The sequence below is a fragment of the Streptomyces sp. yr375 genome, assembly GCF_900110755.1.
Lineage (GTDB): Bacteria > Actinomycetota > Actinomycetes > Streptomycetales > Streptomycetaceae > Streptomyces.
Genome location: NZ_FOFF01000002.1, coordinates 224,053 through 280,823 on the forward strand (window position 1 = coordinate 224,053; position 56,771 = coordinate 280,823).

At 72.2% G+C, this 56,771-nt stretch carries 50 protein-coding genes (2 of these 50 only partly in view); 14 read left to right on the plus strand and 36 right to left on the minus strand.

All coding sequences use genetic code 11. The features are described 5' to 3' along the window. The 5 genes in view from BMZ82_RS03505 to BMZ82_RS03525 are tightly spaced (at most 57 nt apart) and all read left to right on the plus strand, a layout consistent with a single transcriptional unit that may run on beyond the window. Positions 1–789, plus strand: the 3' portion of a protein-coding gene (locus tag BMZ82_RS03505; protein ID WP_093771493.1) for a beta-ketoacyl-[acyl-carrier-protein] synthase family protein. The gene continues 480 nt to the left of window position 1, outside the view; only the last 789 of its 1,269 coding nucleotides appear in the window; its start codon lies beyond the left edge, outside the window; the stop codon is at positions 787–789. After that, on the plus strand, positions 786–2,024 hold the full coding sequence (locus tag BMZ82_RS03510; RefSeq protein ID WP_093771495.1) for a ketosynthase chain-length factor: 1,239 nt from the start codon (positions 786–788) through the stop codon (positions 2,022–2,024). Before BMZ82_RS03505 ends, BMZ82_RS03510 begins: the two co-directional genes overlap by 4 nt. A gap of 57 nt (positions 2,025–2,081) precedes the next feature. Beyond that, entirely contained in the window at positions 2,082–2,339 is a 258-nt protein-coding gene (locus tag BMZ82_RS03515; protein ID WP_093771497.1) for an acyl carrier protein, read from the plus strand. Position 2,340: 1 nt separating this feature from the next. Then, on the plus strand, positions 2,341–2,820 hold the full coding sequence (locus tag BMZ82_RS03520; RefSeq protein ID WP_093771499.1) for an SRPBCC family protein: 480 nt from the start codon (positions 2,341–2,343) through the stop codon (positions 2,818–2,820). 35 nt (positions 2,821–2,855) lie between these two features. Next, entirely contained in the window at positions 2,856–3,188 is a 333-nt protein-coding gene (locus tag BMZ82_RS03525; protein WP_093771501.1) for a TcmI family type II polyketide cyclase, read from the plus strand. 96 nt (positions 3,189–3,284) lie between these two features. Here the strand turns inward: BMZ82_RS03525 and BMZ82_RS03530 are convergent, their stop codons facing one another. The 6 genes from BMZ82_RS03530 to BMZ82_RS03555 all read right to left on the minus strand — a co-directional run bounded on the left by BMZ82_RS03530 (position 3,285) and on the right by BMZ82_RS03555 (position 11,112). Beyond that, positions 3,285–4,358 (minus strand): methyltransferase, encoded by a 1,074-nt coding sequence (locus BMZ82_RS03530; protein WP_371271022.1) that lies wholly within the window; start codon positions 4,356–4,358, stop codon positions 3,285–3,287. Between the two features lie 37 nt (positions 4,359–4,395). Next, complete coding sequence (locus tag BMZ82_RS03535; protein ID WP_093771503.1) at positions 4,396–5,484, minus strand: right-handed parallel beta-helix repeat-containing protein; 1,089 nt, start codon at positions 5,482–5,484, stop codon at positions 4,396–4,398. Between the two features lie 73 nt (positions 5,485–5,557). Beyond that, complete coding sequence (locus BMZ82_RS03540; protein WP_093771505.1) at positions 5,558–7,777, minus strand: sensor histidine kinase; 2,220 nt, start codon at positions 7,775–7,777, stop codon at positions 5,558–5,560. Between the two features lie 211 nt (positions 7,778–7,988). Continuing rightward, positions 7,989–9,200, minus strand: a complete 1,212-nt coding sequence (locus tag BMZ82_RS03545) for a sugar ABC transporter permease (protein ID WP_093771880.1) — start codon at positions 9,198–9,200, stop codon at positions 7,989–7,991. A 5-nt stretch (positions 9,201–9,205) separates the two neighbouring features. After that, positions 9,206–9,979, minus strand: coding sequence for an ATP-binding cassette domain-containing protein (locus BMZ82_RS03550; protein WP_093771507.1), 774 nt, complete (start codon positions 9,977–9,979; stop codon positions 9,206–9,208). A gap of 20 nt (positions 9,980–9,999) precedes the next feature. Beyond that, positions 10,000–11,112: a sugar ABC transporter substrate-binding protein gene (locus BMZ82_RS03555; RefSeq protein WP_093771508.1), complete on the minus strand. Its 1,113-nt coding sequence runs from the start codon at positions 11,110–11,112 to the stop codon at positions 10,000–10,002. Positions 11,113–11,244: 132 nt separating this feature from the next. Here BMZ82_RS03555 and BMZ82_RS03560 point away from each other — a divergent pair, with 132 nt between their 5' ends. Both BMZ82_RS03560 and BMZ82_RS03565 read left to right on the plus strand, forming a co-directional pair. Beyond that, positions 11,245–13,644, plus strand: coding sequence for a SpoIIE family protein phosphatase (locus BMZ82_RS03560; protein WP_093771510.1), 2,400 nt, complete (start codon positions 11,245–11,247; stop codon positions 13,642–13,644). Further along, the gene (locus BMZ82_RS03565; RefSeq protein ID WP_093771512.1) at positions 13,641–14,726 is read left to right on the plus strand and encodes a substrate-binding domain-containing protein; all 1,086 of its coding nucleotides are present in this window, start codon (positions 13,641–13,643) and stop codon (positions 14,724–14,726) included. The genes BMZ82_RS03560 and BMZ82_RS03565 overlap by 4 nt, the downstream gene beginning before the upstream one ends. Position 14,727: 1 nt before the next feature. Here the strand turns inward: BMZ82_RS03565 and BMZ82_RS03570 are convergent, their stop codons facing one another. Next, a complete protein-coding gene (locus BMZ82_RS03570; protein WP_093771514.1) occupies positions 14,728–15,012 on the minus strand; it encodes a zinc-ribbon domain-containing protein in 285 nt (94 codons plus the stop codon). A gap of 216 nt (positions 15,013–15,228) precedes the next feature. Between BMZ82_RS03570 and BMZ82_RS03575 the strand changes: the two genes are divergently transcribed. After that, positions 15,229–16,242: an SMP-30/gluconolactonase/LRE family protein gene (locus BMZ82_RS03575; protein WP_256251738.1), complete on the plus strand. Its 1,014-nt coding sequence runs from the start codon at positions 15,229–15,231 to the stop codon at positions 16,240–16,242. A gap of 66 nt (positions 16,243–16,308) precedes the next feature. Here the strand turns inward: BMZ82_RS03575 and BMZ82_RS03580 are convergent, their stop codons facing one another. The 11 genes from BMZ82_RS03580 to BMZ82_RS03630 form a co-directional block, all read right to left on the minus strand. Then, positions 16,309–17,307, minus strand: a complete 999-nt coding sequence (locus BMZ82_RS03580; protein ID WP_093771516.1) for a sugar phosphate isomerase/epimerase family protein — start codon at positions 17,305–17,307, stop codon at positions 16,309–16,311. A gap of 32 nt (positions 17,308–17,339) precedes the next feature. Next, on the minus strand, positions 17,340–18,536 hold the full coding sequence (locus BMZ82_RS03585) for a Gfo/Idh/MocA family protein (RefSeq protein ID WP_093771518.1): 1,197 nt from the start codon (positions 18,534–18,536) through the stop codon (positions 17,340–17,342). Positions 18,537–18,570: 34 nt separating this feature from the next. Next, complete coding sequence (locus BMZ82_RS03590; protein WP_093771520.1) at positions 18,571–20,061, minus strand: CoA-acylating methylmalonate-semialdehyde dehydrogenase; 1,491 nt, start codon at positions 20,059–20,061, stop codon at positions 18,571–18,573. 13 nt (positions 20,062–20,074) lie between these two features. Continuing rightward, positions 20,075–21,952, minus strand: a complete 1,878-nt coding sequence (gene iolD / locus BMZ82_RS03595) for a 3D-(3,5/4)-trihydroxycyclohexane-1,2-dione acylhydrolase (decyclizing) (protein WP_093771522.1) — start codon at positions 21,950–21,952, stop codon at positions 20,075–20,077. Next, complete coding sequence (gene iolB, locus BMZ82_RS03600; RefSeq protein ID WP_093771524.1) at positions 21,949–22,824, minus strand: 5-deoxy-glucuronate isomerase; 876 nt, start codon at positions 22,822–22,824, stop codon at positions 21,949–21,951. Before iolB ends, iolD begins: the two co-directional genes overlap by 4 nt. Continuing rightward, positions 22,821–23,693, minus strand: a complete 873-nt coding sequence (locus tag BMZ82_RS03605; RefSeq protein ID WP_093771526.1) for a Cgl0159 family (beta/alpha)8-fold protein — start codon at positions 23,691–23,693, stop codon at positions 22,821–22,823. The genes iolB and BMZ82_RS03605 overlap by 4 nt, the downstream gene beginning before the upstream one ends. A 4-nt stretch (positions 23,694–23,697) precedes the next feature. Beyond that, positions 23,698–24,666 (minus strand): 5-dehydro-2-deoxygluconokinase, encoded by a 969-nt coding sequence (iolC, locus tag BMZ82_RS03610; RefSeq protein WP_093771528.1) that lies wholly within the window; start codon positions 24,664–24,666, stop codon positions 23,698–23,700. Positions 24,667–24,756: 90 nt separating this feature from the next. After that, a complete protein-coding gene (locus BMZ82_RS03615) occupies positions 24,757–25,614 on the minus strand; it encodes a sugar phosphate isomerase/epimerase family protein (RefSeq protein ID WP_093771530.1) in 858 nt (285 codons plus the stop codon). Between the two features lie 42 nt (positions 25,615–25,656). After that, entirely contained in the window at positions 25,657–26,523 is an 867-nt protein-coding gene (locus BMZ82_RS03620) for an ATP-binding cassette domain-containing protein (RefSeq protein WP_093771532.1), read from the minus strand. 8 nt (positions 26,524–26,531) lie between these two features. Continuing rightward, the gene (locus BMZ82_RS03625; RefSeq protein WP_093771534.1) at positions 26,532–27,608 is read right to left on the minus strand and encodes an ABC transporter permease; all 1,077 of its coding nucleotides are present in this window, start codon (positions 27,606–27,608) and stop codon (positions 26,532–26,534) included. Then, positions 27,608–28,627 (minus strand): sugar ABC transporter substrate-binding protein, encoded by a 1,020-nt coding sequence (locus tag BMZ82_RS03630; RefSeq protein WP_093771536.1) that lies wholly within the window; start codon positions 28,625–28,627, stop codon positions 27,608–27,610. Before BMZ82_RS03630 ends, BMZ82_RS03625 begins: the two co-directional genes overlap by 1 nt. A gap of 282 nt (positions 28,628–28,909) precedes the next feature. Between BMZ82_RS03630 and BMZ82_RS03635 the strand changes: the two genes are divergently transcribed. After that, positions 28,910–29,944: a LacI family DNA-binding transcriptional regulator gene (locus BMZ82_RS03635; protein WP_093771538.1), complete on the plus strand. Its 1,035-nt coding sequence runs from the start codon at positions 28,910–28,912 to the stop codon at positions 29,942–29,944. A 70-nt stretch (positions 29,945–30,014) separates the two neighbouring features. Here the strand turns inward: BMZ82_RS03635 and dacB are convergent, their stop codons facing one another. The 3 genes from dacB to BMZ82_RS03650 form a co-directional block, all read right to left on the minus strand. Continuing rightward, positions 30,015–31,388, minus strand: coding sequence for a D-alanyl-D-alanine carboxypeptidase/D-alanyl-D-alanine endopeptidase (gene dacB / locus BMZ82_RS03640; protein ID WP_093771540.1), 1,374 nt, complete (start codon positions 31,386–31,388; stop codon positions 30,015–30,017). Between the two features lie 147 nt (positions 31,389–31,535). Beyond that, positions 31,536–33,158: a hypothetical protein gene (locus BMZ82_RS03645; RefSeq protein WP_256251739.1), complete on the minus strand. Its 1,623-nt coding sequence runs from the start codon at positions 33,156–33,158 to the stop codon at positions 31,536–31,538. A gap of 155 nt (positions 33,159–33,313) precedes the next feature. Then, positions 33,314–33,901, minus strand: coding sequence for a hypothetical protein (locus BMZ82_RS03650; protein ID WP_093771542.1), 588 nt, complete (start codon positions 33,899–33,901; stop codon positions 33,314–33,316). A gap of 300 nt (positions 33,902–34,201) precedes the next feature. Here BMZ82_RS03650 and BMZ82_RS03655 point away from each other — a divergent pair, with 300 nt between their 5' ends. Further along, positions 34,202–34,495, plus strand: coding sequence for a DUF6355 family natural product biosynthesis protein (locus BMZ82_RS03655; protein ID WP_093771544.1), 294 nt, complete (start codon positions 34,202–34,204; stop codon positions 34,493–34,495). Between the two features lie 15 nt (positions 34,496–34,510). Here BMZ82_RS03655 and BMZ82_RS03660 read toward each other — a convergent pair whose 3' ends face one another. The 3 genes from BMZ82_RS03660 to BMZ82_RS03670 all read right to left on the minus strand — a co-directional run bounded on the left by BMZ82_RS03660 (position 34,511) and on the right by BMZ82_RS03670 (position 38,594). Next, positions 34,511–35,359, minus strand: a complete 849-nt coding sequence (locus BMZ82_RS03660; protein WP_093771546.1) for an alpha/beta fold hydrolase — start codon at positions 35,357–35,359, stop codon at positions 34,511–34,513. 170 nt (positions 35,360–35,529) lie between these two features. After that, on the minus strand, positions 35,530–36,471 hold the full coding sequence (locus BMZ82_RS03665) for a DUF1731 domain-containing protein (RefSeq protein ID WP_093771548.1): 942 nt from the start codon (positions 36,469–36,471) through the stop codon (positions 35,530–35,532). Between the two features lie 119 nt (positions 36,472–36,590). Continuing rightward, positions 36,591–38,594 (minus strand): flavin monoamine oxidase family protein, encoded by a 2,004-nt coding sequence (locus BMZ82_RS03670; RefSeq protein ID WP_256251740.1) that lies wholly within the window; start codon positions 38,592–38,594, stop codon positions 36,591–36,593. A 365-nt stretch (positions 38,595–38,959) separates the two neighbouring features. Here BMZ82_RS03670 and BMZ82_RS03675 point away from each other — a divergent pair, with 365 nt between their 5' ends. Together BMZ82_RS03675 and BMZ82_RS03680 are read left to right on the plus strand one after the other, a co-directional pair. Then, positions 38,960–41,014 carry a galactose-binding domain-containing protein gene (locus tag BMZ82_RS03675; RefSeq protein ID WP_093771888.1) on the plus strand — a complete coding sequence of 685 codons (2,055 nt, stop codon included), beginning with the start codon at positions 38,960–38,962 and terminating at the stop codon, positions 41,012–41,014. Positions 41,015–41,057: 43 nt separating this feature from the next. Then, positions 41,058–41,660: a TetR/AcrR family transcriptional regulator gene (locus tag BMZ82_RS03680; protein ID WP_093771890.1), complete on the plus strand. Its 603-nt coding sequence runs from the start codon at positions 41,058–41,060 to the stop codon at positions 41,658–41,660. Positions 41,661–41,672: 12 nt separating this feature from the next. Here the strand turns inward: BMZ82_RS03680 and BMZ82_RS03685 are convergent, their stop codons facing one another. Further along, the gene (locus tag BMZ82_RS03685) at positions 41,673–42,194 is read right to left on the minus strand and encodes a peptidoglycan DD-metalloendopeptidase family protein (protein WP_093771550.1); all 522 of its coding nucleotides are present in this window, start codon (positions 42,192–42,194) and stop codon (positions 41,673–41,675) included. Between the two features lie 201 nt (positions 42,195–42,395). On the opposite strand from BMZ82_RS03685, the gene BMZ82_RS03690 reads away from it, so the two are divergent. Next, complete coding sequence (locus tag BMZ82_RS03690; protein WP_093771552.1) at positions 42,396–42,878, plus strand: hypothetical protein; 483 nt, start codon at positions 42,396–42,398, stop codon at positions 42,876–42,878. Between the two features lie 165 nt (positions 42,879–43,043). Further along, positions 43,044–43,529 (plus strand): hypothetical protein, encoded by a 486-nt coding sequence (locus BMZ82_RS03695; protein WP_093771554.1) that lies wholly within the window; start codon positions 43,044–43,046, stop codon positions 43,527–43,529. A gap of 3 nt (positions 43,530–43,532) precedes the next feature. Here BMZ82_RS03695 and BMZ82_RS03700 read toward each other — a convergent pair whose 3' ends face one another. The 11 genes from BMZ82_RS03700 to BMZ82_RS03750 form a co-directional block, all read right to left on the minus strand. Further along, the gene (locus BMZ82_RS03700) at positions 43,533–44,921 is read right to left on the minus strand and encodes a DUF6519 domain-containing protein (RefSeq protein ID WP_093771556.1); all 1,389 of its coding nucleotides are present in this window, start codon (positions 44,919–44,921) and stop codon (positions 43,533–43,535) included. Positions 44,922–44,969: 48 nt separating this feature from the next. Then, positions 44,970–47,108, minus strand: coding sequence for a hypothetical protein (locus BMZ82_RS03705; protein WP_093771558.1), 2,139 nt, complete (start codon positions 47,106–47,108; stop codon positions 44,970–44,972). Continuing rightward, positions 47,105–50,296, minus strand: coding sequence for a putative baseplate assembly protein (locus BMZ82_RS03710; protein ID WP_093771560.1), 3,192 nt, complete (start codon positions 50,294–50,296; stop codon positions 47,105–47,107). Before BMZ82_RS03710 ends, BMZ82_RS03705 begins: the two co-directional genes overlap by 4 nt. Further along, positions 50,293–53,136, minus strand: a complete 2,844-nt coding sequence (locus BMZ82_RS03715; RefSeq protein WP_093771562.1) for a putative baseplate assembly protein — start codon at positions 53,134–53,136, stop codon at positions 50,293–50,295. Before BMZ82_RS03715 ends, BMZ82_RS03710 begins: the two co-directional genes overlap by 4 nt. Then, entirely contained in the window at positions 53,133–53,498 is a 366-nt protein-coding gene (locus tag BMZ82_RS03720) for a GPW/gp25 family protein (protein WP_093771564.1), read from the minus strand. Before BMZ82_RS03720 ends, BMZ82_RS03715 begins: the two co-directional genes overlap by 4 nt. A gap of 5 nt (positions 53,499–53,503) precedes the next feature. Further along, on the minus strand, positions 53,504–53,854 hold the full coding sequence (locus BMZ82_RS03725) for a hypothetical protein (RefSeq protein ID WP_093771566.1): 351 nt from the start codon (positions 53,852–53,854) through the stop codon (positions 53,504–53,506). A gap of 7 nt (positions 53,855–53,861) precedes the next feature. Next, entirely contained in the window at positions 53,862–54,437 is a 576-nt protein-coding gene (locus tag BMZ82_RS03730; protein ID WP_143098814.1) for a phage baseplate assembly protein V, read from the minus strand. Next, positions 54,434–55,552: a hypothetical protein gene (locus tag BMZ82_RS03735; protein WP_093771570.1), complete on the minus strand. Its 1,119-nt coding sequence runs from the start codon at positions 55,550–55,552 to the stop codon at positions 54,434–54,436. Before BMZ82_RS03735 ends, BMZ82_RS03730 begins: the two co-directional genes overlap by 4 nt. A gap of 11 nt (positions 55,553–55,563) precedes the next feature. After that, positions 55,564–55,887 carry a LysM peptidoglycan-binding domain-containing protein gene (locus BMZ82_RS03740; protein WP_093771572.1) on the minus strand — a complete coding sequence of 108 codons (324 nt, stop codon included), beginning with the start codon at positions 55,885–55,887 and terminating at the stop codon, positions 55,564–55,566. 65 nt (positions 55,888–55,952) lie between these two features. Beyond that, the gene (locus BMZ82_RS03745; protein WP_093771574.1) at positions 55,953–56,594 is read right to left on the minus strand and encodes a hypothetical protein; all 642 of its coding nucleotides are present in this window, start codon (positions 56,592–56,594) and stop codon (positions 55,953–55,955) included. Continuing rightward, positions 56,591–56,771 carry the 3' portion of a hypothetical protein gene (locus BMZ82_RS03750; RefSeq protein WP_143098815.1) on the minus strand. It continues 80 nt past the right edge of the window, so 181 of the gene's 261 nt are visible here — the last part of the coding sequence; the start codon falls outside the window, past its right edge; its stop codon occupies positions 56,591–56,593. The genes BMZ82_RS03745 and BMZ82_RS03750 overlap by 4 nt, the downstream gene beginning before the upstream one ends.

Genomic DNA, 56,771 nt, shown 5'->3' on the forward strand with positions numbered 1-56,771 from the left:
CCGGTGCAGACCGTCTCCACGGGCTGCACCTCGGGACTCGACGCGGTCGGCTACGCCTTCCACACCGTCGAGGAGGGCCGCGCCGACATCTGCATCGCCGGCGCCTCGGACTCGCCGATCTCCCCGATCACCATGGCCTGCTTCGACGCGATCAAGGCCACCTCCCCGAACAACGACGACCCCGCCCACGCCTCGCGTCCCTTCGACGCCGACCGGGACGGGTTCGTGATGGGGGAGGGCGGCGCCGTCCTCGTCCTCGAGGAGCTGGAGCACGCCCGGGCCCGCGGCGCGCATGTGTACTGCGAGCTCGGCGGGTACGCCACCTTCGGCAACGCCTACCACATGACCGGCCTGACCAGCGAGGGCCTGGAGATGGCCCGGGCCATCGAGGACGCCCTCGACCACGCCCGGCTCGACGCCACGGCGATCGACTACGTCAACGCGCACGGGTCCGGCACCAAACAGAACGACCGCCACGAGACCGCGGCGGTGAAACGGGTCCTGGGCGCACACGCCTACGACACGCCCATGAGCTCCATCAAGTCCATGGTGGGGCACTCCCTCGGCGCGATCGGGGCGATCGAACTCGTCGCCTGTGTGCTGGCCCTGACCCATCAGGTGGTCCCGCCGACCGCGAACTACGAGACGCCCGACCCCGAATGCGACCTGGACTACGTCCCGCGCGTGGCCCGCGAACGCAGGCTGGCCGGGGTGCTCTCGGTGGGCAGCGGGTTCGGCGGCTTCCAGTCCGCGGTGGTCATGAACCGGCCGAGGGAGAAGACACGATGAGCGAACCCCGTCCACGGCTCGCGGCGGTCACGGGAATCGGCGTGGTCGCGCCCAACGGAGCCAGCACCGAGACCTTCTGGAAGGCCACCAGCGAGGGCATCAGCGTCCTGGACCGGGTCACCCGCGAAGGCTGCGAACACCTGCCGCTGCGGGTGGCGGGCCAGGTCCGCGACTTCGATCCGGCGGCCGCGATCGAGGAGCGCTACCTCGTCCAGACCGACCGCTTCACCCACTTCGCGATGGCCGCGGCCGACCTCGCGCTGGACGACGCCCGCCTCGGCCGGCCCGACACCGACGAGGCCCCGTTCTCCATCGGCGTGGTCACCGCGGCCGGGTCCGGCGGCGGCGAGTTCGGCCAGCGGGAACTGCAACGGCTGTGGGACAAGGGCAGCCGCTACGTCGGCCCGTACCAGTCCATCGCCTGGTTCTACGCCGCCAGCACCGGCCAGATCTCCATCCGCCGCGGTTTCAAGGGCCCCTGCTCGGTCGTCGCCGCCGACGAGGCCGGCGGCCTGGACGCCCTCGCCCACGCGGCGCGGGCCGTGCGGCGCGGCACCGACGTGATCGTCGCCGGGGCCACCGAGGCGCCCATCGCGCCGTACTCGGTGGTCTGCCAGCTCGGTTACGAGGAGCTCAGCACCGTCGACGACCCGACCCGTGCCTACCGCCCGTTCACCGCCGCCGCCTGCGGGTTCGTCCCCGCGGAGGGCGGTGCGATGGCCGTGGTGGAGGAGGCGGGCGTGGCCCGGGAGCGTGGCGCGCGGGTGCGTGCCTACCTCGCCGGACACGCGGCGACCTTCACGGGCGCGTCCCGCTGGGAGGACTCCCGGGAGGGGCTCGCCCAGGCCATCCGGGGCGCCCTGGCGGAGGCCGAGTGCGCCCCCGAGGAGATCGACGTGGTGTTCGCCGACGCCCTCGGCGTCCCGGCGGCGGACCGCGCCGAAGCGCTGGCGATCGCCGACGCCCTCGGCGCGCACGGCACCCGGGTGCCCGTCACGGCGCCGAAGACCGGGATCGGCCGGGGCTACTGCGCGGCGCCCCTGATGGACACCGCGGCGGCGGTGCTCGCGATGGAGCACGGCCTGATCCCGCCGACGCCCAACGTCTTCGACATCTGCCATGACCTCGACCTCGTGTCCGGCCGGGCGCGCAGCGCCGAGGTGCGCACGGCGCTGGTCCTGAGCCGGGGACTCATGGGGTCGAACTCGGCGCTGGTGCTGCGGCACGGCGCCTGACGCCGCCTCGCCGCGAGGCGGCGCGCAGCAGTAGGAGCAACGAAGGAGAGGAACCGCATGTCTGACCGCATCACCGTGGAAGAGCTGGCCGAACTCATGAAGAAGTCCGCCGGCGTCACCGTCGCCCCGGAGCAGCTCCGGCAGGACGACGCAGGCTTCGCCTGCCTGGGCGTCGACTCGCTCGGCCTGCTGGGCATCGTGGGCGAGCTGGAGAACCGGTACGGGACGCCGATGCCCGTCGACGCCGAACGCTCCAAGACGCCCCGGCAGTTCCTCGACCTCGTCAACAGTGCCCTCATGACGACAGGAGCGTGAGATGTCCGGACACACGCAGAACGAGATCACCATCGCGGCCCCGCTGGACCTGGTCTGGGAGATCACCAACGACCTGGAGAACTGGCCGCGGCTGTTCACCGAGTACGCGTCCGTCGAGGTCCTCTCCCGGGAGGGCCGCAAGACGACGTTCCGGCTGACCATGCACCCCGACGAGAACGGCACCGTGTGGAGCTGGGTCTCGGAGCGCGAGCCGGACCGCGAGACGCGCACCGTCAAGGCCCGCCGGGTCGAGACGGGCCCCTTCGACCACATGAACATCCACTGGCGATACGAGGAGACACCGGCCGGCACCCGGATGATCTGGACGCAGGACTTCGCGATGAAGCCCGAGGCGCCGGTCGACGACGAGTGGATGACCGACAACATCAACCGCAACTCCAAGGTCCAGATGGGCCTGATCCGGGACCGCATCGAGAAGGCCGCCGCCGAACGCGGGGCCACCGCGGGCCTCACCGACTGAACCGGACGGAGAACGGAGAACGGAGAGCAGTCCCCATGCACCAAGCCCTGATCGTCGCCCGTATGGCCCCCGGCAGCGCCCCCGACATCGCCAAGGTGTTCGAGGAGTCCGACCGGGGAGAGCTGCCGCACCTGGTCGGCGTCGTCCGGCGCAGCCTCTTCCAGTTCGGCGACGTGTACATGCACATGATCGAGTCCGACCGTGATCCCGGACCCGCCATCGCCAAGATCACCGGGCATCCCGAGTTCCGGGACGTCAGCGAGCGCCTCTCCGCGTACGTCAGCGCGTACGACCCGCAGACCTGGCGCTCCCCGAAGGACGCCATGGCGCAGCGCTTCTACCTCTGGGAGCGCGAGCCGGCCCGCTGACCCGCGCCGGCCCTCACCGGTCGCCGGACCCGCGACGCTGCGGGCCCGGCGACCGGTGGTTTCGGGGGGATGCGGTGCTGCGGGGGTGCGCTCGGGTCAGGCGGGGATGTGGCAGTCGAACGCGTGCAGATACGGGTTGACCGGGCTGATCCGGTCGATGACCAGGCCCGCTTCGGTCAGCCGGCCGATCATGCTCTCGGTGGTGTGCTTCGCCCCGCCGACGTTGAGGAGCAGCATCAGGTCCATCGCGGTGCTGAACCGCATCGACGGCGTGTCGTCGACCAGGTTCTCGATGACCACGACGCGCGTCCCGGGGCCGCCCGTCTCGCGGACGTTGCGCAGCGTGCGGGCGGTGCTCTCGTCGTCCCACTCCAGGATGTTCTTGATGACGTAGACGTCGGCCTTCACCGGGACGGCCGTGCGGACGTCGCCGGGCACCACGCGCGCCCGGTCCGCGAGGTCGCCGCCGGCGCGCAGCCTCGGCACCGCGTTCTCCACCACCCGGGGCAGGTCGACCAGGGTGCCGTGCATCGCGGGGTACTTGTCCAGCAGGCTCGCCACCACGTGCCCCTGGCCGCCGCCGAGGTCGGCGACCGACGAACTCCCCGACAGGTCGAGGAACTCGGCGACGTCCCGCGCCGACTGCACGCTGGACGTCGTCATCGCGCGGTTGAAGACGTCGGCGGACTCCGGGGCGTCCTCGTTCAGGTAGGGGAAGAACTCCTTGCCGTACAGGTCCTCCACGACGTTGCGGCCGGTGCGCACCGCTTCGTCGAGCAGCGGCCAGGCGTCCCAGGTCCACGGCTCGGTGCACCACAGGGAGATGGCGCGCAGGCTGTTCGGGTCGTCCTCGCGCAGCAGCCGGGAGACGTCGGTGTGCGCGAACGTCCCGTCCGGCCGCTCGGCGAAGACGCCGTAGCAGGACAGCGCGCGCAGCAGCCGGCGCAGCGGCCGGGGTTCTGCCTTCACCGCGGCCGCGAGGTCCTCGACGGCCATGGGGCTGTCGCCGAGGGCGTCGGCGACGCCGAGCCGGGCGGCCGCGCGCAGGGCGGCGGCGCACGCCGCCCCGAACGCGAGCTCCCGCAGCCGCATGGACGGCGGTGGGGCGGTCTGCGAGGTCTGAACGGCCGGAACGGCCTGGGCGGTCGGAACGGTCTCAACGGTCGTCATGCGCCGCCTTCCTTCCTTCTCGGGGTGAGGGGGGTGTTCAGCACAGGCCGGCGGGCTTCGACTCCCGGCAGGAGTTGCCCTCGAACGTGTTGCCCGTGCCGGTGTCCGCGTTGACCAGGTCAGCGGGGGAGTTGCCCCGCAGCGTGTTGCCGGTGATCCGGTTGCGGTCGCTGGTCGTGCCCACGAAGCTCTTGAACAGGACGATGCCGCCCGACAGCGGGGACGTACCGGCGTTGTCCTTGATGACGTTGTCGCTGATCAGGCTGTCCTCGGCGCCGGTCAGGACGATGCCGGAACCCTGGAGGGCGTCCAGCCGGGCGGTCTTCGGGCACGACTTGTTGTTGCGCTCGATGCGGTTCTCGCGCACCGTCACGAACCCGGCCTTCGGCTTGTTCTCGTCGCCGACGACGAACACGGCGGCGCAGTTGCCGGTGAGGTGGTTGCGCGCGACGGTGAGGTCGCGCAGGCGGCGGACGGTGACGCCGATCCGGTTGCCCTCCAGCCGGTTGTGCTCGACGAGCGTGCCCTCGGTGTCCGTGGCGCCCTGCTCCTGGTTGATGGAGTTGGCGAGGAACAGGCCCGCGTCGCCGTTGTCCCGGGCGGTGTTGTCCCGGAACAGGCTGTGCACGGAGCGCTCGGCGGCGATGCCCCACACCCCGTTCTTCAGCGCGGCGACGTTGCGCACGGTCAGCCCGTCGGTCGAGGTGGCCGAGACGCCGGACTTGGTGAACCCGGTCACCGTCAGGGAGGCGACGGTGACGTCCTCGACGTTCTTGTCCGTGGTGCCCTGGACGCAGATGCCGTTGCCGGCCTCGGCGCAGGCGCCGACGGCCTTGACGGCCGGGTCCGGCTGGATCACCGTGTCGCGGCCCATGCCGCGCAGGGTCAGCCCGGACGCGCTCACCGTGACGCTCTCGTGGTAGGTGCCGGCGGCCAGCAGCACGGTGTCACCCGGCAGGGCGGCGTCCACCACCTTCTGGATCGATTCCCCCGGCTGGACCCGATGGACCGTGTGACGGGCGCTGTGACCCGCGGCCGCGTGGCCGGCGACCGACGGAGCGGCCCCGAGCCCCGTCCCGAGGAGCGCCGCGGCGCACGCCAGATATGCGATATGACAGTTCTTCATATTGTGCACGTTATGGCCGGAAAGGTCTCGAACCGGCGGGATCGGCCATCCGGCGGCGCGTCGCGCCCGACGCCTACCGGGACCGGTGGCCGCCGCCTCCGGGGGCGCGCGGGGGCTGGCGCCGTGCGCGTCGCGCGCCCCGGGGGTCGGGGTCCGGGGCCGGCGGGTCCGGGGTCAGGGGCGCGGTGGGGATGGGGGTGGGGCGGGGGCCGGTCGAGTCGTCCTGCCATGCCTCGTAGTCGGTGAAGGCGTCGCCGAAGTCCGGGAAGACCGCGTGCCGGGGCTCCGGGATGCCCCTGAGGAGGTTCAGGCCCAGGGTGTCGGAGTCGGGCAGGGCGTCCGGGGAGGGCTCGGCGACCGTGTCCGGCAGCATGACCAGGGACGTGGTGCCGGTCCGCTCGCCGGACGGCCGCAACTGGACGCGGATGCCGTGCCGTTCGGCGAGTCTGCCGACCACGAACAGCCCCATGTGCTGGGAGACGCCGACGTCGACGGTCGGCGGGTTGGCCAGCTTGTGGTTGAGCGTCGCGAAGTCGCCGGCCTGGAGCCCGATGCCCTCGTCGTGGATCTCGACCATGATCCGCCCGTCGGGCAGCCGCACCGCCGTCACCCGTACCTCCGACTGCGGGGAGGAGAACGCGGTGGCGTTCTCCAGCAGTTCGGCGAGCAGCCGCACCAGGTCGGTCACGGCCGGGCCGGCGACCTGGGCCTCCGGGACGCCGGCGAGCCGGATGCGCTCGTACTGCTCCACCTCCGAGGAGGCCGCGCGGATCACGTCGACCAGCGCGAGCGGCCGGTCCCACTGCTGGGCGGGCTTCTCGCCGCCCAGCACCAGCAGGTTCTCGCCGTTGCGGCGCACCCGGGTGGCGAGGTGGTCCAGCCGGAACAGGTTCGCCAACTGGTCCGGGTCGGTCTCGTTGTCCTCCAGTCGGGTGATCAGCGCCAGTTGGCGTTCGATCAGGGACTGGTTGCGACGCGAGAGGTTGATGAAGATCGTGTTGATGTTGCCCCGCAGCCGGGCCTGTTCGGCGGCGAGCCGGACGGCCTCGCGGTGGATGTGGTCGAAGGCCCGGGCGACCTCGCCGATCTCCTCGGTGGTGGCGATCGGGATCGGGGTGACCCGGGTGTCCACCAGGCCGGGGTCGGCCCGCGACAGCCGCTCGATCATCGTCGGCAGCCGCTGCCCGGCGATCTCGATGGCGAAGCCGCTGAGCCGGCGCATGTCCGTGCTCATCGTGCGGGCCATCCAGGAGGCCAGCAGGAACGCGGCGAGCACCGCGGCGAGGACCAGCGCGCCCTGCGTGACGGCGTCGCGGCGCGCGTCGTCGGCGACGGTGTGGGCGCTCGCGAGGGCGGCGTCGGTCAGGTCCACCTGGACGCTGCGGTAGGCGTCGAAGCTCAGGGTGGACGCGGCGAAGAACGACTCGGGCGTGATGCCCCGCGCGGCGAGCGCCACGGCCGGCTTCCCGGCGGAGATCTCGGTGACCATCTCGTCGATGCCGGGCGGGGCGACGTAGGTCCGCCCCGCCGCCGCGGCCCGCGCCGCCGCCTGCACGTCGCCCTCCTTGCCGCGTGCCTCGGCAGCGGCCAGCGCCTGTCGCAGCCGCGCCATGTCCTCGGCGGTGGCGGCGCCCGCGAACTCCTGGAGCCCCACCTGTTCGAGATAGGTGTACGAGCGGAAGGCGGCCAACTGGGTCTGGAGCTCGCCCGGGGCGAGGCTGTCGCGGTCCTGCACCAGCAGGTGGGTGCCGATGGACCGGATCAGGGACTCGGTCGCCTGCGTCAGGGACATGGCGTAGAGGCTGCGGCCGAGGCTCGTGCGGTTGCTGCTGCCGAAGCCCAGTTCGTTCGAGAGCTCCATCAGGGGGTGCTGGACGGCGTGGTAGCTCTCCTCCGACCGCACGCCGGACATGCCGGACGTGAAGGCGGCGGCCCGTACGGCGGCGAGCTGCCGCTCGCCGTCGCGCACCCGTTGCACGCGCCGCAGCAGGTCGGCGGTCTGCGGCATCCGGGCGACCGCCGCGTCGAACACCTGCGCGTCCGCGTCGGTGGTCTGCCGGGCCCGGACGACCGCGTCCGACGGCTTCTTGTCCCTGAGCAGCGGGATGACCGACACATCGCGCTCGTTGATCGCGTCGCTCGCGTAGGTGTTCGCCGCCCGCACCAGTTCGGCCACCCGGACCGCCTCGTCGGCCTCCTGCCAGGTGTCCACCGAATTCTTCACCCGTACGCCGCCGAGCGCGAGGGCGACGAGCACCGGGATCAGCAGAACGGCCCGGAGTCGTCTGCCCACGGGCCGGTTGCGGGTGAGGGACTTTCTGGGTCCCGCCGTCGTCGGTGAGTTCTTCGGCAAGGTTGTCCTATCGCCACTGGAGCGCCTCGTACGTGACGCGCCGGGTATCCCTCACTACGAGGGGGCGGCGGGGCCGCGTTCAAAAGTGGTGCAACATTTAACCAAAATGATCGCACGGTGACCAGGTATGTGCAGGCTCGGGGGTACGTCGTCAGGCCCGGCCGTGCGCCTCCTGGGAGCGTCGCGACAGCGAGTCGATGACCACCGCGGCGAACAGCACCCCGCCCGTGATCACGAACTGGACGGCCGGGGGCGTGTCGGTGATCGCCATGCCGGACGCGATCGACTGGATGACCAGCATGCCCAGCACCGCCGACCAGGTCGTACCGCGTCCGCCGAACAGACTGGTGCCGCCGATGACGGCCGCCGCGATGGCGTTCACCAGCAGCACCCCGGAGCCCGAGCTCTGGCTCACCGAGGTGATGCGCGAGGCCAGGAACAGGCCGCCGATCGCGGCCATCGTGCCCGAGGCGGCGAGCACCGCGGTCTGCACCGCCGTCACATTGAGACTGGCGCGGCGGGCCGCCTCGACGCTGCCGCCGAGGGCGTAGACCTGCCGTCCGTAGTGGGTGCGGCGCAGCACGACGTCGAGGCCGGCCACCACCACGAGGAAGATCAGCAGGGCGAGCGGCAGGCCCTGGAACCGGTTGAGCAGGTAGGCGATGGTGAACGCGAGCACCGCGATCCCCCCGGCGCGGGCCACGACGGCACGCAGCGAGCGGTGCGGCATGCCGACGGCCCGGCGGCGGCGCCGGTCGCGGTCGGCAACCAGGAAGACCGCGCCCGCGGCGAGCGCCGCCAGGCCGTAGGCGACGGCGTCGTCCGTGAAGTAGTAGCTGGTCAGCTTGGCGACGAGGCCGTTCTCGTCGAGGTTGACGGTGCCGCTGTCCCCGAGGATCGCCAACATCAGGCCGTTCCAGGTGAGCAGCCCGGCGAGCGTGACGACGAACGCCGGCACCCGGGTCCGGCCGATGGAGTAGCCCTGGACGGTGCCCGCGACGGTGCCCGCGAGCACCGCGACGATCAGCGCGAGCCACTCGGGCACCCCGTTGTTCACGTTCAGCACGGCGAAGACGGCCGCCGCCAGACCGCTGATCGAGCCTACGGACAGGTCGAGTTCGCCGAGCAGCAGCACGAAGACGATGCCGACCGCGATCAGCCCGGTGCCCACGATGTCCACGCTGAGGTTGGACAGGTTGCGGGGCGAGAGGAAGTTCTCGTTGAGGGACTGGAAGGTGATCCAGACGACGGCCAGGACCAGCACGACGGGCAGCGACCCCAGTTCACCGGCGCGGAGCTTGCGCCGGACGACCGCGACCCCGTCCTGCGCGGCCCGTACGGCGGCCGGTACGGCGGCCCGCAGCCGGGTCACCACCCCGTCTCCCGGCCGGCGGGCCGGCGGGGCACGTTCTGGGTGGCGCCGGTGATGGACGAGATGATCTGCTCCTGCGAGGCGGTGTTGACGTCGAAGAAGCCGTTGTTGCGGCCCAGGCGCAGCACCGCGGCGCGGTCCGCGAGGGCCTTCACGTCGCCCATGTTGTGGCTGATGAGCAGCACGCCGAGCCCGCGGTCGCGCAACTCGTCGATCAGGTCCAGGATCTCGCCGGTCTGCTCGATGCCCAGCGCCGCCGTCGGTTCGTCCAGCAGGAGGATGCGCGGGTCGCCGAGGAGCGAGCGGGCGATGGCCACCGTCTGCCGCTGGCCGCTGGACAGGGAGACCACGGGGCCGCGCAGCTCGGGCAGCCGCCTGGTCAGGCGCTCCAGCAGCGCCCTGGTGCGGCGCTCCATCTCCACCTCGTCGAGAAAGCCCGACTTGCGGATCTCCCGGCCGAGGAACAGGTTCCCGACGACGTCGAGGTTCCCGCACAGCGCGAGATCCTGGTAGACGGTGGCGATGCCCAGGTCCCGGGCGTCGTGCGGGCGTCTGATCTGGACCGGCCGGCCCTGCCACTCGATGACGCCCTTCTCGGCGGGCGTCACCCCCGAGATCACCTTGACCAGCGTGGACTTGCCGGCCCCGTTGTCCCCGAGGAGGGCGACGACCTGCCCGGAGTGGATCTCCAGCTCGATGTCCGTGAGGACATCGACGACCCCGAAGCGCTTGCACACACCGCGCAGCGCCAGCAACGGGGGATCCGGCACACGAACCAACTCCTCGGATGTCAGGTCAGTCCGGCCCTCGCGCAGGCGGCACGGAGCTGGGGGACGCAGATCTGCGCGACCGTGTGCAGGCCGTCCTTCACGACCGTGTCGCGGATGGTGCCGGCGGTCACCGGCACGGGGGTGAGCAGCACCGAGGCGACCGGCTCGCCGCCGCGCGTCGGCACCCGGCTCGTGGCCACCTTCCCCAGGCTCTGCCCACGGGCCGCGGCCACCGCCATCGCGCCACCGGCGGCCGCCTCGGGCCCGAACGGCTTGAAGACGGTCATGTACTGCTCGCCGGCGACGATCCGCCGCAGCGCCGCGAGTTCGGCGTCCTGCCCGGTGACCGGGGGCAGCGGGGCGACCTTGTCCGCCTTCAGGGCGGCGATGCTCCCGCCGGCCAGGCCGTCGTTGGCCGCGTAGACCCCGTCGACCGCGTCGGCGCCGAGCGCCGCGAGCGCCCCGGACATGTTCATGTGGGCGGTCTCGGCCCGCCACTGCGGGGTGTCGTACGCCTTGCCGATGCGCACCTTTCCGTCGAGCACGGACAGCGCGCCCTCCTTGAACGCCTTCGCGTTCGGGTCGTTGGGGTCGCCGTTCATCATGACGATCTGCGCGCCGGGCACCTTGTCGCCCATCGCCGTCAGCAGCGCCCGGCCCTGGAGCCGGCCGACCTCGACGCCGTCGAAGGAGACATACCCCGAGATCGGGCCCTCGGCGAGCCGGTCGTAGGCGATGACGGGGATGTCCGCCGCGTGCGCCTTGGCGACCGCCGTGCCCAGCGACCGGGCGTCCACGGCCACCAGCACGATCGCGTCGACGCCCTTGGTGATCATCGAGTCCATCTGCTCCTGCTGGAGGGCCACGTCGCCCTTCGCGTTGGCGTGCTCGACCGCGCAGGTCGCGCACAGCTCCTTGATCCTCTTCTCCAGCAGGGGTCGGTCCTGGGCCTCCCAGCGGGCCGTGGTGGCGTCCGGCAGCAGCACCCCGATGCGCGGTCCGCCCGCCCCGCCGGAATCGCCGCCGGCGCCCGTCCCGCAGGCCGCCAGCGCGAGCGACAGCACGAGCGACAGTGCGACCGCCGTGCAGACGGAGGTCGGGGCGGCGGCCGTGTCCCGTACGCGGGCCTTCATGAGTGATACCTGCCGTCGATGACCATAAGGTGGACATGTGGTCGATATGTTCGGTTGATCCTTGTATGCGATTCTGGTGGGTGGGTGCCCCGATCTCAACCTGTCGGCACCTGCGACAGGACGGGAGGTACGGTGCGGACCTGCCTCGATCGGGCCCTGACCATCGCCGGAGCGACACTGGCAGCGGTCTACGCGTCCGGCCCCGGCGATCAGGAGCTCCGGTTGGTGGACACGTCCGGCGGAACCCCCGGATCGGCGCCGCCGGAGTACCTGCCGCTGTCCGGCGACTCACCCGCCGCCCGCGCCCTGCGCACCGACCGCCCCCTCTGGCTCACCGCCGGCACCCCGCTCGGCGCACTGCCGCTGGGCCCCGAGGGCGGCCGACGGGGCTGCCTGCTCGTCATGAGCGCCTCGGCGGACGGCTTCGAGACCGAGCAACGCCGCTTCCTGGAGCGCTACGCCGACGCCGTCGCCGCCCTCCTCCCGCCGGGCGCGGACCCGCCGCGCCCGGCGCCGCTGCTCGCGCCCGCCCTGCGCAGCCTGCGCATCGGCTTCTTCGTCCTCCTCCCGGACACCGGCCTGATCGAGGCCGACGACACGCTGCTCGACCTCGTCGGCATCACACCGGACGACTTCGACGGCAAGGTCGACACCCTGCTCGCCCACGCACTCCCGGAGGACATGCACGCCCTGATGTCGGTCCTGGAACCGTCCGGCCAGGCCTTTGGCCGCCGCGACCTGGAGTTCCGGGTCCGCGGCCCCACCGGCGAGATGCGCTGGCTCAGCCTGAGCTGCCGGGTCGAGGCCGCCACCGCCGACCGGCCCGAACAGGTGCTCGGCGTGGTCACGGCGACCCCGGTGCTGCGCCGCGGCGACGACGACGTCGCCCGCATCCAGTGGCTGACCGCCGCCCTCGACGACGCCGCGACCGTCCGCGACGTCGGCCGCGTCGTCGTCTCCGCCCTGCGCGAACCGCTGGCCGCCGACCGGGTGGCTCTCGCCGCGCTCCAGGACGACCGGCTCATGGTCACCGTCCTCGACCCGCCCCGGCCCACCGCCTGGCCGGAGGTCTGGCGCACCGAGTGGCGCACCGAATGGCCCGACGCGCCGCTGCGCGCCCTGCCCACCCTCCAGGCGGCCCTGCGCGACGGGCGGATGGACCTGTGGCCCGCCGGCACCGCCCTCGAACCCGGCCTGGCCGGCATCGGCGCAGGCGGCCTCGCCGTCCTGCCGCTGCCCGCCAAGGGGCAGGTCGCCGGCGTGTGCCTGGTCGGCTGGGACCGGCCGCACGAGTTCGTCCCCGAGGAACGCTCCCTGCTCACCGCCACCGCCGCCCTCGTCGGCCAGGCCCTCAAACGCGCCCACGCCCACGACACCGAGCAGGAACTCGCCACGATGCTCCAGCGCAGCCTGCTGCCCCGGCGGCTGCCCGAACTCCCCGGCGGCACCGCCGTCGCCCGCTACCTGCCCGCCCGTCGCGGCCTCCAGGTGGGCGGCGACTGGTACGACGTCATCGCCCTCTCCGAGGACCGGGTGGCGCTCGTCATCGGCGACGTCCAGGGACACAGCGCCGGAGCCGCGACGATCATGGGCCAGATGCGTACGGCGGTCCGGGCCTACGCCATGGAGGGCCACCCGCCCGACGTGGTCGTCTCGCACGCCAACCGGCTCCTCGTCGCCATGGAGACCGACCTGTTCGCCACCTGCTGCTACGCCGAACTGGACATGGAGGAGGGCAACACCCTCTTCGTCCGGGCCGGCCATCTCGCCCCCCTGCTGCGCCACCCCGACGGATCCACCGAGGAGGTCGAGGTCGCCGGCGGGCCCCCGCTCGGCATCCTCGCCGAGGCCGACTTCCCCATGACGGCCATCGCTCTGACCCCCGGCGCGGTCCTCGCCCTCGTCACCGACGGCCTCGTCGAGGCCGCCGACCTGCCCCTGGACGAGGGCATGCGCCGCACCCGTGCCGCCCTCGCCGCCGCCGACCCCGCGGACCCCGGCACGATGGCCGACGCCCTCCTCGGCGACCTCGGCCGCCGCGAGGACGACGTCGCGCTGCTGCTCCTGCGCTACGACGGCATGAAGACCCGCCCCATCCGGGCCGGCTGGATGGTGTGGCGGCTGCCCGACGCCGTCATGCACGCCCGCCGCTTCACCGCGCGCACCCTGCGCCGCTGGCAGGTCCAGGAGGCGGCCGACGCGGTGCTGCTGGTCGTCTCCGAACTCGTCACCAACGCCCTGGTGCACACCCAGGGCCCGGTCCGCCTCGACCTCGTCCTGCGCGGCGACCGGGTGCGCGTCAGCGTCAGCGACTCCTCGCCGCGCGCGCCCGCCAAACCGGTGATCGTCGACTGGGAGTCCACCGGCGGCCGGGGCCTGCTCCTGGTCGAGGCGATGTCGGAGACCTTCGGCTCGGTCCCGGTGGCCGGCGGCAAACAGGTCTGGAGCGAGATCACCGTACCGGGCGGGGTCGCCGTACCGAACGGGGTCGCCGCACCGAACGGGATCGCCCTACCTGGGGGAGCGCCATGAGAACCCGACGCCGGACCGCCGCCGCCGCGCTGTGCGCCGCGGCCCTGCTGACCCTGCCCCTGGCCGCCTGCGGAGGAGACCACGAGACGGGCGGCGAGGGCTTCACCGTCGGCCTGCTGCTGCCCAGCCGCACCGTCCCGCGCTGGGAGCACTCCGACCGGCCGCTGATCACGGCCCACGTGAAGAAGCTGTGCCCCACCTGCACAGTCGAGTACGCCAACGCCGAGAACGACGTGACCCGCCAGCGCGGGCAGTTGATCTCCATGGTCACCAAGGGCGCCAAGGTCCTGATCCTGGACGCCGCCGACACCCGGGCCCTGCGCTCCTCCATCCAGGAGGCCCGCCGGGCAGGCGTCCCGGTGATCGCCTACGACCGCCTCGCCGAAGGCCCGATCGCCGGTTACGTCGGCTTCGACGGCAATGAGGTGGGCCGGCTCCAGGGCGAGGCGCTCGTGAAGGCCACGGGGCAAAAGACCGGGCGTCCGACGGTCGTCATGGTCAACGGCGACCCGACCAGCGCCAACGCGGCCTGGTACCGCAAGGGCGCGCTGTCCGTTCTCACCGGCAAGGTGCGGATCGGCCGGTCCTACAACACCCTCGACTGGAGCACGCAGAACGCCCACCTCAACATGTCCGCCGCCATCGCCGCCCTGGGCCCGGACCGCATCGACGGCGTCCTCGCCGCCAACGACTCCATCGCCGCGGGCGTCGTCGCCGCCCTCAAGAGCGCAGGCGTCACCACGTTCCCGCCCGTCACCGGCCAGGACGCCGACCTCGACGCCGTACGGCGCATCGTCAAGGGCGAGCAGTACATGACGGTCTACAAGTCGTTCGCGAGGGAGACCGCCGCCGTCGCCGCCATGGCCGTCGCCGTCGGACGCGGCGAGGACCCCGGCGACAGCGCCATGACGACCATCGACAGCCCCACCACCAAGGACGTCCCGGCCGTCCTGCTCACCCCGAGCGCGGTCACGGCCCAGGACATCGACCGGAAGCTGATCAGGACCGGCGTGTACACCGCCGGCCAGATCTGCACCCGCGACCTCCGGGCCGCCTGCGCCCGCGCCGGGCTCACCCCGTGAGTCAGTGCTGGTACGGCTGCTGCTGAGGCTGCCCGTACTGCTGGCCCGCGCCCGCGCTCTGCGCGAGCAACTGGTCGGCCTGTTCCTTCGTCACCTTCTGCTCGGCGCCGCAGAACGTGCACTGCGTCGCGTACTTCGTCGAGAACGGGAACAGCGGCACGAAGAACAGCGTGAACTTCGTGACCCGCTTCCTGAGCGTGTGCGCGGCGGGGTTGCCGCAGCTCCCGCACAGCAGCGTCAGTATCGCCAGTTGGTAGAGGTATCCCTTGGTGCCGAAGATGATCACGCTGTGCTTCCTTACCGGGTGAGTGTCGGGTCCGCAGAGGACAGTCTGCGGCATGCCGGGTCACCCACGTGAGCGGCAGCCGGGTCCATGCCCTGGGCCACGCGGGCGAACGCCCGGCCGCGACGGCTGCGGCCACCGCCGCGACAGCGCCATGGTCGTCTGGCCGCCCCCGGCGGCGCACCCCCGCCCTCCCCTCCCGAAGAGGTCCACAGGCCCATGCCCCGACTGCCCCGACCGTCCCGACTCCCACGCCTGGCGGGCACCACCATCACCGCCGCCACCGCTCTCGCCCTCACCCTCGGCCTGCTCGCCACGGCTCCCGCCGCGGGCGACGAACCGGCCGTCTCCGCCCCGCGCGTCGTCGCCCACTTCGACTTCGCCAAGGGCCAGACACCCGAGAACATCGCGCTCGAACCCGACGGCTCCGCCGACCTGACGTTCGCGGGCGCCCGGCAGGTCGCCAACGTCACCCGGGAGGGCCGCACCCGGATCCTCGCCACCCTGCCCGCCGTCGCGAACCCGAGCACCCCCGTCGTCGGCGCGGCCGTCGTCCTCGGCATCGCCCGCGCCGAGGACGGCACCCTCTACGTCACCTACGCCACCGGCACCGCCAAGACCGGCATCTGGCGCATCGACCCCGACGGCAGCGCACCCCGCCAGATCGCGAAGCTGCCGCCCAAGGGCTTCCCCAACGGCCTCGCCCTCGACGAGCGCCGGGGCGTGCTCTACGCCGCGGACTCCGTCCTGGGCACCGTCTGGCGCGTCCCGCGCGCGGGCGGCGAGCCCACGCTCTGGGCCACCGGACCCGAACTCGAACCCGGCACCGCGCCCCCCGCCGCCGGCATCGGGGCCAACGGCCTGCGCGTCCACCACGACGCCGTGTGGGTCTCCAACACCGACGCCGCGACCCTGCTGCGCATCCCCGTCCACGAGAACGGCTCCGCCGGAGCGATCCGGATCCGGGCCGAGGGCCTCACCGGGATCGACGACTTCGGTTTCGTCCAGCGGCACCGCGACACCGTCCTCGCCGCCCTGCTGACCGGCAACCAGATCGCCCTGGTCCGCCCCGACGGCACCCACAAGACCGTCCTCACCCGGCAGGACGGCCTGTCCAACCCCACCGCCGTCGCCGTCCGCGGCCGCACCGCCTACATCACCAGCGCCGCGTACTTCACCGCCCAGGACCCCAACCTGCTCCTCGCCAAGGTCCACCAGCGCGAGCGCGGCTAGCACGCACATAGCCCCCGTACCCGGCGAGCGGGTACGGGGGCCACATGGGCGTACGGGAGGGTCAGATCACAGCGCGGAGTGGGCGCTGTGCAGGTTCTTCGCCGCCAGGGCGAGACCCTCGGTCTGCGAGTACGCGGCGTCCTCGTGCTCGATGTTCACGGCCATGTCCGGGTCGATCTCGGCCAGGGCGCGCAGGAACTCGGTCCAGAACGGGATCTCGTTGCCGTTGCCGACGGCGACGAACTTCCACGCCGGGTTCTCGGGCCAGGAGTTGCACCAGAAGCCGTAGCCGGTGGGCACCTTGCCGGGGTCGTCGGCGGGGACACGGGTGAACGAGGTGTCCAGCACGCCGCGGATGTCGGCGCCCGGGCAGAGCGTCGCGTCCTTCGCGGCGGCGTGGAACACCAGCGGGCCCAGCCACTTGATGGACGCGATGACGTCCATGCCCTGCCACATCAGGTGCGACGGGTCCATCTCCGCGCCGACGTTCGTCAGGCCGCCCGCGTCGACGAGACGCTTCAGGGTGACCGGCGAGAACACGATGTTGTGCGGGTGCATCTCGATGGCGACCCGGACGTCGTTCTCCCGGGCCAGCGCGTCGATTTCCTTCCAGAACTCGACGGCCACGCCCCACTGGTAGTCCAGGACGTCCATGTAGACGCCGTCCCACGGGTTGACGACCCAGGACGGGTACTTGGCGTCGGGGTCGGAGCCGGGGGTGCCGGACATGGTGACCACGTGCCTGACGCCCAGCAGACCGGCGAGGCGGATGGTGCGCCGCAGGTCGTCGGCGTGCTTCGGGCCGACGCCCGGCAGCGGGTTGAGCGGGTTGCCGTTGCAGTTGAGGCCGGTCAGCTCCATCCCGCGCTCGGCGAACGTCGCCAGGTACTCCTCGCGGGCCTTGGCCGACGACAGCAGCAGGTCGACCGGGCAGTGCGGGGAGGGGATGAAGCCGCCCGTGTTGACCTCCACCGAGGTCAGACCGTTCGCCTTGAGGATGTCGAGCGCCTCGGTGAGGGGACGGTCGTGCAGACAGGCGGTGTACGCGCCGAGCTTGAGGGCCATGTGGATGCTCCTAGGATGCGTGCGGGACGACGTCAGACGACGGGCGGAACGGCGACGGCGGCACCGCCGTTGCGGGAGGAGTCGACGACCGCCTGGATGATCTCCATGGTGCGCAGCGCGTCGGCGAAGGTGGCGCAGGCCGGCAGCGGCTCGGCGACGCCCGCGACCTGGTCCAGGAAGGCCCGGGTCTGGTACGTGAAGTTGTCGGCGTTGTTGGCGCCCACGCCCGCGGCCTCCATCGGGACACCGCCGGCGAAGTACGGCAGGTGCGGTCCGACGATGACCTGCCGGGCGCCGCGGGTACGAGCGTCGGGCTGGGCGTCGTCGAAGAGGTACTCGGCCGGGCGGTGCTGGTCGAACGCGGCACGCCCGCCCACGCCCAGGACGTCGAAGGCGAGCCCGTTGGGCAGACCGAAGCCGGTGCGGGTCACCGAGAAGGTGCCGACGAGGCCCGACTCGAAGCGGGCGGTGAAGGACGCGGTGTCCTCGTTCTCCACCTCGCCGAACTCGTCGGAGACGGGAGCCGCGTTGTGCCCGACGACCGCGCCCAGCGGCAGCGGCCGCTTGGGGATCTGCGTCGACAGCGAGGCACCCGAGACGGACACGATCGGACCGGCGACGTACTCGGCGGCGTCGATGATGTGCGAGCCGACGTCCCCGAGCGCGCCCGAACCCGCGCCGCCCTTGAAGCGCCAGCTCAGCGGGCCGCGCGGGTCGGTCGCGTAGTCGCACCAGTAGCGGCCGCTGAACAGGGTCAGGTCACCCAGCTCACCGCGCTGCACGTGGTCGCGGATGCCGGCGATGCCCGGGGAGCGGCGGAAGGTGTAACCCACGGCCGTCACTACGTCGGCGGAGCGCTCCAGCTCGGCCATCGCGCGGGCGTCCTCCAGTGACCCCGCGAGCGGCTTCTCGCACAGCACGTGCTTGCCCGCGGCGACCAGCGCCTCCGCGATCGGGCGGTGCAGGGCGTTGCCCACGACGATGCTGACGGCGTCGATCGTCGGGTCCTCGACGACGGCCTCCCAGCTCGGGAGCGCCTTCTCGAAGCCGTAGCGGCGGGCGGCGTCCTCGCCGAGCGCCACGTTGGCGTCGGCGATCGCGGCCAGCCGCACCGGCGGCAGACCGGCGCCGAAGACCGTGTTGACGTTGCGGTAACCGGCGGCGTGGCTGCGGCCGGCCATGCCGGCGCCGATCACCGCGACGGAAAGGGGCTTGCCCGAGGTGGTCATGGTGGTGCCTTTCGAAAAGTCCCGGTGGGGAATCTCAGTTGGAGGTGGGGAAGTTGAAACCGGCGGTGACCTGCTGGGCGGGCTGCGGCCAGCGGGTGGTGACCACCTTGGGGCGGGTGTAGAAGCGGATCCCCTCGGGACCGTGGATGGGGGAGTCGCCGATGAGCGAGTCCTTCCAGCCGCCGAACGAGTAGTACGACATCGGGACGGGCACCGGCACGTTGATGCCGATCATGCCGACCTTGATGTTGCGCTGGAAGCGCCGGGCGGCCTCACCGGAGGCGGTGAACAGGGCGGTTCCGTTGCCGTACGGGTTGGCGTTGATCAGGTCGATCGCCTCGTCGAGGGACTCGGCGCGGACGATCGCCAGCACCGGGCCGAACAGCTCCTCCTTGTAGGCGTCCATCTCGGTCGTCACGTGGTCCAGGAGCGAGGGGCCGGTGAAGAAGCCGTCCTCGTGGCCGTCGATCTTCAGGCCGCGGCCGTCGACGACGACGGTGGCGCCCTGCGTGGCGGCGACCCCGACGGCGTTCTCGACGCGCTCCTGCGCGACCTTGGTGACCAGCGGGCCCATGTCGGTGCCGGCGACGTCACCGGGGCCGACCTTGATCTCGCGGGCCTTGCGCTCCAGCACCTCGACCAGGGCGTCGGCCGCGCCGCCGACCGCGACGGCCACCGAGACGGCCATGCAGCGCTCGCCGGCCGAGCCGTAGGCGCCGGCGGTGATGTGGTTGGCGGCGAACTCCAGGTCGGCGTCGGGCAGGACGACGGCGTGGTTCTTCGCGCCGCCGAGGGCCTGCACGCGCTTGCCGTGCGCGGTGGCCTGCTCGTGCACGTACTTGGCGATCGGCGTCGACCCGACGAAGGAGACGGCCTCGATGCCCGGGTGGGTGAGGATCGCGTCCACGGCCGGCTTGCCGCCGTGCACCACGTTGAAGACGCCGTCGGGCAGACCGGCCCGCTTGTACAGCTCGGCGACGAAGTTCGCGGCGGACGGGTCGCGCTCGCTCGGCTTCAGGATGAACGTGTTGCCGGTCGCTATCGCCATCGGGTGCATCCACAGCGGCACCATGGCGGGGAAGTTGAACGGGGTGATGCCCGCGACCACGCCCAGCGGCTGACGGAAGTTGTGCACGTCGACGCCGCGCGACACCTGGTCGGAGAACGACCCCTTCAGCACGTCGCCGAGCCCGCAGACGAACTCCACGACCTCCCGGCCGCGGGTGATCTCACCACGCGCGTCGTCGACGGTCTTGCCGTGCTCGGCGGAGATGATCCGGCCCAGCTCCTCCTCGTGCTCGACGAGGAGCTGCCGGAAGGCGAACATGACCTGCGTGCGCTGGCTGAGCGAGGACTCCGACCAGGTCTCGAAGGCCTTCGCGGCGGCGCTGACAGCGGCGTCCACGTCGGCGGCCGAGCCCAGGACGACCCGGGCCTGCTCCTGACCGGTGGCCGGGTTGAACACCGGCGCGGTGTCCGCGCTCGGGACCGGTGAACCGTTGATCCAGTGGGCGATGGTAGTCACGAGAGGTTCCTTCTCAGAGGTAGTGCCGCTGGGCGCGCTTGTGGGTGGCGTAGGTGTCGTGGGCCGCCTGGGTGCTGTCCAGGGCGGAGACCTCGCTGACGGGGACGTCCCACCAGCCGTGCCCGGGCGGGTTCGGCCCGTACAGGTCGGTCTCGACGTGGACGACGGTGGTGCGGGTGGCGGCCTTGGCCTTCTCCATCGCGGCCCGGAAGCCCTCGACGGAGGTGGCGTGCAGGACGTCCGCGCCGAGCGAGGAGGCGTTGGCCGCCAGGTCGACGGGCAGCACCTCGCCGTCGAGCAGACCCGAATCGCCGTCCCGGTAGCGGTACTTGGTACCGAACCGCTGCGAGCCGAGGGACTCCGACAGCGCGCCGATGGAGGCGAAGCCGTGGTTCTGGACCAGCACGATGATGACCTTCAGGCCCTCGGAGACCATGGTCACGATCTCCTGGGCCATCATCAGATACGAGCCGTCGCCGACCAGCACGACGACCTCGCGCGACGGATCGGCCATCTTCGCCCCGACGCCGGCGGCGACCTCGTAGCCCATGCAGGAGTACGCGTACTCCACGTGGTAGGCCTTCGGATCCCGGGCCCGCCACAACTGCTGGAGGTCACCCGGCATCGATCCGGCCGCGTTGATCACCACGGCCCGGTCGTCGAGGACATCGTTCAGCGCGCCCAGGATCTCCGTCTGCGCGGGCAGCGGAGTGTGCCCGACGGTGAAGCACTTGTCCTCGATCTCCCGCGTACGGGCGATGAGTTCACGGGTGCGCGCCCGGTACTCCGGGGCGACCTCCCAGTCGCTCAGCGCCGCCGCGAGCGCCTGGACGCCGAGCCGGGCGTCCGCCACCAGCGGCTCCGCCGAGTGCTTGACGGCGTCCAGCCGGGCCACGTTCAGGTTGACGAACGTGACGTCCGGGTTGCCGAACACGGTGTGGCTCGCGGTGGTGAAGTCGGAGTACCGGGTGCCGATACCGACGACGACGTCCGCCTCCTTCGCCAGCGCGTTCGCCGCGTACGAACCCGTCGAGCCGATGCCGCCGACCGCGCACGGGTGGTCCCACGGCACCGCGCCCTTGCCCGCGTGCGTGTCCGCGACCGGGATGCCGGTGGCCTCGGCGAAGGCCCGCAACGCGGTCTCCGCGCCCGAGTACACGGCCCCGCCGCCCGCCACGATCAGCGGCTTCTTCGCGCCGCGCAGCAACTGCACGGCCCGCTCGACGGCGGCCGGCTCCGGCACCGGCCGGCTCACGTGCCACACCCGCCGCCGGAAGAACGCGACCGGCCAGTCGTACGCCTCCGCCTGCACGTCCTGCGGCAGGCAGAGGGTGACCGCGCCGGTCTCCACCGGGTCGGTCAGCACCCGCATCGCCGCCAGCGCGGCGGGGATGAGCTGCTCGGGACGCGAGACGCGGTCGAAGTACTTCGACACGGCGCGGAAGGCGTCGTTGACCGTGACGTCCCCGCCGCGGCTGTCCTCCAACTGCTGGAGCACCGGGTCGGCGGCCCGGGTCGCGAACATGTCGCTGGGCAGCAGCAGCACCGGCAGCCGGTTGGTGGTGGCCAGCGCCGCACCGGTGATCATGTTCGTCGAGCCGGGGCCGGTGGACGCCGAGCAGGCGAACGTCGCCAGCCGGTCACGCATCTTCGCGTAGGCCACCGAGGCGTGCACCATGCCCTGCTCGTTGCGCGCCAGGTAGTAGGGCAGGTCGGCCTCGCCGGTGGTGGCGGCCTGCAGCAGCGCCTGCCCGATCCCGGCCACGTTGCCGTGCCCGAAGATGCCCCAGACGCCGGGGATCAGACGCTGTTCCTGGCCGTCGCGCTCGCTGTACTGGCTGGCCAGGAAGCGCACGAGGGCCTGTGCGGTGGTGAGTCGGACGGTGTTCATTGCTCGTTGGGTCCTTCGAACGGGAGCCGGTCGTCGATGTCCTGCGCGGCCCACGTCGTGCGCACCCACCCGTGGGCGGGGTCGTCGCAGATCAGCCAGGCGCGGTCCTGACCGGGACCGGCCATGACGTTGAGGTAGTAGAGGTCGTAGCCGGGGGCGGCGATCGACGGCCCGTGCCAGCCGTGCGGGATCAGCACGGTGTCGCCGGAGCGCACCTCGGCGAGCACGTCGAGCGGGCGGTCCGGCGTGCCGTAGACCCGCTGGTAGCCGAAGCCGTTCTCGCCCGAGACCTGGAAGTAGTAGATCTCCTCCAGCTCCGATTCGAGCCCCGGCCGCGCCTCGTCGTGCTTGTGCGGCGGGTACGAGGACCAGTTGCCGCCCGGCGTGAGCACCTCGCACACCAGGAGCTGATCGGCCTCGAACGTGCCGGGCAGGCAGTAGTTGTTGACCTGCCGCGAGCACGCGCCGGCGCCGCGCAGCTCCACCGGCACGTCCTCCTTGCGCCCGTACCGGGCGGTCAGGCTGCGCTCGGTACGGGCGGAGGGCAGCGCGAACAGGCCTCCCTGCGCGCTGCTGATGAGTGCCTCCGACTCGCGCGGTACGTACGCGAAGTCGGTGACCGAGGCGAACACGCCCGTCCGTCCCTCGAGTTCGAAGGCCCTGCCGTCCGTGGTGACGGTGCAGGAGCCCGTCAGCGGCAGGACCAGGAACTCGGAGTCGTGTGTGGACAGGGAGTGCGCCTCACCCGGTCCCAGGGTCAGGATCCTGAGCCCGGAGTATCCCCAGCCCGCCGTCTCGGGCGTGACCAGGAGGTCGTAGGGGCCGTCGGCCGCCGTCCCGCTGGGCAGGTGGTACTTGCTCGTGTCGTTCACAGCAGGCTCACCGCCTTGTCGACCGCGCCGGCCACGTCGCCGTTGGACGGGTAGAGCAGCGAGCGCCCGACGACCAGGCCCTGCGCGGTGGGCTGCTTGAGGGCCTTGCCCCAGGACGTGAAGGCCGCCTCGGGGTCGGTGACCTCGCCGCCCAGCAGCAGCGCCGGCAGCGTGGAGGAGGCCAGGACGCGCTCCATGTTCTCCACCACCGGCAGCTTCAGCCAGGTGTAGGCGGTGCGCCGGCCCAGTCCCGAGGCGATGGTGATCGACTTGATCACGGCGTCGGTGGACAGGTCGTTGCGGATCTTGCCGTCCTGCCAGGAGGACAGGAACGGCTCGACCATGGCGATCAGCTCACGGTCGTTGAGCTCGTTGACCGCCTTCGCCGTGTCGAACAGCACCGACGGCGTCGCCGGGTCGTCGAGGGCGATGCGGGTGAGCATCTTGCCGCCGTCGAAGCCCATGTCGGCGAGCGCCTCGGCGTCGTAGCCGGTGAAGCGGTCGTCGATCTCGAAGACCGAACCCGCGAGCCCGGCCCGGTTCATCGAACCGAAGACGCTCTTGCCGTCCAGGACGCCGAGCAGCAGCAGGTCCTCGAGTATGTCGGCGGTGCCGAGCACACCCGTCACCCCGGGCCGCTCCAGCGCGATGCACAGGCGGTCCAGCAGCTCGAAGCGGTCGGCCATCGCGGTCGGGTCGCCGCCGACGCCGTTGGCGCCGCGCGCCGGATGGTCCGCCGCGACGATCATGGCCTTGCCGTGCTCGCCCAGCAGCGAGGTGGCCTTCATCCGGCGCGCGGCGGCGGCCGCGATGGCGCCGGGATCGCTCACCCGGGCGGCCACGATCCGGCTCACGTTGTCGGACAGCACGTCGTCACGCCTTTCGTTCGGTGGAGGCGAGGGACGCCTCGTGGAGCTTGGTGTCGACCTCGGCCTCGGTCGGCATCGCCTCGGAGCAGGCCAGTCGGCCCGCCACGATGGCGCCCGCCGCGTTGGCGAAGGAGACGGTGCGGCGGGTGTCCCAGCCGGCCAGCAGGCCGTGGCAGAGGGCGCCGCCGAAGGCGTCGCCGGCGCCCAGACCGTTGACCACGTCGACCGGGACCGGCGGGATCTCGACGGCCGAGCCGTCCCGGTCCATCGCCAGCACGCCCTTGGGTCCCTGCTTCACGACCGCCAGCTCCACACCGGCCGCCAGCAGCGCCTTCGCGGCCGCGTACGGCTCGCGCTCACCGGTGGCGACCTCGCACTCGTCGAGGTTGCCGACCGCGACCGTCGTGTGGCGCAGGGCCTCCTTGTAGTACGCCCGCGCCTCGGACGGGTCCGACCAGAACATCGGCCGCCAGTCCAGGTCGAAGACGGTCGCGCCGGACTTGGCGCGGTGCGCGAGGGCGGCGAGGGTGGCCGAACGGCTCGGCTCCTCGCTCAGCCCGGTCCCGGTCACCCAGAAGATCCGCGCGTCCCGCACCGCGTCCAGGTCCAGCTCACCGGGCTCGATGTCCAGGTCGGGAGCCTTCGGCAGCCGGTAGAAGTACAGCGGGAAGTCGTCCGGCGGGAAGATCTCGCAGAACGTCACCGGCGTCGGCGCGATGTCCGACGTCCCCACGTAGCGGCTGTCGACGCCGTAGCCCGTGAGGGCCGTACGGACGTACTCGCCGAACGGGTCCCGGCCCGTCTTGGTGATCACGGCGGCCGAGCGGCCGTACCGGGCGGCGGCGACCGCGACGTTGGTCGGGCTGCCGCCGAGGTACTTGCCGAACGAAGTGACCTCCGCAAGTCCCACGCCTGTCTGGAGTGGATACACGTCCACCCCCACGCGACCCATGGTCAGCACTTCGAACGGCATCTCGCTGGTTTCCTTCCGGTGGTGGCTGTTAAAGCGCTTTAAGAGAAGCACGGCCGACGTCCGTGCTCACATACTGGACCAGGGGGGTGGCTACTGCGCCGCGGCCAGGTACTCGGCGATCTTCTCGCGCATGAACACCGAGGACTCCTTGGCCCGGTCCTCCCACGCGAAGACGCACGCGGTGAGGGTGCCGTCGAAACCGTTCGCCTTCAGCTCGCGGAACAGCTCGTCGAAGTCGACCTCGCCCTGGCCGATGTCGAGGTGCTGGTGGACCCGCGCCGTGGTGCCGGGCGGGTTCAGGATGTACCGGTTCCCGGAGGACGCGTTGTGGTCGAAGACGTCGGCCAGGTGCACGTGCGTCAGCAGGTCGCCCGCGTACTTGATGATGCCGGGGGCGTCGTTGCCGATGTGGAACGTGTGCGGGGCGCAGTACAGGAAGGTGACGTTGGGGTTGTTGATGCCCCGGATCAGGTTGATCGCGTCGTACCCGTTCTCGATGAAGTCGTCCGGGTGCGGCTCGAGGGCGAGCTTGACGCCCTCGCGCTCGAACACCGGCAGCAGCTCCTCCAGCGACTTCCAGAACTGCGCCTCGCTGCGGTCGGAGTCCTCGGGACGCCCGTTGAACTCCGAGATCATGCTGTCCACACCGAGGTCCGCGGCGATCTGGATCGAACGCTTCCAGTACCGTACGGCCGCCTGCCGGGCGTCCTCGTCCGGACCCGACCAGCGAAACAGCGGCAGCAGCGAGGAGATGCCGACACCCGCCGTGTCCAGCGCCTTGCGGAACTTGCGCACGGTGGCGTCGTCCACGCGGGGGTGCCGGAAGAACGGGATGAAGTCCTCCCGAGGAGACAGCTCGATCCACTCGTAGCCCAGCTCGGCCACCACGGCGGGCAGTTCGAGCAACGGCACATTGCGGATCATGTACGGGTCGAGGGCGATCTTCACGACGGGTTGCCTTCCGGGTGGGTCGGTGTGTTCGTGGGTCGGTCAGGAGGAGACGGTGGCGGCGTCGGGGAGCTCCTCGACGTCCACACCGCGAACCTGGGCCAACTCGTGCTTCAGGGCCGCGAGTTCGGCGCCGCCGGCCATGTGGTTGGTGAGCTCTTCGAGCGTGACCTCGCTGCGGTCGGCGCTCAACTCCATGGTGCCGAGGCGCAGGACGCTGAAGTGGTCGCCGACCATGTAGGCGTGGTGGGGGTTGTGGGTGATGAAGATGACGCCGAGGCCGCGGTCGCGGGCGGCGGCGATGTACTTCAGGACCACGCCGGACTGCTTGACGCCGAGGGCGGCGGTGGGCTCGTCCAGGATGAGGACACGCGCGCCGAAGTGGACGGCGCGGGCGATGGCCACACACTGGCGCTGACCGCCCGACAGCGTACCGATCGGCTGCTCCAGGTCGTCGAGGACGATCCCCATGTTGCGCAGCTCGTCGTCGGCCGTCTTCTTCATCCTCTCGATGTCGAGACGCCGCACCGGCCAGGGGCCCTTGGTGAGCTCGGAGCCGAGGAAGAAGTTCCGCCAGACGGGCATCAGCGGGACGGTGGCGAGGTCCTGGTAGACAGTGGCGATACCGCGGTCGAGGGCCTGGCGGGGAGTGGTGAACTGCACCGGTTCGCCGTCGACGAGGAACTCGCCCTCGGTGTGCTGGTGCAGCCCGGAGATGATCTTGATCAGGGTGGACTTGCCCGCGCCGTTGTCGCCGAGGACGCAGGTCACCTTGCCGGGACGGACGGCGAGGCTCACACCGTGCAGGGCGCGGACGTTGCCGTAGGACTTGCCCGTGGCCTTGAGCTCGACGACAGCGGCCTCTTCGGTCGAGGTCTCGTCGGTCGTGGTGTCGTTTGTGATGGTCATGAGAGTGGTCACCTCCGGGTGGCCGTGCGCTGGACCCACAGGTTGATCAGGGTGGCGCCGAGAAGCATGACGCCGAGGAAGGCCTTGAACCAGTCGGGGTTCCAGCCGGCGTAGACGATGCCCTGCTGCACCATGCCGAACATGAACGCGCCGAAGACCGGGCCGATCGCCGAGCCGTAGCCGCCGGTGAGCAGACAGCCGCCGATGACGGCCGCCGCGATGTAGATCAGCTCCTGGCCGACGCCCTCACCGGACTGCACGGTGTTGAACGTGAACAGTTGGTGCATGCCGACGAACCAGGCGCCGAAGCCGACCAGCATGAACAGCGAGATCTTGGTGAACGTCACGGGCACACCGACGGCCCGCGCGCTCTCCTTGTTGCCGCCGACCGCGAAGATCCAGTTGCCGTACTTCGTCCGCAGCAGGACCCAGGTGGCGATGGCGGCGAAGACCAGCCACCACACCACGGTGATCTTGACTTGTACGTCGCCGATGTCGAAGGACGAGGCGAAGATCGCCTTCGCCTGGCTGAAGCCGTCCATGTCGCTGATGTCGTCGGTCGCCACGTTGCCGGTGATCAGCTTGGTCACCGCGAGGTTGACGCCCTGGAGGATCAGGAAGGTGCCCAGGGTGACGAGGAAGCTCGGCAGCCCGGTCCGTACCATCACCCAGCCGTTGAAGAACCCGACTCCCAGCGACACCGCCAGGGCGACGAGCACGCCGACCCAGATGTTCGCCGTGAGCTGGAAGCTGATCATGCTCGCGGTGAGCGCCGAGGTGATGACGGCGACACCGGCCGACAGGTCGAACTCGCCGCCGATCATCAGCAGCGCCACCGGCAGGGCCATGATCCCGATCGTCGACGACTGATACAGGATGTTGGCCATCGAGCTGCCGTCGCGCACGGGCGCGGCGGTTATCAGGAAGAACACGTACACCGCTACGGCACCGAGGAAGACACCCACCTCGGGCCGGGCCAACAACCGCAGGGCCAGCGGACGCTGTGCCGTCCGGCCGTCGGTCTGCTTCGGGCCGGAGGCCGGCGGTGTGGTCACCGCCGGCGCAGCCTGCTGAGTCACACTCATCACCTCGTGCCCTTCGCGGCGAACTTGGCGACGGCGTCGACGTTGGTCTTGTCGACGAAGGCCGGGCCGGTCAGCACCGGCTGCTCGCCGCCGCCGCTGAAGTTGCCGTTGGTCTTGTACAGCCACAGGGAGTCGACCGCGAGGTAGCCCTGGAGGAAGGGCTGCTGGTCGACGGCGAACTGGATGGTCCCCTTCTGGATGGCGGAGACGAGGTCCTTGTTGAGGTCGAAGGTCGCGATCTTCGCCTTGCTGCCCGTCTCGGACACCGACTGCACCGCGGTCAGCGCGACGGGGGCACCGAGGGTGACCACCTCGTCGATGGAGCTGTCCTGCTTGAGCTTGGCGGTGATCGTCGACTTCACCGACGGCATGTCGGTGCCGTTGACGTACAGGATGTCGGTCTTGCCGCCGAAGGTCTTCTTCACGCCGGCGCAACGCTCTTCGAGGTTCACGTCGCCCTGGGCCTGGATGACACACAGGGCGTGCTTGGCGCCGGTGCCGTTGATCTTGATGCCGAGGGCCTGGCCGGAGACGGCCTCGTCCTGGCCGAAGAACGACAGGAGGCCCTGCTGCTTCCAGACGCTGAGGCCCGCGTTGAGGCCGACGACCGGGATGCCGGCCTTCTCCGCCTTGGCGACGACGTCCTTCAGGGCGTCCGGCTTGGCGAGGGTGACCGCGATGCCGTCGACCTTCTGGTCGATCGCGTTCTGCACCAGGTTGGCCTGGTCGCCGGCCGTCTCGTCGTTGGAGTAGATCAGCTTGACGTTGTCCTTGGCGGCGGCGGCCTCGGCGCCCTTGCGGATGGTGTCCCAGAAGGTGTCACCTGAGGGCGCGTGCGTGACCATCGCGATGGTCATACGGGGCGTGTCCGCTTTGCCGGCCGAGACACCGGCCGCGCTGTCCTCGGCCTTCTTGCCGCCCGAGCTGCTGGAACAGCCCGCGACGGTCAGTGCGGCCGCTGCGGCGAGGGCCACGACGGGGACGACTCTGCGGGAACGGGGAAGGGACAAGCGATTCATGCTTCGTGCACCTCACTGTGCAGGAGAGGGGTGGATCGATGGCTGCTCTAAGGCTGAATCTATGGCTAAGGGTGGCCGCTGCGCTCGCACCTGACGGTGGGTCGCGGGGTGTTCGCGGTGCGGTTGCGGCCGAGTCGAGGGCGAGCGCCTTGTGAGCGTCGGGCCGGACTTGGTTGGAACATCAGGACAATTTAAAGCGCTTTAAGTCCTGGTACTATCATCCTTGTTTCGCAAGCGTGTCAAGGGTGTTGCGCAAGGAGTTTTTCCGACGGGGAGGCACAAGTGGACGAGGGTGATTCCGCACGTCAGCGGAACGGCACGCACAAGCGCCCGAGGCTGGAGGACGTGGCCGCGCGGGTGGGGGTGTCCACGGCGTCGGTGTCACTGGTGCTCCGGGGGGTGCCCGGGCCGAGTGAACGGACCCGGGAGCGGGTGCTGCGGGCGGCGGCCGACCTCGGCTATCAGGTCGATCGCACGGCCAGTATGCTGGCCAGCAGGCGCACCCGCCTCCTGGGCGTCATGGTGGATATTCACAGCCCGTTCCACGCCGAACTCGTCGAGCATCTGCACACGGCCGCCGAGGATGTCGGCTATGACCTCGTGCTGAGCACCCTCACCCGCACCCGCGACGAACACACCGCCGTGGAGACGCTGCTGGCCTTCCGCAGCGAGGCGCTGATCCTGCTCGGTCCGACCGCCTCCGCGGACGCGCTCGCCATCCTCGACCGCAAGTCGCCCGTCATCACCGTGGGCCGCCGGATAGCCGACGCCGGCCTGGACGTCGTACGCACCGCGGACGAGGACGGCGTCGGCCAGATCGTCGACCACCTGGTGGACCTCGGACACCGCGAGATCGTCTACGTCGACGGCGGCAAGGGCGTCATCGCCACCGACCGGCGGCGCGGCTACCGCACGGCGATGCGCCGCCGCGGCCTCGACGCCCACATCCGGGTGCTGCACGGCGACCACACCGAGGCGGCCGGTGAACGCGCGGCGCACCAGATACTCGAGGGCGACGACCTGCCCACGGCGGTCGTCGCCTTCAACGACCAGTCCGCCATCGGCGTCCTCGCCGCGCTGTCCCGGGCGGGCGTCGCGGTCCCGCGCGAGGTCTCCGTGGCCGGCTACGACGACGACACGACCTCCCGGCTGAGCTGCTTCAACCTGACGACGGTCAGCCAGGGCGCGCGGGAGCAGGCCCACCACGCGGTGACCGCCGCCGTGGAACGCCTCGACCAGGGCCGCACAGCGCCCCGAGAGGTCGTCCTCACCCCCCGCCTGGTCCTGCGCACCACCACATCGCAGCCGGCCGCCTGACAGGCGGGAGAGGGTCGGCGCTCCCAGCGCCGGCCCTCTTTCGTGCATGCCCTATGCCCTTACCGCCGCGTCACGCCCAGCAGCCGTTGACCGTCGCCGCGAGGCCGTCCATCGCGTCCTTGATGTCGGCCGGGTTGGCCGTGGAGCCGTTCTCGATGAAGGAGAACACCTTCCACTTGCCGTCCTTGCCCTGCGTCAGACCGCTCAGGGCGATCGCCCCGGTGAGCGTGCCGGTCTTCGCCCGCACCTTGCCGACCGCGCACTTGGAGTTCGCGTCGTCGAAGCGGCCCCACTCCGGACCGAGCGTGCCGCCGGCCTCACCGGCGACGGGCAGACCGTCGCGGATGGCGCCGAGGGTGTAGTCGTAGCGGGGGTTCGTGAGCAGTTCGAGGATCTCCGCGAGGGTGGCCGCCGGGATCCGGTCGGCGCGCGACAGACCGCTGCCGTCGTAGATCTCGAAGTTGGTGAGCGAGACGCCGTACTTCTTGCTCAGGACGTTGCGCACGACCTCCGTGCCGCCCTCGAAGGTGGCCGGGCGGCCCGCGCCCAGGGCGGTCATCCGCAGCAGGGTCTCGGCGATGTTGTTGTCGCTGGTCTTGAGCATCGTGTGGACGATGGCGGACAGCGGCGCCGACTGGTGGCGGGCGACCGGCACGTCGGTCAGGCTCGCCGTGGCGCGGGCGACCGTGCCGTCGACCGTGACGCCCGCAGCGGTGAGCTGCTGGGCGAAGACCTGCCCGGCGTCGAGCGACGTGTCGTCCACCCCGTGCCCGTCGACGACGAGCGCCCGCACCGGGGCGACCGAGTCGGGGTAGTAGCCGGTGTTCCAGCCGTTGGCGAGGGTCGGCTCGGGGAAGAGGCTGTCGTCCACGGCGACCTTCACCGACGTCAGCCCCGCCGCCTTCAGTCCGGCGACCGCGTCCTTCGCCAGTTCGGCGAGGTCGGCGGTGGTCAGCGTCCGGTCGGCGCCCCCGATGAGGGTGAGGGTGCCGTTGCCGTAGACGACCTTCGTGGTGAACCGGTGGTCGGGGCCGAGCACCGTGAGGGCCGCGGTCGACGTGGCGAGCTTGACGTTGGACGCCGGCATCAGCGCCGTCGCCCCGTTGTGGTCCCACAGCGTGGCGTCCGACTCGGAGTCGAGGACCACGCCGCTGACGTTGGTGCCCAGTCGCTGGTCGAGGACCCGGGTCTCGAGATTCGTGACCATCTGCTGGTCGTCCGCGTCGAGGTCCTGGCTCGACGCGGTGTCCTTGGCCGTCGCGCCGATGCCCTTGTCGGCGGCGAAGGCCGAGGGACCGGCGAGCGCCGCCGACGTGACGGGGACGGCCAGCGCGAGGACCAGCGCCCGCCGGACGCCGGTACCGCTCTGCTTGGCCTTACGGTGCCGGCGTCTCCCGCCCGGGATGAAGGAGCTCGCGGGGGTTTCTGCCGTTATGTCGTTCATGGATCGTCTCAAGGCTTTCGTGTGGGGGCCCAGCAACAAGAGAATTCGGGCGCACCATATCACCCGTCACATGCGACCCACAGGAGGCAAATTGACCGGCTGATGGTTATTCAGGTGCAGAATTCACGCCCTTTCTTCACGTTCTGTTCAGTAGGTCGTCCCCAGGCTCTGTGTCGTGTAGGCGCACTCGGTGTAGAGGTAGCCCGACTCGAGCTTGGCGGTGTCCGAGGCGGGCGTGTCGAGGCTGTCGTTCATCGGCTTGTGCAGGAAGTACGTGGTGCCGACCGGCAGGCTGATGGTGCGCTGCGGATAGTTCTTGCCGCTGTCGCTGCACGGCTCGAAACCCGGCGTGATGGTGCGCACCATGGAATACGCCTTGCAACTGGCGCACCCCTTCAGGGTGAAGCTGCCGGTGACCGGCCCGGTGTAAAGGACGGTGATTTCGTCGGGGCTGTCGTTCTGCACCGTCACCGAGATGCTGCCGCCCTTGCGGGCCGTCGGCAGGGTCTTTCCGGCGGCCGGCACCGTCTGGGCGATCTCCGCCGCTATCGCGATCTTCTTCGCCAGGGCCGTGTTCTTGGCGGTCTTGTGGGCGGACGCGTAGTCGGTCATGGTGGTCTGCGCCGCGTCGAAGTCGCCGTCCCGGTACTGGTCCACGCCGCAGGTGTAGGTGCCCGCGTCGGCGCTGCCGGTGGCCCGCAGCGAGTCCTTGTCGAGCGCGGCGTCGACCTCGGCCTGATCGGCCCGCACACCGTCGATCTGGGTGCTGAGGGTGCGCAGCCGCTCGACCGCCGCGCAGGGTTCGGCCCCGCGCAGGTCCCGCTCCGTCCGGACGACGGCGGCGGCCACCGCCGGTTCGGCCTTCGCGGCCTGCTCCGACTCGGGGAAGCTGGTCAGCAGTTCGCCGAACTGGGCGGCCCAGGTGGCCTCACCGGCGGTGAGCGCCGTCGCCGCGCACTCGTAGAGCGAGGTGGCCAGACGGTCGTCGGGCCAGGACTTCAGGTCGCCGAGATCGGTGTCGGGCAGGCTCTTGGGGACGGTGCGCAGATAGGTCAGCGGCTCCACCGCCTGGCAGTAGTCGCCCTGCTCGTAGGTGGCGCCGACCGTCGTGTAGAAGGTCTTCATCCGCGCGGGCACCCGCTCGGCCGCCCGGGAGCCGGGGTGGTCGGCGCGCAGGTCCGCGTAGGTCTTCAGCGCCGTCCGGAAGTCGGCCTGGGCCGTGAGGAAGGGCTGCTCACCGGCGGCCTGCACCAGTTGGTCGGCCTTGTCGAGCCGGTCGAGCAGCATCTGCTGCGTCGCCTCGTCCCGGGCGTCGTCGTACAGCACGACGCCGCCGGCGGGCGCGACGAGCAGGAGCAGTCCGAGCCCGAGCGCGAGCGGCGCCTGCCGCAGACCGGCCAGCGGGGTGCGCAGGCCCACGCGGGCGCCGTGCGCGGCCGCCGCGACGAGGAACACGACGTACAGGGCGAGCGCGGGGGCCGGGACGCCGTCCGGGTCGGCCGGCAGCGCGACGAACAGCAGGAGGGCGGTGGCGAGCCAGCACAGCGCCGCGAGCGCCCAGCGGCGCAGCAGCGCGTAACCCAGGCCCAGGCCACTGAGGTTGAGCACGGCCGCGGCGACGGCCCGCACACCGTCCGCGGGGGCCAGGGGGACGGGCGGGGCCGACGGTGCGGGAAAGGCCGGCGGCGGGGCCGCGGGCATGGGCGGGACGTGGAAATCGCTGTCGTGACGACTCGTGTCGTCGTGTCTGCCGTACTGGTCCTCGGACATGGCGGCTCCCCCCGGTCAACTGCGCCCGTACATCTGCGATTTGTCAGTGTACGGGCGAGGCGGGGGGTGCCGACAGGGGTGCCCGACGGGCAGCCGGCCGGGCCGCCACCGGGGGCATGGGTGGCGGCCGCGGCTGCTATCGCGTCAGGCATGGGTCACGCCACACCCCCCACCGTCTTCTTGCGGCGCAGGGCGTAGATGCCGGTGCCGGCGACCGCGAGGACGCCGAGTCCGGCGGCGGTCGTCGAGGGCCCGGCGAGGGCGCCGCCGCCGGTGTGCATGCCACCGCTGGGCTTGTCGTGCTCACCGCTCCAGCCGCCCGACTCCTCCTTGTCGCCGCTCCAGGAGTCGTTCTTGCCGTGCTCGCTGTCCTTCTCGGTGTCCTTGTCCTTGTACGTCTCCGGGTCGTACTTGGGGTCCTTGGCGGCCGCGCTGCCGCCGCTGGTGTCGTTCACCAGGGCGAGCGCGCCGCCGCCGGTGTGCACGCCGCCGTGCGGGGACTCGTGGCCCTCGTCCTTGCCGTGCTCCTTGCCGTGCTCCTTGTCCTCCTCCTTGCCCTCTTCCTTGCCGTGCTCCTTGCCGTGCGAGGAGTCCTCCTCCTTGGCGGTGGAGGAGCCGTCCTCCTTGCTGTAGGAGGAGGAGTCGTGCTCCCAGTCCCCGTCGGCGGCGTGGGCACCCGGGGCGCCGATGGCGAGGGCGGCCGAAGCCGCCGCGGTGGCCAGGATCATGCGAGCAGAACGCATCTGATGGTCCTTCCGTCCCGACCGGGCAGCCGACACCTCGTCAGCTCACAGGACCCGGTCCGACGTGATCCACCGTCAGCCAGCCGAGCGCCCGCCACCACTCGGGGCGCTCACCCGGGTGAACCGGCCCGTCCGGCCCGAGTTTTCCGCCGTCGATGCGTGTTTCCTTGAAGATCCACTCCAACGGCGTAGCGGAAAAACGATTCGCGGGGTGAAGGGGCGCGGCAGCCGGTCAACGCCGGGGCGAACGCCGTGATCCTGGGCCAGGCATTCGGCCGATCCGATCAAAGGAGTCCCGCTGTGCGTGTTCGTCGTACGGTGCTCAGCACCCTAGCTGCCGTCGCTCTCGTGCTCACCTCGCTGGGCGCGGTGACCGCCGCGACCGCGGGCCCCGCGGCCGCGGACCCGTGCGGCTTCTACGAGACCGGCTCCGACGCCTACTACAACCACTGCACGTCCGACGGCTCACGCGTGGTCATCAAGGTCGGGGTCGCGCTCGCGCCCGACTACGAGCGGTGCGTCGCACCCGGCAGGACCTGGCTGGGCTCGGCCGGCAGGATCCAGAGCGCCCACTACGCCGGCCGCACCTGCTGACCGGCGCCCGCGTGTTCACTCCAGGACGGTGAGCAGGCGGGCGGCGAACTCCTTCGGGGACTCGACGGCTGCGAGGTGGCCGCCGGGGAACTCGACGAGTGCGCGGCCGAGGAGTTCCGCGAGGCGTGCGGCCGGTCCGTACAGGGGGAGTTGGCGGCGGGAGTCGCGCCCGGCGGCGGGCACCAGCTTGTGGGACACGGCCCGCAGCGCGTCGAGGTCGGGCACGGTCGAGGAGAACGGGACGAGCATGCGGCCCAGGAACACGGGCAGGTTGGCGTGCATCCGGGCCGCCATCTCCCGGATGCCGGGCGGCAGTTGCGTCGGCTGCGCGGGTTCCGGCCGCACCGCTCCGTCGGCCAGACCCTCGCCGAGCCGGGTCATGGCGGCACCGGCTCCTTCCGTGTGGAGAATCTCGCGGACCTCGGCGAACAGCGCGCGATGCGGGGCGGGGTCCGGCAGCAGTTCCAGCAACGGCGGTTCGTGCGCGACCACGTGGCGCAGCCGCTCCGGGTGCCGGGCCAGCAGGTCGACCGCGACGACGGCACCGGAACTGCAACCGAGGACGACCGCCTCCTCGTCGGGGCTCAGCAGATCGAGCAGCCGGCGGGCGTCGTCGCTCCACACCCGTACGTCTTCGTCGGCGCGCGGTGCGTCGGCGGGGCCGTCGAGCGGGCTGCGGGACAGGCCGCGCGGGTCGTAGGAGACCACCGTGTACCGACCGGCCACCTCGGGCGCAAGGCCCGCGTACAGCCCGGCGTCACCGGCGCCGCCGGGGATGAGCAGCAGGACGGGCCCGCTGCCCCGCGTCTCGTAGCGGAGGGTGGCACCGGGCACTTTCAGCAGGCCGGTACGGGGCGTGCTCATCGCTTGCTCCTGTGGGGTCGGGTACGAGTTCCGGCTTCGCATACGCCGCGCCCAGGCATGCCATGCCTAGGGCCTCTAGGTTGGATGCTAGTGCATCATGGTTGCGTATTGCCGTCCCGTAACCGAGCCCTGGTGCCCGGCCGTTCGTCGTGCGGCCGTCGCGCGGGCCGTCAGGGGGTTCGGGTGCGGCGTACGAGGTCGGCGGCGGCCTCCGGCCACTCGGGGTGGGTGAAGGTGAAGCCCGCGTCGAGGAGTCGGCCGGGGGTGACGCGGCGGCTCTTGAAGAGCAGTTCGGTGTCGGAGCGCAGGGCGAAGGCGCCGAGTTCGGCCATCCAGCGTGTCGCGGGCAGGCCGAACGGGACCCCGGACGCGCGGCGCAGGGCGCGCATGAAGGCGCGGTGGGGGAGGGGAGCGGGGGCGGCCAGGTTCACCGGTCCGGCGAGGTCGTCGCGGGCGACGAGGAACTCGACGGCGCGGACGAAGTCGTGGTCGTGGATCCACGACACGTACTGCGCGCCGCCCGCGACCGGCCCGCCGAGCCCGAGCCGGGCCAGCCGCAGCAGGACGTCGAACACCCCGCCCCGGTCCGGGCTCATCACCATCGCGGCGCGCAGGGCCACCTTGCGGGTGTGCGGGGTGTCGGCCCGCTCCTGCTCCCGCTCCCAGGCGGTCGCGATGTCGACGCTGCGGCTCCAGTAGGCCGGGACGCCGGGTTCGGCGCCGCCGATCACGCCGGTCGCCTCGTCGTTGGGGTCGTCGAACCGGTGGGCGTAGACGGTGGCGGTGCTCATCTGGAGCCACACCCTCGGTGGCCGCGCGGCGGCGGCGATCGCCTCGCCGACCACCCGTGTCGAATCCACCCGCGAGTCCATCATGGCCTTCAGGTTGGCGGGGGTGTAGCGGCAACTGACGCTGCGGCCCGCCAGGTTGACCACGAGGTCACTGCCGTCGACCACCTCCGTCCAGGGGCCGGGCGTCCTGCCGTCCCACCGGACCTCGCCCCGGCCGGCGGGCCGCCTGCTCAGTACCACGACCTCATGCCCGGCAGCGGTCAGCGCACGGCGCAGCACGGTCCCCATTTGCCCGGTCCCGCCCGGCAGCACGATCTTCATCGGTAAGGCCCCCTTCGTCGGCGATCGTCGTCCGATCGGCTCGCGAAGAGGACCCTACCCCTGATTTGAACGCGTTCAAAACCCCTGTGGGGTCGTGGGCCGGTCGTGGGCCGGGCGGCTCAGCCCAGGTGCACCTCCAGTGCGGCCCGCACCCCCGACTCCAGCGCGCCCTCGATCCACGACGGCTTGACCGAGGTGTGGTCCCCCGCGAAGTGCAGCGGCCCCTCGGGGGTGCGGATGGCGGTCAGCAGCTCCGTGTGCTGGCCGGGGAGCAGGACGGACGCCTCCCCGTAGGCGTACGGGTCGCGCAGCCAGCTCTGGGTGCGGCCCGCGCCCGTGTAGAACACCTCGACGCGCTGGCCGTAGACCTGCTGAAGTCCGCGCAGGGCGTGCGGGTAGCGCGCGTCGTCGTCCAGGGAGTCCCAGCGGGAGGCGTCGTCGGCCCAACTGTAGGAGGCGAGGACGACACCGCCCTGGCTGCCGTCGACCGGATGGGACGGGTTGATCATGAACCGGTTGGAGTTGTCGGAGACCGAGCCCCCGCCGACGATGTGCGCCGCCTCGGGCTGGTCACGGGTGGCCCACCGGTTGGCGGCGTAGTGCACCCGCTGCCCCGGCGTGATGTGGCCGGCCGGCACCGACGGGTGCACGCCCAGCAGACTCCCGTCGGCCGGCGCCTTCCCCGACCGGTAGTCCTCGTACAACCCCGGGCGCACGGCGTTCAGTTCACGCTTCCAGTCCGCCTCGGAGAACTCCCACCAGCGGCGCCCGAACTCCAGCAGCACCTTGGTCGCGCTGTCGTAGTGCAGCTCCGCCACGGCACGCCGCTTCTTGTACGACATCAGCGGGCTGACCTGCACCTGCCGCAGCCCCGAGAACGGCACCGTGACGATCGCGAGGTCGGCGGTGAACTCCTCGCGCACCACCTTTCCGCCGCGCCCCTCGGAGACGGTGTCGATCCACACGTGCGGCCCGTCGGCACGGACGTGGGAGGTGTCGTCGTCGCCCTGGCGGTCCGGCGACCAGTACTCGATGTGCGTCGCGCGCCGGTCGAGCCGCAGCACGTCGGCGACCTCCTTCAGCAGCGCGTCCGGGAGCGTGGCCGTACCCCCGACCAGCTCCCAGAACTCGGTGTCCGCGCTGATCAGCGAGGCGCTGATGAAGCTGTGGATGAACGAAAGCGGCAGCCGGGAGGTGAGGTTCTCCAGCGTGCCGACCAGGTCGACGGTCCGTTCGTCGAGGCCCGCCTCCTCGGTCAGGAACCGGTACATCGACCAGTCCCCGAACCGCTGCACCACCCGCGCCCACCCCCGCACCCGCTCCGGCAGCGGCTTGTCGACCCGCCTGCCGTCGGAGCCCAGGGTGCTGAACTCGTCGCGTACGGGATCCAGGGCCGCGCGCAGGATGGCCCCGGACGGTGTGTCCCAGTACTTACGGGGCACGCCGAAGGACCGGTTGACCTTGCGCGGCGACTTCGCGTACGCGGAGCGGCGCACGCGCACGCCGTTGACGTGCAGCCAGGCGTTGTTGACGGGCTTGCCGTCCGCGTCGACGTCCACCAGGTAGAACGGGCGCTTTTTGACGCCGAGTTGGGCGATCAGGCCCATCACCAGCGGATGGCTGCCCGGGATCCGCATGGCGCCCGCCTCCGCGTACTGGCGCGCGTCGGCGAACGCCTGCGCCGCCTGCTCGTGGCCGCCGGTGCGGAAGGTCTTGACACGGCCGCCGACCCGGTTGCCGTTGGCCTCCACGAGGGTGACGTGGTGTCCTGCCCGCTTCAGCAGCCAGGCGGCCACCAGTCCGGCCGGCCCGGCACCGACCACGAGCACCTTCTTCGCGGTCTTCGTCCCCGCCCGCGGCAGACCGCCGGCGAGAACCTTCTCGTATCCCGGCACGAGCGGCCGGTCGTCCTTGTCGACCACCAGCAGTGCTCGGGCGACGGCCAGGCAGGTCGCCCAGTCGGCGGTGGATTTCGGCGGGCAGGCGGGCTGCCGGAGCTGCTGGGGTCGGGCCGCCGCGGCCGGGGCGGCGACCGTGAGCGCGGCGACCGAGGCCACGGAGGCGGCGGTCGTCGCCGTGGCCGCGGCGAACCGCCGACGCGAGAGCGGGCCGGGTTCCACCACGGATGCGGGGCCGACGGATGCGGGGTCTACGGGCGCTGGGGCTACGGATGCGGGGTCTACAGATGTGCGCGAAGTGTCCATATGCCCTGGATACGGGCCTGGTCGAGGGCGGTGTGCCACTCCGACGGATCATCACCTGAACGTGTAAGCGCATCGACCGTCCCCGTGCAACCGGCAGGCGGGCCAAGGTGGTTTGAGCCAGGCGTCCGCAGTTATCAGGTCAAGCGTCCCGGACTATTGACTCGGAACGCGTCTGTCGCGATCCTCATCCCACCTATCTTGCGTCGGTCATGACAAACCCATGGGCAGTCAAAACGCCCTAGTCGACCGCGCCTTCCGTCGACCGAGGGACGTGGGCTGTGACCATGACCGGACGCCCGTACCGCAGGCGCAGAGACGTCACCGTCGTCTCGCTGCTGCTTCTCGTGCTGGCCACGATCCTCGGCCCGACGCCGAGTTCGGCGGCGGGTGCGGAGTGGTGGACGCCGACCGCGCGGCCGAACCCCGACTCGCAGATCGACGTGACCGGTGCGCCGTTCACCGGGACCAACGCGGCGGGCGAGGTGCGCGGGTTCGTCGACGCGCACAACCACCTGCTCTCCAACGAGGCCTTCGGCGGGCGGCTGATCTGCGGCAAGGTGTTCTCCGAGGCGGGCGTCGCCGACGCGCTCAAGGACTGTCCCGAGCACTACCCGGACGGCTCGCTCGCGCTCTTCGACTACATCACGCACGGCGGCGACGGGAAGCACGACCCGGTCGGCTGGCCGACGTTCAAGGACTGGCCGGCCTACGACTCGATGACCCACCAGGCGAACTACTACGCGTGGGTGGAGCGGGCCTGGCGCGGCGGGCAGCGGGTGCTCGTCAACGATCTGGTCACCAACGGCATGATCTGCTCCATCTACCCGTTCAAGGACCGCAGTTGTGACGAGATGACGTCGATCCGCCTCCAGGCGAAGCTGGCCTACGACCTCCAGGCCTACGTCGACACGATGTACGGCGGCACCGGAAAGGGCTGGTTCCGGATCGTCCTGGACAGCGCGCAGGCGCGGGACGTCGTCAAGCAGGGCAAACTCGCGGTCGTGCTCGGCGTCGAGACCTCCGAGCCGTTCGGCTGCAAGCAGATCCTGGACATCGCGCAGTGCAGCAAGTCCGACATCGACAAGGGCCTGGACGAGCTGTACGGGCTGGGCGTGCGCAGCATGTTCCTGTGCCACAAGTTCGACAACGCGCTGTGCGGCGTCCGCTTCGACGAGGGCGGCCTCGGAACGGCCATCAACGTCGGCCAGTTCCTGTCGACCGGCACCTTCTGGCAGACCGAGAAGTGCACCGGCCCGCAGCACGACAACCCCATCGGCGACGCCGCCAGCGCGGCGGAGTCGGACCTGCCGGCGGGCACGGACGTGCCGTCGTACGACGCGACCGCGCAGTGCAACAAGCGCGGGCTCACCGCGCTCGGCGAGTACGCCGTGCGCGGAATGATGCAGCGCAAGATGATGCTCGAGATCGACCACATGAGCGTCAAGGCCACCGGCCGGGTGCTCGACATGTTCGAGGCGGCGAACTACCCCGGCGTGCTGTCCTCGCACAGTTGGATGGACCTGAACTGGACCGAGCGGGTCTACGCGCTCGGCGGTTTCGTCGCCCAGTACATGCACGGCTCCGAGGCGTTCGCCGCCGAAGCGAAGCGCACGAACGCGCTGCGCGACAAGTACGGCGTGGGCTACGGCTACGGCACCGACTTCAACGGCATCGGCGACCACCCCGCCCCGCGCGGCGCGAACGCCGCCGACAAGGTCACGTACCCCTTCAAGAGCGTCGACGGCGGCTCCGTCATCGACAGACTGACCACCGGGCAGCGGACGTTCGACGTCAACACCGACGGCGCGGCGCACGTCGGCATGATCCCGGACTGGATCGAGGACATCCGGCTTGTCGGCGGCCAGGACGTGGTCGACGACCTGTTCCGGGGCGCCGAGTCCTACCTCGACACCTGGGGCGCGGCCGAGCACCACCAGGCCGGCGTCAACCTCGCCAAGGGCGCTGCGGCGACGGCCAGTTACTCGGAGACGAACCCGGTCACCAGCTACGCGCCGGGCCGGGCCGTGGACGGCGACACCGACACCCGCTGGGCCAGTGACTGGAAGGACGACCAGTGGCTGAGCATCGACCTGGGCGCGACCAACCTGGTCAAGCGGGTCACGCTCGACTGGGAGCGCGCGTACGGGAAGTCGTACCGCGTCGAGCTGTCCACCGACGGCGTGAACTGGCAGACCGCCTGGTCCACCACCGCCGGTGACGGCGGCCTGGACACCGCGTCCTTCACCGGCACGCCCGCCCGCTATGTCCGGATGCACGGTCTGCAGCGCGGCACGGACTGGGGATACTCGCTGTACGAGGTGGGCGTCTACAGCAGTTGACGCGCGCCGGGAGACGAACGCGAGGGACACGCGGATGACGCGGATGACACGGATGCCGTCGGCCGAGCGCCGCCGACAGCTCACGGCGGCGGCGATCAGGGCGATGGCGCGGGACGGCGTCGCCGGCACGACGACCCGGTCCATCGCCGCCGAGGCGGGCGTGTCCCTCAGCGTCTTCCACTACTGCTTCGACTCCAAGCAGGCACTCGTCGAGTCGGTCATCACGAGCATCACCGACGAGTACGTGAGCGTGGTGAAGGAGGCGTTGCGGCCCCGGGCGACTCTCGAGGAGACCGTCCGGGCCGGCTTCCAGGCGTACTGGGACCACGTCCGCGCCCACCCCGACGCGCACCTGCTGACGTACGAACTCACCCAGTACGCGCTGCGCCGGCCGGGGTTCGAACAACTGGCGCGACGGCAGTACGAGTTGTACGGCGACGCGTACACCGAGCTCATCGAGCAGCTCAGCGCGAGCATGAACCTCCGACTGCGCGTGCCCGTCGCGGTGTTGGCCCGCTACCTGGCCGCGATGACCGACGGCCTGACCCTCAACTACCTCGTGCTCGGCGACGCGGACGTCTGGACCGGCGTCCTCGACACGGTCACCGCGCACATCGGGAGCCTGGTCGTGGCCGACGCCCCCTGACCCGGGGCGGGTTCAGAGCGAGGGCGGCGAACCGTCCTGGTTGAAGGTGACCGGGGTGACCGCCTCGGAGTTCGCCGTGTCCAGGAACATCCGGTACAGGTCCACCCCCTGGTACTGGCCGCCGGGCGCGCCGCCGATGATCTCGACCAGCGCCATGTGCAGATGCGACGAGGTGCCGGCGATCTCGTACACCTCGCCCAGCACATCCCCGCGGGACACCTGTGAGCCGACGGTCAGTCCGGCCGGGACGTTCGTGACGTGCGTGTAGAAGCCGCCCATCTCGTCGTTGGGGGCGCGCATGAACAACTGCGCGCCGTAGACCTTGGCGCTGTCGGCCGAGGGGTCGTGCGGGCTGTACTTGGTGATGTGGGCGTCGAAGGCGGCGCGCACCGGAGTGCCGGCGCCCGCGGCGAGGTCCATGCCGTACTGGATGTACCAGTTCTCGGACTGGTGGCCGCCCTCGCCGGGACCGCCCAGGGCGCCGACGAAACCGGCGGGGAGCGGGTTCGACACATCGATGGTGAATGCGGACATCGTTTATCCCCTTGCCTCTTCCCATTCCCTTTCTTCTTCCTCTTCTCATCCCAGTGTTGGGGTTTTCCGGGTCGATGGGACATGCAATTACCTTTGAGGGAACGGTGAATGTGGAATGCGAAACCACTATCCGCGTGTGGCGTGGCTGCGGGATCGGCGTCACGATGGAAGGGACGCCTGTCATTTCGCAGGGAGGCCACCATGACAGCGACCGCCACCATTTTCGACGTCTTCTGCATCCACGCCGCGACCGGCACCGACGCCGCCGCGAACGAGGCCGTGGGCGCACTCGCGGGCAAGATTCCGCTGGGCAGCCTGGGAACCTCGCTGCAGGGCTTCGTCCAGTCGGTGCCGCAGGCCGTCGCGGCGATCGACGCCGCCCGTGGCGACCCCGACGACCTGTACGTCACCACGAGCACCCAGGGCGACCTGTCCCAGGCGATCTGGCCGGGCAACGGCTCGACCGGCTCGGTGGCGTCGGGTCAGACGCAGCCGCTGGGGGTGACCGTGCCGGTCGACTTCGTCCAGAACCTCTCCCTGTGGGACCACGACGACGTCTCCGCCGACGACCTGCTGGGCTCGATCCGCATCGAGGAGTCGGAGCGCGGGGAAGGCCCCATCGCGAAACTCGCCTCCTCGCCGGTGGAGGGCTCGGTCTACTACGTCACGTACCAGGTCAACTAGATCGTGGACGGCGCCTGGATGTGTGAGCGGTGTCATGCGGAAGCGCCGCCCGACGCACAGCGGTGCCGCCGCTGCCATGCCGCGCTTCCGGCGTACGGCGAGGACGAGGATCCGCCGCCGCGACGCCCGTGGCGGCCGCGCCCGATCCATCTCCGGACCCAGGAGATGCGGCAGCCCACGACCCGCGTCCCGTACGAGCGGCCCCCGCGCCGGGATCCCCCGCGGGTGGAATCCGGGGACGGGAGCCGCCGCCCCCGTCCCGTCCCGATCGCCGCCCTCGACGGCAGCGGCACCGTCTACGGCGTCGCGCGCACCGTGCGGATGCGGACCGAGGTGAGCGGCAGCGACGGGGACGTCGGCACCACCGTCGTGTGCAACTTCAGCCTGGAGATGCGCGATCGCGCGGGCCGTCCGGTCGGGCTGGTGCCCGTCGAGATGCGCGGCGACCTGTTCGAGGGCGCCGTCAACGACGGGGACCGGGTGCGGGCCACGGGCCGGGCCAGGAACGGCACGCTGCGCGTCAAACGGCTGCGCAACCTGACGACGGGCGCCGAGGTCTCGGCCCGCAGCACCCCCGCCATCGTGGTCGCCGTCGTCATCCTGCTCTTCGTCGCGTGGCTGGTGGTCATCTTCGCGATCACCGGACGCTGACCGCTACCGCCGGTGCGCCAAGGGCACCCGGAGATCCACCAGCCGGAAGTCGTCGCCGCCCCGGGGGTCGATGTACGCGAGCGGGGCGTAGTGGTACGGCACTCCGTGCGGGCGGCGGCGCAGGGGCTGACCCTGGCGGGTGCGCGGCCATTCGACGTCGCCGGTGAGGACCCGGGCCGGGACGAGCCAGTAGTCGCCGTGGCGGTAGTTGCGCGGCTCGTCCTCCCCGGGGTGGAACCTGACCTGGACGCCGTCCTCCAGGGGCAGCCAGGTGCCCTCCCGCAGGAGCAGGCCCCTCTCGTCGCCCCCGTAGCCGTCGTCGCGGCCGCTCCTGCCGTGGTCCCAGCGGCGCAGGAACGGGCGGCGGCGCGGCACCTGACCGACTGTCCTGTCGTACGGGTCGTCCTCGGGCGGGCTGTCCAGTTCGACCCGGAACCCGGCGTGGTCGACCTTCCTGACCGTGTACAGGCGGCCGCAGCCCTCGTCGTACCGGTCCGACGCCCCCCGGCACACCGAGGCGTCGTCCAGCAGCTCCACCACGTCGCCCGTGTCCACGCCGAGCTTGTCGTCCCGGCCCAGGGTCTCCAGCTCCACCGACCGGCCGTCGACGGACCGCACCGGCAGCACCACGCAGCCGTTCTCCCGGGACCACTTGTACGTCGCCGTCCCCTCGCCGCCGCCCTGGTGCACCTCCACCCGGTAGAGCTGGTTCTCGGGCCCCCGGTACCCCGAGGACGCGGCGGACGAGGTGGACACGGTCGGGGCGTCGCCCGGCCCGTCGTCCGCCGGCCGTCCGGTCGCCGCGGAGAGCAGCCCGCGCGGCTCGAACGCGCCGCGGACGCGGTCCCGCAGGAAGTACGCGGCGCTGCGCATGTCGGGCACCGGCGCGTCCCGCCCCAGCGGGAGCACGCACACCTGCCACACCACCCGGCTGCGCGCGGTCGTGTCCGGGCCGTTCACGCCGAGCGCCACCTCACGGATCCAGGGCGCCTCCCACGCGGTGACCAGCCGCTCCCACACCCGCAGGTACACCAGGAACGGCCCCGAAGGCAGTTGGTCGTCCTCGTGGTCGGGGTCGAGGTGGCCGTCGGGCTGCTGCCAGTAGTCGGTGCCGTCGCACTCGCACAGGATGCCGTCGACGTACATGCGGCCCGGGGCCACGGTGAAGGTGTAGCCGTCGAAGTCGTCGACGCCGAAGCCGCCGAGGCCGTCCGCCTCAGGCGGGTAGGCGGCCGGCCCCATCAGGTCGGTGGCCAGCGTGCGCACGTAGTGCAGGAGGATCGCCGTCTGCTCGTTGATCTCGGCATCGAGCTGGACCCGGCCCTGCTGGGAGAGCACGGCGGAGAACCGCCGAGCGGGATCGAAGATGACGCGGGAGAAGTCGCCGTGCATGCGTGTGCTTCCTGCCTGGGCCGGGGCGGACAGTGTCGGGGCCGCTCCTCAGGTCACGAAGAACAGCCCCGGGTCGCATCCGGCCGGTGTGTACTCGGCCAGCCGGGTGCGGAGATTGTCCTCCCGCTGCGGCTGGAACAGGTGGTGCAGCGCGCCGGGTTCCGAGCCGTTGTCGCCCCCGCGGCGGATCACCTCGGCGCAGTGGTCGGCGAGCCGGACGTAGTCGGGGGAGCCGTACCGGGTGCCGGCGAAGCGCAGTGCGCGCGCCCGGGCGCCGGAATGGTCGGGCTCGCAGTGGAAGCGGGCGGGCGTCGCGCTCTTCGCGGACGGCAGCCAGCAGAACCGTACGGAGCCCTGGTCCCGGCGCTCGATGCGGACCTCGCCGGCCAGCAGGCAGTTCTCCAGCAGCTCCACGGCGTGGGCGCGCACGGCGCCGATGACGGTGCAGCGGCGGGCCGTGAGGAGGACGTCGGCGGGGCCGCCGTCCGGGTCGCTGAGCGCCGTCGCCTCGCTGAGGGTCGCGTCCAGCACGCTGTCGTACACCTCGAGCCGCGGCGGCTCCCGCCCGTCGCCCCGCGCGGCGATTGCCACGGGGCCGAGGACGCTGTGCCGGATCTCGGTGCGGACCGGGCCGCCGGAGATCTCCAGGCTCGGCGCGCCGGGCGCCAGGGGCGTGCCCCGGGACTCCAGTTCCCAGCCCGGCACGAACGTGCAGTGCCGGACGACGAGCCGGCCCACCCCGCCCCGCACTCGCACCATGCCGCCCGTCACCAGCAGCCCGTCCAGGACGAGCACCGCCGTCGCCCCGGCTCCGCTCTCGCGTCCGGTGATCGTCAGGGTGCGGGGGCGGTCGTCGTCGCGGCGGCCGGTCAGCCGGACGACCGGGCGGACGCCGTCGGCGGCGCGTACGGTGAGCCGGTCGCCGGGGTCGAGGCGCAGCTCGGTCAGGTCCTCGTACACCTCGTTGGCGGTGATCTCCACGATCGCCGCCGCCTTGTGCTCGTGCGCCCGCTTCTCCGCACGCCAGCGGCCGACCGCGTCGGCGATGGTGTGGTGGTTCTCGCCGGGACCCACCCGGTAGCGGTCCGTCGGGCCGGTCGCGGCGGGCTCCGGGCGCGGGTACTCGCCGCCGCCGAGGTCGCCGGAGAACGCGTGGTGGTACGTCACCCGCACCCCGTGCGCGGGAGCCGTGCCCGGCGCGAGCATGAGCCGGCCGAGCACCGGGTCGACGGCGACCTCCCCGGCGGCCAGCCGGAAACGCCAGTCGGAGAGGTCGGCGACGACGATCCGGTCCAGCAGCACGACGTCGTGCTCCTTGTCGGGGCCGGTCCACACGCACAGGCTCTTGCCCGGCCCGTAGTAGTCGTACAGGCGGTCCTTGAGGGCCCGGCGGCCGATGGGCTCCGGGACGTTCGTCTCGTCCGCGATGTGGAAGCTCGACGGCTCGGGCACCGGCGCGGTGAACAGGGGCGTGTCGACGGCGAGCACGTTGAACGTGTAGCAGGCCCGGTCGCGGTCCAGGCAGTACGCGGGCGCCCGGGTCACCGGGTAGGTGCGCAGCCGCCACAGGTGCAGGCCGACGGACTGGATGCCGTACCGGCCGACCCGGCGGGCCGAACCGGCGCGCGGCACCTCCACGGTGCGGGCCAGGGTGTCGAACGGCCCGCCCAGTTGGTCCAGCGCCCCCGCGTCCCGTACGTCGACCAGCGCGCCGCGCGTCAGCCTGCGGCGCGTGTCGGCCCCGTCGGAGGTGTAGCGGCGCACCGGCTGGGTGACGGACAGCAGCCGCCGGTACTCCACCACCCGGGCGGGCCACCCGGCCACCGCCGACGCGAGATCCTCCAGCAGCGCCAGGGTGCCCTTGCGGCGGCGGTTGACGACGGTGTCGGCGACGTCCCGGCGCGGTACGGCGGCGGCGGGCAGGCCGCTCGACCGCGCGGTGTCGTCGGACAGGGCGGCGGCGATCCGGGGCAGCAGCTCGTAGCCGACGAGGTCGCCGAGGTAGGGCACCACCCAGTCGTCGCATGTCTCGATGAACCAGTTGTCGTAGAGCTGCTCGATGTCCTCCCGCACGACCGCCGCCTGTTCGGCGACGACCGTCAGCAGCGCCCGCAGCGGGCCGCCCTGTTCCGCGTCGCGCCTGCGGTGCACGGCCGGCAGCAGCGCGTACAGCTCGTCCGGGGTCATGGAATCCTCCGCAGGATCAGCGTTCCGGGCACGGCCGGGTCCAGCAGCACCAGTTGGGCGGGGCGCAGCACCAGCCGCGGCAACGCGGCCGGTGTGGCCGGTGTGGCCGGGGTGGTGCCGACGGTGAGCAGGACCGTGGGCGCTTGCGCGGCGTCGACGACGGCGTTCGGGTCCGGCGGTCCGCTTCCCGCGGGGGCGGCGGCGGACGGTGTGCGGTCGCGTACCGCGCGCGGGCCGGCCGGGAGGGCCGGGACGAAGGCGGCGACGGACGGGTGTTCGGCGAACCGGACGACGTCGGCCGGGTCGGAGCCCTCCGGCACCCCGCCGAAGGCGTCCAGGTCCACGAAGTCGACGCCGGGCACCGCCTGCGCGGCGGCGATCACCGCGCTCTGGTACACGGGATGCCCCAGGTACGCGCCCCGGAAGCCCAGCCGGGCGGCCAGCGCCTCGCGCACCCGCCGCTCGACCTGCTCCGGGAGATGCCCGTCGGCCGTGCGCACGCCGAGCACCACCACCAGCCGGACCCGCTCACAGGGCTCCACCCGCACCGGCAGCGCCGGGTCGCCGTACCGGCGCAGCGCGCCGCGCAGGGCGGCCAGCAGCGGGGAGGAGGCGTCGAGCGGGGCGTCGTCGGCGGCGACGACGGTGACGTGCAGGATGGGCCGGCCGCCGTCCACGCAGCGGCGGGCGACGGCCTGGCCGACCCCCGCGAAGGCACGGGCGAAGGACTGGTGGTCGGCCACCGACACCAGGCGGTCGAACGCGGCGAGCCGCAGCGGGATCGTCTGCCGGGTGCGCGCCGGGCCGTCGGCGTCCGCGCCGCCCGTCGCGGGCAGCGGGTTGGTGACCCCGCTGACCCCGAACGGCCTGCTCACGAGCTGGTTGATCCGCCCGGCCGCGACATTGCCCGCGAGGCCGCCGCCGACCCGGTAGCGGGCGGTGACGTTCTCCGTGCCGGTCGGCGGGCGGGCCCCGTGCCGGCCGTCGCCGAACTCCACCGCCGCCCGCCCGTCGACGCCCGCGCGCAGCCGGAACACCTGGTCGAGCGGCCCCTCCTCGCCCAGGTCCACGGTCCGCCGCCAGGCCACGCCGTCCACCCGGACGGTGATGTCCTCCTCGCCGCCGTCGGCGCTCACCGACGGCAGCCAGACCAGCGGCCCGCGCCGCAGCCCGAACACCTGACCGGACCGGTCGGCGGCGCCGCTGCCCAGCACCTCGGCGACGGTCTCGCCCGCGGTCGCCGTGACCACGTTGCCGTGCACGACGACGCTGTCGCGCCGGTAGCGGTGCGCGAGCGGCGCGGTCAGCCGCAGCGTCGTCCGCACCCGGTCGTCGAAGGACGTCCCGTCGAAGGCATGGCGCACCCCCGCCAGGACGGCCAACTCCGCGCCCGCCACCCCCGCGCCGCCCCCGGGCACGACGTCCGTGCGCTCCCCGGAGACGATGACCAGCCGGCCGGCGGCCAGTCCCTCGAACGTGTCGTCCAGGGCGACGGCGTCCCCCGCCACGTCGGCGGGATCGGGCGCGGCGGCCGGTGTGAGCGGCTCGCCCGCCGCCCACACGGTGGTGGCCCGCCGCACGGCCATGTCCGCGCAGTCCACGGTCCACGGCTCGGCCAGCCGCAGCCGCGTCACCCGTACGGCGTCCACGTCGTTCGCGACGGACAACTGGCCGACCTCGACGACCCGGATCACCCGGGTGCGCGACCGGCCCGCCACCCGCACCGCGAGCCAGCTCCCCGGCTGGATCTCCTCGTGCACCGCGTCCAGCAGCAGCACGTCGCCCGGCAGCGCGCCCCCGCCCTCCGCCTGGGCCGCAGCCGCTCCGCGCAGCAGCCGCAGGACCCGGGCGTCATCCGGGATCGACGCGCCCAGCGGGGTGGCGACCACCCGGAAACGGTGCACGCCCGGCGCGGTGACCGGGGGCGCGACGGCGGACAGCGCCGCGTAGAGGGATGCGGCGACGCCGGGCCCGTTGCCCGCGAGGAGACGGGGCAGCGCGTCGGATCCGGCCCCCAGGGCGTCGGTCACCGCGGGCGCTGTCCGGCGCGGCGGCTCGCCCCGGCCGAGCGCGTCCAGCAGGGGTTCGACCGCGTGCTGCACCCGCCCGTCCGGGTCGGCGAGGTCCCGCAGCAGCGCCCGGCCGCCGGCTGCCGCCGCCCGCTCCGTCGCCCCGGCCAGCCGGCGCACGGCGTCCTGTACGGTCGCCAGCCGGACGGCCGCCCGCTCGGCCAGCTTGTCGACGTCCAGGTCGCCGCCGAGCCCGGCGAGACGGTCGTGCAGCCGCCGCAGCCTGCGGTCGAGCCGGGCCGCGAAGGTGTCCGGGTCGCGCAGCTCCTCGGCGCGCTGCCGGACCTCGCGCAGCAGCGTCAGCAGCTCCTCGAACGGCCCCTCGGACCGCGCCCGGCGCGCCGCGTCCTCCAGGTCCTCGCGCAGCGCGTCCACCGCGTTGTCCAACTGCCCGGCCGCGTCCGGCACCCGCAGCAGCACCGTGGTCCGCCCCCGCGCCGGATCGGGGTGCGCGCTCTCCACCACCCGGGTGAGGTTCAGCCGGGCGTCGGGGTAGGCGAACAGCAGCCGGTCACCGGGGCGCAGGGCGGGCTGGACCCCCTCGACGTCCAGAGAGCGGACGCGGATCGCGACGTCGGCGGTGAGGGCGGGCGGCCGGGTGGCGCGCACCGGCAGCCGGTTCCACTCCGCCCGCGCGGCGAGGTCCCCGGCGGTCTCGAAGACCACGGGCAGCGCGCCGGGCTCCGGCTCGCTCTTCACCTGCGAACCGGCCGGCACGACACACGACGTGCCCGGATCCAGTGTGTAGGCGAGGTGGGCGGCGGCCGCGAGCGCGGGGCGCGGCCGGTGCCCGACCAGCCGCCCGAGCCGGACCAGCGACTCGGGCTCCGCCGCCGTGCGCAGGAACCCCTCGTCGGCGATCCGCTCCTGATAGAAGGTCAGCACGTCGGCGACGACCGCCCAGGCGTCGAGCAGGGCGATCGAGGGATCGTCCGGCTCCCGCGTCGTCAGCCCGGCCAGCGGCCCGCGGTCACCGTCGTCGGCGCCGACGGCGGGCAGCCGGGCCAGCATCGCGTCGAGGAACTGCCGGTGGCCGCCCACCCGGTAGGACAGCGCGGGCAGCCCGGGACGGTTCCACACCGGCGGCGGACCCGGTCGGCCGGCGGGGCAGTCGGTCATCGTCCACCTCGCAGTCGCAGCGTCAGCCACCCGTTCTCCTGCCGGGTGACGTCACCGTCGAGCCGTGGCACCTCCAGCGGACCCAGCCGCAGCTCCCCGGACGGCGGCACGTCAGGCCCCTCCCGCTCCGCGCCGATCCCGTACCGGCGCAACTCGGCGACCTCGGCGTGCCGTACACCGGGCACGCCCATGCACAGCGCCACCAGGGCGCTGCACCGCACCGGAGTGCCGAAGGTGAGCGCCGCCGGGTCGAAGAAACCCGGCTCGCCGTCGGTCCGGCGGCCCGGCAGGAAGCGGCGCATCAGGGCCTCCCGCACATCGGCGGTGACGTAGTGCGGGTCGACGAGCACGTTCAGGCGCACGGTGAGCGGCACCAGCAGCGCGGGTCGGGTGACGACGTCGTGGCCGATGCGCCGGTAGCGGTGCAGCGCGGCCCGCACCTCCGCCAGCAGCGCAGGCGACGGCACGGCCGCCCCCGCCGGGTCGAGCGCCACGTCGGCCTCGTACCAACTGCCCGTCCAGCGCAGCGAGGCTGCGGCGCGCTGCACGTCGGGACGGCTCATGGCGAGGGTGGCGTAGTCCTCGGCGGTGACGGCGCGCAGCAGCGTGCGGAACGGGGCGCGCGGGGCGGCCCGCCGCACCTGGGCCAGCGGCTCCGGGTCGGTGCCGCCGCTCGCCGGCACCGGGTTGCGCACCCGCGTGATGCCCTCCAGCCCCCTGGCGGTGCGGTGCGCGATCCGGTTGACGGCCTCGCTGCCCGCGTTGCCCGCACGGCCGTTGCCCACCCGGTAGAAGGCGTACATCCCGGTCCCCGGGCGCGGCGCACGGCCGCACCGGTCGTCGCCGAAGCGCAGGGCGAGCACTCCCTCGTCGTCGGTCTCGGCCACCAGGTGCCGGTCCCGGGGGCCGCTCGCCAGCAGGTCCCGGCGCGGGGTCCAGACCGGGCCCGCGCCCGGATCCTCCGTGAGCGGATCCTCCGTGAGCTGGAGTACGGGCAGCGCCTCGCGGGGGTCGGGGCGCAGGGCGCTGCTCACCGGGCCGTGCAGGGCCGGGTCGGCGGGGTCCAGCCCGGCGGCGGCCCCCTTGCCCCAGGTCTGCTCCAGCTCCCAGCCCGCGTCGGCGTGGTCGAGCACGTAACCGGCGCGGGCGCGCTGGGCGAGCGTCTCCAGGCGGCGCAGCCTCGGTTCGAAGAAGTCCTCGAAGAGGGAGAGGAAGCGGGCGGCCCGGCCGCGCCGGTCGGCGTCGTCGGCGAGCCCGGCGAAGTCGTCGAGGAAGGACGCCCCGAACAGGGCCGTCAGCAGCTCACGGCTCTCCGGGTGCAGTTCGGCCACCCCGTGGTGCAGCTCCCGCAGCCCGTCCCGGGCCCTGGCCGCGAGGCCCAGGAGCCGCCGCCCCTGCGCGGCGGCCAGATCGGCCGGGCGCGGATACGGCGGCGACCAGGTGACGGGCCGCCCGCGCAACGTCACCGCCCGCCCCGGCACCCGGACGAACTCGCCGGACGCGTCACCGGGGAACCAGACGATCTCCAGGCCGTGTTCGACGAGCAGGGCGTTGCCCCGGGCCACGACGGTCGCGCCCGGCCGCCCGTCGGGGCCGCGCGGGTTGCGCACGCACAGCGGGAAGGCGAGGGCGTCCTCGTCGGCCCAGGCGATCTTCACGACCGCCGTACCGGTGTTCGCGTCGACGTCCCGGATCGCGCGGGTGAGCCGGACGGCCTGCCGGTGACCGGGGTCGGGCGGCCCGCCGCCGGGCCCGTGCGTCTCCTCCAGGACGAGCAGGTCGCCGATCCGCAGATCCAGCACCCGCCGCCCACGGCCACGGCCGCCGGCACTGTCGCCGTCGCCGTCGCCGCTGCCGTCGTCGTCGAGGAGGGCGGCGCGGGTGGCGCCGACGGGCAGCGCGAAGCCGTCCTGCCCCCAGGCCCACAGCGGCACGCCGTTGTGCGCGGGCAGCAGCCGCACCGGGCGTCGCTCCAGCGGCTGGTAGACCGGATGCGGGGCCGAGACCAGGGCCTCCGGCGGGATCACCGGGCCGTCGGACCGGTCCGACGGCTGCGTGAGGTCGTCCTCCGGCAGCGCCGTGAACGCCAAGTCACCGGTGTCCAGGGTCAGTTCGGTGGCCGTCTCGACGCAGACGACGGTGCGGGCCGCGCAGCCGTCGTGCATCGGGTAGCCGACCAGGCGCGCGTGCCGCCGCACCGAGGTGCGCAGCCGCGCCGTGTCGAGGTACGCCTCGGTGGCCACCGCGTCCTGCTGGTAGCTGAGCCGGTCCCCGACATGGGCCAGCAGCTCCACCAGGGTGACCCACAGATCGGGCGCGTGCCGCTCGGTCCAGCGCGGCAGGGTGAGCGAGAGCCGCTCCAGGAGCAGCCGGCGGAAACTCGCGTAGTCCTTGGCCAGGTAGTCGATCGCCGGGGCGTCGTCGGGCGGGGCGACCGGGGGAGCGGCCTTCGGGACGGGGCGCGGGGGGTGGCGGACGGCCGGGTGGAAGGTGAAGTCGGCGTGGTCGTGGCCGCCGTGGAAGCCCCGCCCCAGCACCCGCAGCCGGTACGTCGACTCGTCGCCCGGCCGGTCCAGGACCAGCCGCAGCCGGTTCGCCGCGCCGTCCCCCGCATCCGGCTCCGCCTCCTGCTCCGCGCCGTGGTGGACGCGCAGGACGCGGATGCCGACGATCCGCCGGCCGCCCTCGACGACGAACCGGGTGCGGTCCACGTCCGGCGGGAGCACCCCGAAGAAGGTGACGGTCAGCGTGCGCCGGTCCGGGTGCGCCCGCACCTCCCGGATCCCGGCCGGCCCGTTGTCGCGCCGGCCCTCGTACGACGGCCCGTCCAGCAGGCTCATGACGAGGTCCCCCCGCCCAGGACCGTGGCGGTGAGGCTCTCGCCGGTCGCAGTCAGGACGTACGCCACGTGCACCCGCAGCGTCGCCTCCTGCGAGGTCACCGTGACGGACTCCACCGTGAGCAGGTCGCCCAGCCACCGTTGCAGGGCCGCCTGGGCGGTCATCTCCAGGGTCGCGGCCAGCTCGGGACTGTTCCCGGCGAAGACCAGGTCGAGCAGGTTGCAGCCGAAGTCGGGCCGGTTCACCCGCTCGCCCGGGCTGGTGAAGAGGACCAGCTCGACCATGTCCCGGACATGGCCGGCGTGGCCCGCGCCCGCCGTGCGGCCACGCGCGTCCACCCGGTACGGGAAGTCGACGTCCATCGCGCTCACATCCCCTGGACCCGGAACTGCATGGCCAGCACCATCGGCGGGTTCGGCGGCGGGGTGCCCACGCCGATCGCCGGGGCGACGCCGGTCGGCGTCGGCTGCAACAGCGCGGGCAGACCGTTCACCAGCACCCGGGTGGACGTCTGGAGCCAGGTGACCGTCGTGCACGGCGGCGCCCCCATGCTGGCGGCGGGGAAACTGCACCCGGCCACCAGGAACATGTCGGCGCCGGTCAGCACCGGTTGGGCCGACACCATGACACGCTGCTGGACCGGCGCGGGGACGGTCACGAGGCCGGGCGGGTGCGCGCACATCATCATCGCGCCGTAGTGGAGCAGCAGTCCGGGCATGGTCTCCTCACAACACCGTCAGCGCGCCGTTGTTGACGTTGATCTGGGGTCCGGCGAGCTGGATGGTGGCGAGGCCGGGACCGCAGGAGATCTCGATCGACACCTCGTTGATCTTGATGAACGGCCCGTTCTCGCCGTGCAGTTGGAGCTTGATCCCGCCCGCGGGCCCCGGCAGGTCGCTGATGACGAGGGCGTTGCCGGTCGGCGTCGCCAGCACGATCTGCGGGACGCCCGGCGGGGCCGACTTGGCGGCCGACGGCACGTCCTTCGGCCCGCCGCGCCGGAACCCGACCCACACCGCCCGCTCGGGGTCCCCGTCCAGGAACCGCACCCACACCCCGGAGTCCGGCGGCGGCACCACGTACATCCCGCAGTCCGAGCCGGCCATCGGGGTGAGCGGCGCGGCCCACACCGGGGCGTCGTCCCCCAGCACCTCCGGGACCCGGACCAGGAACCGGCCGACCCCGGTCGGATCGACGGCGGACACCACGACCCCCTCGTACAACCCGTGCCACTGGTTCACCTGCGCCGCCGTATGCGCATACGCGCGTGTTGTCGGGTCTGTCGTCTCTGTCGTCGTCATGCGGTCACCGCCTGGGTGTCGGCGCCGAGCCCGTCGCGGACCAGCGCGAAGTGCTGCCTGTAGGTGTCCCGGGTGAGGTCGTGGGTGACGGCGGCCACGAAGTACCGCCCGTCGTACGCCCGTCCCGCCCCGCGCACGCCCACCAGACCGTGGGCGGCCAGGACGTGGCCGTAGCGCAGCACGTCGACGGTGCCGCGGCCGGTGACGGCGTCGGCGGCGACCTCGCGGCCGAGCCCCGCCAGCAGGGTCCGGGTCAGGGAACGGCCGGTCTGCCCGGTCAGCGCCCCCGTGCGCAGCGCCTCGGCCGGACTCGCCGCCAGGCTCTTGCGCAGTACGCCCGGATCGGGCGCGGTGACCTCGGAGGCGGTCGTCGACGGCGGCTCCAGCCGGTCGACGGAGTAGCCGGAGGCGGCCAACCCGTCGAAGGAGAAGGTGAGTTCCTCGACGTTGTCGGCCGCCCCGCAGCCCGTGGTCAGGGCCGGCTGGAGGGCTCCTTCGCGGTGCTGCGGCCCCCAGTAGGCGGTGCTGACGCCCGGCGCGGGCCCCGGTTCGAGATGGAAGACGTGCCCGACGTCCGCGGCCATCGCCCGCAGATACGCCAGGTCGGTCGCCGACTGCACCGGAATGTCGATCACCGGGTTGGGCTGGTCGGTGAGCACCGGCGCCACGGCCCGCGGCGTGATCCCGTACTGCGCGTACCCGGCGCACACCGCCGTCGCCCGAAGCTGCGGCGGCAGCCCCGGGTACGCCCGCCGGACGTGCCGCAGGTCCATCAGCACGGTCAGGTCCTCGCCGGTCACGACGAGGAACGACGCGCCCGGCGCCCGCCCCGCGTGCAGCTCCTGATGGGTCACCACGCCGTCCATCAGCACATGACACCGGCCCGCCAGCACGACGGCGACCACGACCCGCTTCTTCACGTAGAGCGCCCCGCCCGGCCCGACCGCCCCGGCCGACGGCGACCCGGCACCGGCCGCGAAGGTGAGCTGGAAGCCGTTGGTCCGGCCGCTGGCCGAGGTGATCCGCACCCCGTGCAGGGCGTCGACCAGCGCCGCCGGGGCCGGCGCGGGCACGGTGTCCCCGACGAGCAGCATCAGATGCAGGTGATGTGTCATCCGCTGACTCATCACGCGTCCGGTGCGGTGCCGCCGGCCGCCGACGCCTCGGCGGGCAGGGTGATCCGCAGCCGCCGGCCGGGCACGGCCGTCAACTCGTCGGGACACATCGCCCGGTTGGCGTCGGCGAGCCGCCACGACTGCTCGGGGTCGCCGTAGCGCCGGGCCGCGATCCGGTCGAGCCGGTCACCGGCCGCGACGACGTGTTCGCCGACGCCCGTCAGCTCCTCCGGCTGCGGCAGGAACCGGCGTCGCAGATGGGTGACGGTCCTGCCGTCCGCGAGGGCGCGGGTCGTCGTGGGGACCGCGTGATACCTGCTGCCGGGCTCGAACATGGCCGGTCTCCTCTCGCATCTGCTCATACCTGCGTATACCTGCGTATATCTGCTTGTATCAACTCTCATCCGCTCGTATAGCCGACTGTTCCCGGGCCGTAGCCGACGAGTGCGGCGAAGCGTTCCCTGCCCTGCTGGTACTGGAGGTACAACCCGCCGGCCTTGTGGTCGAAGCCCACGTCGTCGACGGTGAGGACCCGCACGGTGAGCGTCACCCGCGCCCTGATCGGACTCAGCTCCCCGTCGTACGCCTCCTCCGTCACATCGAGGTCCAGCATCCGCACCGGCAGCACCCGGTGCGCCCCGAGCACCAGCACGGGCAGCGGGGCCTGGACGGGGGCGATCTCCAGGATTCCCTGGGCAGCCAGGTCGTTCTGCCGGGTCAACTGCGCGGCCGTGGGCGCGACCGCCGTCTCCAGCGCGGACAGCATCCCGAACAGCCCGGACCCGGCGGGCGGCGCGGGACCGCCCGCCGGGGCCACCTGGTCCGTCGCGTCGAACTCCGCGTCGATCCGGAACGTCTCCCGGGGCGGCCCCTGCAACCGCAGCGCCTCCAGCCGGTCACCGGCGTCGGCGCCGATGCCGCGCGGCTGGAGCGTACGGGTGACGCTGTCGGGGTTGTACTGGAACGGCACGACCCGCAGCACCCGCCCCTGCTCGGGATCGAGGAACACGAACCCACCGCGCCGCGGCACAGCTCCGGTCATGACGCCGCCTCCTCGGTCGCCATCGCCCGGTGGACGGCGCGGGCGATATGCCGGGCGAGGGCGGCGAGTTCGCCATCCACGGGTACGGGTACGCGAGCGGGTGCGGGCGTGAGGCCGAGGAGTACGGCGAGTTCCGTCTCGACGGCCGCGCAGAGCGCCGCCCGGGACACGTGGGCG

Excerpts from the sequence above, each read along its gene's own strand:
- BMZ82_RS03510 (WP_093771495.1), top strand. The coding sequence starts at position 786 with ATGAGCGAACCCCGTCCACGGCTCGCGGCGGTCACGGGAATCGGCGTG.
- BMZ82_RS03515 (WP_093771497.1), top strand. The coding sequence starts at position 2,082 with ATGTCTGACCGCATCACCGTGGAAGAGCTGGCCGAACTCATGAAGAAG.
- BMZ82_RS03520 (WP_093771499.1), top strand. The coding sequence starts at position 2,341 with ATGTCCGGACACACGCAGAACGAGATCACCATCGCGGCCCCGCTGGAC.
- BMZ82_RS03525 (WP_093771501.1), top strand. The coding sequence starts at position 2,856 with ATGCACCAAGCCCTGATCGTCGCCCGTATGGCCCCCGGCAGCGCCCCC.
- BMZ82_RS03530 (WP_371271022.1), bottom strand. The coding sequence starts at position 4,358 with ATGACGACCGTTGAGACCGTTCCGACCGCCCAGGCCGTTCCGGCCGTT.
- BMZ82_RS03535 (WP_093771503.1), bottom strand. The coding sequence starts at position 5,484 with ATGAAGAACTGTCATATCGCATATCTGGCGTGCGCCGCGGCGCTCCTC.
- BMZ82_RS03555 (WP_093771508.1), bottom strand. The coding sequence starts at position 11,112 with ATGAAGGCCCGCGTACGGGACACGGCCGCCGCCCCGACCTCCGTCTGC.
- BMZ82_RS03565 (WP_093771512.1), top strand. The coding sequence starts at position 13,641 with ATGAGAACCCGACGCCGGACCGCCGCCGCCGCGCTGTGCGCCGCGGCC.
- BMZ82_RS03575 (WP_256251738.1), top strand. The coding sequence starts at position 15,229 with ATGCCCCGACTGCCCCGACCGTCCCGACTCCCACGCCTGGCGGGCACC.
- BMZ82_RS03580 (WP_093771516.1), bottom strand. The coding sequence starts at position 17,307 with ATGGCCCTCAAGCTCGGCGCGTACACCGCCTGTCTGCACGACCGTCCC.
- BMZ82_RS03585 (WP_093771518.1), bottom strand. The coding sequence starts at position 18,536 with ATGACCACCTCGGGCAAGCCCCTTTCCGTCGCGGTGATCGGCGCCGGC.
- iolD (WP_093771522.1), bottom strand. The coding sequence starts at position 21,952 with ATGAACACCGTCCGACTCACCACCGCACAGGCCCTCGTGCGCTTCCTG.
- iolC (WP_093771528.1), bottom strand. The coding sequence starts at position 24,666 with ATGCCGTTCGAAGTGCTGACCATGGGTCGCGTGGGGGTGGACGTGTAT.
- BMZ82_RS03620 (WP_093771532.1), bottom strand. The coding sequence starts at position 26,523 with ATGACCATCACAAACGACACCACGACCGACGAGACCTCGACCGAAGAG.
- BMZ82_RS03625 (WP_093771534.1), bottom strand. The coding sequence starts at position 27,608 with ATGAGTGTGACTCAGCAGGCTGCGCCGGCGGTGACCACACCGCCGGCC.
- BMZ82_RS03630 (WP_093771536.1), bottom strand. The coding sequence starts at position 28,627 with ATGAATCGCTTGTCCCTTCCCCGTTCCCGCAGAGTCGTCCCCGTCGTG.
- dacB (WP_093771540.1), bottom strand. The coding sequence starts at position 31,388 with ATGAACGACATAACGGCAGAAACCCCCGCGAGCTCCTTCATCCCGGGC.
- BMZ82_RS03645 (WP_256251739.1), bottom strand. The coding sequence starts at position 33,158 with ATGTCCGAGGACCAGTACGGCAGACACGACGACACGAGTCGTCACGAC.
- BMZ82_RS03650 (WP_093771542.1), bottom strand. The coding sequence starts at position 33,901 with ATGCGTTCTGCTCGCATGATCCTGGCCACCGCGGCGGCTTCGGCCGCC.
- BMZ82_RS03660 (WP_093771546.1), bottom strand. The coding sequence starts at position 35,359 with ATGAGCACGCCCCGTACCGGCCTGCTGAAAGTGCCCGGTGCCACCCTC.
- BMZ82_RS03665 (WP_093771548.1), bottom strand. The coding sequence starts at position 36,471 with ATGAAGATCGTGCTGCCGGGCGGGACCGGGCAAATGGGGACCGTGCTG.
- BMZ82_RS03675 (WP_093771888.1), top strand. The coding sequence starts at position 38,960 with ATGACCGGACGCCCGTACCGCAGGCGCAGAGACGTCACCGTCGTCTCG.
- BMZ82_RS03680 (WP_093771890.1), top strand. The coding sequence starts at position 41,058 with ATGACACGGATGCCGTCGGCCGAGCGCCGCCGACAGCTCACGGCGGCG.
- BMZ82_RS03685 (WP_093771550.1), bottom strand. The coding sequence starts at position 42,194 with ATGTCCGCATTCACCATCGATGTGTCGAACCCGCTCCCCGCCGGTTTC.
- BMZ82_RS03690 (WP_093771552.1), top strand. The coding sequence starts at position 42,396 with ATGACAGCGACCGCCACCATTTTCGACGTCTTCTGCATCCACGCCGCG.
- BMZ82_RS03695 (WP_093771554.1), top strand. The coding sequence starts at position 43,044 with ATGCGGCAGCCCACGACCCGCGTCCCGTACGAGCGGCCCCCGCGCCGG.
- BMZ82_RS03700 (WP_093771556.1), bottom strand. The coding sequence starts at position 44,921 with ATGCACGGCGACTTCTCCCGCGTCATCTTCGATCCCGCTCGGCGGTTC.
- BMZ82_RS03705 (WP_093771558.1), bottom strand. The coding sequence starts at position 47,108 with ATGACCCCGGACGAGCTGTACGCGCTGCTGCCGGCCGTGCACCGCAGG.
- BMZ82_RS03710 (WP_093771560.1), bottom strand. The coding sequence starts at position 50,296 with ATGACCGACTGCCCCGCCGGCCGACCGGGTCCGCCGCCGGTGTGGAAC.
- BMZ82_RS03715 (WP_093771562.1), bottom strand. The coding sequence starts at position 53,136 with ATGAGCCTGCTGGACGGGCCGTCGTACGAGGGCCGGCGCGACAACGGG.
- BMZ82_RS03720 (WP_093771564.1), bottom strand. The coding sequence starts at position 53,498 with ATGGACGTCGACTTCCCGTACCGGGTGGACGCGCGTGGCCGCACGGCG.
- BMZ82_RS03725 (WP_093771566.1), bottom strand. The coding sequence starts at position 53,854 with ATGCCCGGACTGCTGCTCCACTACGGCGCGATGATGATGTGCGCGCAC.
- BMZ82_RS03730 (WP_143098814.1), bottom strand. The coding sequence starts at position 54,437 with ATGACGACGACAGAGACGACAGACCCGACAACACGCGCGTATGCGCAT.
- BMZ82_RS03735 (WP_093771570.1), bottom strand. The coding sequence starts at position 55,552 with ATGACACATCACCTGCATCTGATGCTGCTCGTCGGGGACACCGTGCCC.
- BMZ82_RS03740 (WP_093771572.1), bottom strand. The coding sequence starts at position 55,887 with ATGTTCGAGCCCGGCAGCAGGTATCACGCGGTCCCCACGACGACCCGC.
- BMZ82_RS03745 (WP_093771574.1), bottom strand. The coding sequence starts at position 56,594 with ATGACCGGAGCTGTGCCGCGGCGCGGTGGGTTCGTGTTCCTCGATCCC.